Below are 56,799 nucleotides of genomic sequence, written 5' to 3'. Positions count from 1 at the left end.
TGCTGGCCAGGGTGGAGGATCACGGCGATCTGTTCGGCCAGGCGTAAGGTGGAACCCGTCCGGCTACGACAGGGGGACGGGATGTCGCAGAACGAGGCCGAGCTGTCCATCGAGGTGCCCGAGGCCGATGCGGCCGAACAGCTCAGGCTGCGTGAGGGAGACACCACCCGCGTGGAACTCCCGATCGAGGTGGATCCGGCCGACGCGGCCGAACAGCTCAGGGCGCTCCGCGAAGGAGACGCCATCCGCCACGAGCTCCCGATCGACGTGGACCCCGCCGACGCCTTCGAGCAGGACCGCACGGTCGGCGACGATGATGACGATGACTACCGCTGACCTGGTTACCCGCGCGTAGGATGTGCGGGCAAACAGCACTCGCCCCCTAGGAGACCCGCGTGACAGCAACCCCGGACGCCAAGCCCCGGGGCACCCGGCTGCCCCGACTCGCCCGCAGGCGCCAGCTGCTGAACGCCGCGCAGGAAGTGTTCGTGGAGAACGGCTACCACGCGGCGGCCATGGACGAGATCGCCGACCGCGCCGGGGTCAGCAAGCCCGTGCTCTACCAGCACTTCCCCGGCAAGCTCGAGCTCTACCTCGCCCTGCTCGACCTCCACGTCGACGACATGGTCAGCAGGGTGCGCGACGCGCTGGCCTCCACCCACGAGAACAAGCTCCGCGTCCAGGCCACCTTCCGCGCTTTCTTCGACTTCGTCTCCAGCCAGGGTGAGGCCTTCCGGCTGGTCTTCGAGTCCGACCTGCGCAACGTCGCCCCCGTACGGCAGCGCGTCGAGCGCTCGCTGCGCGAGTGCGCCGAGATGGTGAGCCAGGTGATCCAGGAGGACACCGGCTGCTCCAGCGAGGAGGCGCACCTGCTCGGTGTCGGCCTGGTCGGCATGGCCGAGGTCAGCGCCCGCTACTGGATCACCCAGCACGGCTCCATCCCCAAGGACGCCGCGGAGCAGCTCATGGCCAGGCTCGCCTGGCGTGGCATCAGCGGTTTTCCGCGTACGGCATAACAGCGTTCGCTCGGCGCGATCAATGCCCCCTTCTTACCCGAGACGAGTGACGATGGGATGAGCCAGCCCCGTCTCAAGAGGGAGCACGATGGAAATCAAGATCGGCGTACGGTCCGTACACCGCGAGCTCGTTGTGGAGAGCGACCTGACGGCCGACCAGATCGAGGAGGAGATCCGGCAGGCGCTCGCCGCTGACAAGGGCGTCTTCGCCATCAGCGACGTCAAGGGCAGGCGCGTCGTCGTGCCCGTGGCCTCGATCGGATTCATCGAGATCGGCGAGGACGAGAACCGGCCCGTCGGCTTCGGCGGCACCATGTAGGACGGGTTCCAGCTCCAGGGGCACGGCGGCGCTCGCCGTCCCCCTGGTTCGGCCGCCGTCAGTGGCAGGGACTTCCAGGGCCGATCAGGCATCGTCCAGGACGACGGTGCCGGGGCACGTGCTCGCGCCTCGGCTCTCCGGAGGGACAGCGCGCGCTCTCCCTCCGCAGCGCGGCGCGCGAGACCCAGCGATTCGGCCCACATCTGGTCAAGGAACTGCTGTAGCGGCGCGAGGCCCTCATACCGGCACGGTACAACCGTCCGCGCGTTCGCGCCGCTCGATGCGCAGACCGAGTAAAGCCGGGCGGTCAGATGCCGAGAGCCGCCATCCGCTTGCCGTGCTCCTCGGTCAGCCTCGCGAACAGCCTGGAGATCTCCGCCTGGTCGTCCGGCACCGCCTCCACCAGCAGCTGGGCCAGCTCGGGCCGGGCGGCCGCGACCCGCTGGCCCTGGCTGAGCGCCTCGCCGACCAGGCGCCGCGCCCACAGCGCCAGCCGCCCGGCCAGCGCGGGGTCGGCCTCGACCGCCGCCCGCACCCGCTCCACCGCGAACGCCGAACGGCCCTGGTCGACCAGCACCTCGTCGACGAGATCGGCGATGGACGGGTCGAGGTGCCTGGCCGCCTCGCGATAGAAGTCGAGCGCGATCCCCGTGCCCACGTAGGCCTTGACCAGCGCCTCCAGCCAGTCGCCCGGCGCGGTGTTGGTGTGCCACTCGTCCAGCGCCTCCACGAACGGCGACATCGCCTTGTCGGGGTCGGCCCCGAGCGAGACGAGCTTGTCGCGAAGGAGCTGGAAGTGGGCGTACTCGGCCACCGCCAGTTCGCCGAGCACCGCCCTGTCTGTCAGAGTGGGGGCCAACTGGCCCGCATCCTCGGCCAGCCGGAGGAAGGCGGTGAGCTCGGCGTATGCCAGCACGCCGAGGAGATCGACGACACCCGGGGAATCTGTCATGAAGGCAGCGTACTTCGGGAACATAATGAAACTCGGTCCGCGTTGTGGTATCGAGTACACTGCTCTGTGAAAGTGCGACCGCACTGTGTTAATCCGGGAGATTCGCTCCCGCTAACCCCCACTTCCGGGCCTGCGGTCGCTGATGACGCGAGAGGGCTGGCTCTACCGCGAGGACCCAGGCACGGGGATGAATTCCGCCCGATGGTCCCGGCAGGCCCGCCTTCATTTGAGACTGAGGCAGGCCACGCTGACGACTTTCCGAGACCTCGGAGTCACACCAGAGATCGCCGATGCCCTCGAGACCGAGGGCATCACCACGCCGTTCCCCATCCAGGAGATGGCGCTCCCACTCGCCCTCGCCGGGCAGGACCTCATCGGTCAGGCACGCACCGGCACGGGAAAGACCTACGCGTTCGGCATCGCGATGCTGCAGAGCATCGGAAAGCCACGCAAGAACCGCAAGAAGCCGCGCGGCCTGGTCGTCGTGCCCACCCGTGAGCTGGCCGTCCAGGTCTCCGAGGACCTGGTCACCGCAGCGGGCAAGCTCGGCTCCCGCGTGCTCACCGTGTACGGCGGGCGCGCGTACGAGCCGCAGGTCGAAGCGCTGAAGGCGGGCGTCGACGTCATCGTCGGCACCCCCGGCCGCCTGCTCGACCTGGTCAAGCAGAAGCACCTCGACCTGTCCCAGGTCACCATGCTCGTCCTCGACGAGGCCGACCGCATGCTCGACCTCGGCTTCCTGCCCGACATCGAGCGGATCTTCAAGCTCATCCCCGCCGAGCGGCAGACGATGCTGTTCTCCGCCACCATGCCGGGCGAGATCGTCGCGCTGTCGCGCAAGTACCTCAACCGCCCCACCCACGTGCGCGCCGAGATGGAGAGCGGCGAGGGCGAGGCCACGCCGCAGGTGCGCCAGCTCGTCTGGCGCGTCCACAGGATGGACAAGATCGAGATCCTGTCCCGCCTGCTGCAGGCCGACGGCCGCGGTCTGACCATGGTGTTCTGCGAGACCAAGCGCGCCTGCGACATGGTCGCCGAGCAGCTCGACACCCGCGGCTTCGCGGTGGCGGCCGTCCACGGCGACCTCGGGCAGGGCCAGCGCGAGCAGGCGCTGCGCGCCTTCCGCAACGGCAAGATCGACGTGCTGGTCGCCACCGACGTGGCGGCGCGCGGCATCGACATCGACGACGTCACGCACGTGGTCAACTACGACGCCCCCACCGACGACAAGACCTACGTGCACCGCATCGGCCGTACGGGCAGGGCGGGGCGCACCGGCATCGCGGTCACCTTCGTCGAGTGGGAAGAGCTGACCCGCTGGAAGATGATCAACAACATGCTCGGCCTCGACTTCGCCGAGCCCGAGGAGACCTACTCCACCTCGCCGCACGTCTACACCGAGCTGGGCATCCCCGAGGGGACCAAGGGCGTGCTGCCGCGCGCGGCCCGCTCCAGGGCGGGGCTGGCGGCGGAGGAGCTGGAGGACCTCGGCGAGACCGGGCGGTCGCGCTCGCGTGGCCGTAAGGACAGGGAGGAGCGCGAGCCGCGCCCCGCCCGCACGCCGCGCCAGCGCCGCCGCACCCGCGGCGGCCGCGCCGCCGAGGCCGGCTCCGACGAGCTGGTCTCGACGGGACCCGTGACGGGCGAACCCGCCTCGAACGGGCCCGCCTCCAACGGATCGGCCGCCAACGGGTCCGCCTCGGACGAGGCGGCTTCGGAGAAGGTCGCCTCCGCGGCGGCCATCGCCTCGGCCGACCCGCTCGGCAGCACTCTGACCGAGGACGCCGAGAGCACCGCATCGACGATCGCGCCAGAGGAGAAGCCCATGCGCAGGCGCTCCCGCAGGAACGACGACACGCCCGCCATCATCTCCGCCGAAGAGGTCGAGGCCGCGGCCGACCAGCCCTCCAGGCGGACTCGGGCCCGTAGGGGCGCCTCCTCGGAGGCGCTGGAAGGAGCTCTCGCCTCGGTGGCCGAGCCGCAGCCCGCACCGCACCCCGTCGAGGAGCCGAGCTTCATGACCACCCCGCCGCCCCCTGTCCGCAGGGAGCCCGAGCGGATCGTGCCGCCGAACGCGTTCACGGTCATCTTCCAGTCGCCCGACCTGGCGACCGACGATGACGAGATCGCGCCCTCCGCCGCGACCGAACGCCAGCAGCAGCGGCGTCGCCCGCGCGGCAGCGGCGGCGCTTCCGGCGGGCCTCGCCGCCGCTGACGTCCCAACGGGCTGGGGGGCTCCCACGCGAGCGCCCCGGCCCCTCGACGCCTCTGTGGGGGCGCTCCCGGCCCTCGGAAGCGCCCCCACGCCCCCAGCGAGCCCCATCCCGGGAGAACCCCGGTCGTCCTCCGGAGGAGACCCCACACCCCTGGTCCGCGTCCCGGTGAGTTCCTGCCGGGGACCCGTTCGCGCCTCTCACCTGCATACGGGCCGGCCCTCGGTGTGCCGCCTGTTCGCCGCCCCTCCGCGGCCCCTGGCGGGGTCGAGTCTGACCGGGTCATGACGGCCCCTCGCCGCTCCCACGAGAATCGGCACAGAGCGCCTTTGAGCACGTCAAGCTGGGTAAGTGGAACGATTCGCGGTGTTCCCACCCTGTGCTCTGGGTATTGTTGCCTTACGTGAGTACGCCGCGCTTCCTGTCCCTGCCGCCCGGGGTGTCCCCCGTGCAGATCGACACGCCCCACGGCCAGTTCGCCGCCCTGGAGGCCACCCCGATGAGCGGCGTGATCGAGCGGCTACCCGCGCTGCTGGTACCCGGCCTCACCGGCAGCAAGGAAGACTTCATCGCCATCCTGCAGACCCTCGCCACCGCCAACCGCAAGGTCGTCGCGATCGACATGCGAGGGCAGTACGAGACGCCTGGCCCCGACGACGCCGCCGCCTACACCTGCCCCGCGCTCGGCAACGACGTGGACGCGATCGCGATGGCCGTCGGCGACGGCGGCCCCGTCCACCTCGTCGGCCACTCCTTCGGCGGGCTGGTCACCAGGGAGGCGGTGATCGACGGGCGCACCAAGTTCGCCTCTTTCACGCTGATGAGCTCGGGCCCTTCGGGCATCATCGGACCCCGCGAGCGGGCCGGCAGGGCGATCATGCGCGAGCTGCCCGAGCTGGGCCTCGAACACGTGTGGACCACCCGCTACGAGCCCGAGGCGCTCGGCGGCGGCGTGCCCGACGAGATCATCGCGTTCCTGCGCAAGCGGCTGTTCGCCAACAACCCCACGGCGCTGGCGACGATGGCGGCGCAGGTGCTCGACCAGCCCGACCGCACCGAGGAGCTCACCCAGATCGAGGTGCCGACGCTGGTCCTGTTCGGCGAGCACGACGACGGCTGGCCGCCCGGCATGCAGGCCGAGATGGCGGCCAGGCTCGGATCCGAGATCGTGGTGGTGCCCGGCGCCGTCCACTCGCCCGCCGTCGAGGCGCCGGAGACGACCGCGGCCGCGCTGACGAGATTCTGGAACTCGGCGGAGGCCATTCGCCGCCCAGCCGTGTAATCATCTACTTACTATGACGAGCATCGAAGAGATCGTCGTCCAGCCGCCGCAGGCTGTGACGTGGCTGGTGCACCTCGACCGCTCGATGTGGGTGGGCGGCGTGCGCGGCCTCATGCTCCAGGCGCTCCACCCGCTGGCGATGCGCGGCGTCTGGCAGAACTCCAACTTCCAGGACGACCCGTTCGGACGGCTGCGCCGTACCGCCGACTTCGTGGGAAGGGTCACCTTCGGCAGTCCTGAGGAGGCCGACGAGATCGGGCGCAGGGTGCGGCGCATCCACCGGGGGCTGCGCATCAGCGACGGCGGCAGGACGCACCGTGTCGACGACCCCGAGCTGCTGCGGTGGGTGCACTGCGCGGAGGTGTCGTCCTACCTGGAGGTGGCCAGGCGCGGCGGCCTCGGGCTGACCGACCGGCAGGCCGACCGCTACCTCTACGAACAGCGCAAGAGCGCCACCTACGTCGGCCTGCACCTGGACGACGTGCCCGGCTCGCAGGCCGAGATGGCCGCGTACTTCGAGGAGATGCGGCCCAGGCTGCGGGTCATCGACGAGTCGGCGGCCACCGTGCGGTTCCTGCTGTGGCCGCGGTTGCCGCAGGAGCTGCGCAGGCTCTCCCCCGGCAAGCCGGTCTACTTCCCGTTCGGCGCGCTGTGCTACTACTCGCTGCCCGGCTGGGCCAGGGAGATGTACGGCACGCTGCCCGAGGTGCCGCGCGCGACCGTGACGGCGGCGCTGAAGGCGTTCAGGCTCGGGGCCAACTCGTTGCCCGAGCACGTCCACGACCTGGCCTTCGCCGAGCCGACCAGGCAGATGCTCGCCGCCTCCCGCGAACGGCTGGCGAAGGCGGGCTACGACGTGAGCAAGGGACTCAAAGGCCTCACCGACCCACGCCGCTGGCCGGCCGGCCTGGCGGCCTGACCCGCTCCGTCCTCGGCGACCGCGGCCAACGCCTCGGGCGAGGCGAGCACCGCCGGACCCGGTGGTCTCGGGCGGGCCTGGGCGGGTTCAGGCGAGAGCGTCCCAGGGGAGCTTGTCAGGTGCCGCCGTGCGGCCCTCGGGGCAGTGGCGGCGGAAGTCGCACCACGAGCACATCGGGCCTGGACTCGGCGGGAACGGGTCGTTCTTCTCGCCGGCCCTGTAGCGCTCGTCGGCCTCACCGGCCTCCAGCGCGACCTCCTCGGCCCTGCGCAGGTGGCGGCCGAGCGACTCCTCGGTGTGCTGCCACTCGACGATCTCGCCGGTCGGCAGGTGGTGCAGCTCGACGGTGGTGCACGGGGTGCGCAGCACGCGCGAGGCCGCGATCGCGTAGATCGCCAGGGCGAGCGAGCCGCGGGCGTCGTCCTCGGTCAGTGGCCGCCTGCCCGTCTTGTAGTCGACGACCACCAGCTCGTCGCCGCGCCGGTCGAGCCTGTCGATGCGCCCGGAGACCGCGATGGCCTTCGTCCGCGTGGCCACCGTACGCTCGACGCCGACGGGCTCGTCGGAGGGATCGAGCGTCTCGACGTACCCCGACACCATGCCGCGGGCGTGATCACGATACTGCGTGGACTGCTCGGCGTCCCTGAACCCCTCGGAGATCCACCCGTTGGTCAGCAGGATCGCCGCCATGGCGGAGGTCCTGCGCTCGTACGGCTGCCGCCACCACGCCGCGAGCGCGTTGTGCACGCTCGCGCCCATGCTGTTGTGGGCCCACGCGGGGCCCTTGGGCGGCTGGGGCCGGTCGAGATAGGAGAACCTGTAGCGCCTGCGGCAGTCGAGCCATGAGTTGAGCCGCGACGGCGTGCATGAATAGAGCCGCCGCGGCATGCCCTCAAGAGGGAGCTGCTCCAGCACCTACTGGTCGCCCAGGTTCAGCTGGATCCCGGCGGCGCCCGTGCCGTCGGTCAGCGGGCCGTCCGAAGGCTTCTCGCGGGTCAGCGACCCCGACACCCAGTCGTCGAAGTGCGGCTCCAGGTCGCCGATCCGGCTCTCCTCGCCCTGGTTGGGCAGGACCCTGGTCGCGCCCGGCAGCGTGAACAGCCTCCCGCCGATCGAGGTCAGCTGGTCGGCCAGGGCGGGGTACTCGCCGCCGAGCTTGCCAGGACCGTCGGCCTGCAGCGACTTGCCGGTGAAGACGGCCTCCAGCTCCTCGGAGTAGAGGGAGACACCGCCCATCGTGACGCCGGGGGTCTCCAGCACCTCGAGACGGACGTCGCCGACGCCGAACACGCCCTCGTCCTCCATCTCGATGTCAGGCCAGGTCTCCGACCAGGTCTCACGCCAGATCGGCTTGTCCTTGGGGTGCAGGGCGATCACCGACTCGTCCCTGCTGGCCACCTCGATGGCGGCGCCGACGTGGTCGGGAAGGCCGTGCGTGCAGATGACGGCGAGCACCTCCCGCTCGCCGATCTGGTCCAGGATCTTCTCGGCGTCACGCGCCGGGTCGATGACGATGACCTCCTCGTCGTCGCCCACGATCCAGGTGTTGTTCTCGACCTTGTGCTCGGTGCCGTCGATCTCGACGACGCCCTCGGTCACGACTCGCTCGATACGCGCTCCCACGTTGCCACCCTATCGTCAACCGGGGCTCGGATCCCGCCTTGCACGCGGATGGCGTGACGCCGTTCGAGGTCAGGCCGTGAGGGAACGGATGGCGGTGATGATGAGCTGGACGGCCAGCGCGGCCAGCAGCAGGCCGGCGATCCTGGTGACCAGCTCCACCCCGTTCTCCTTGATCACCCGGATGATGCTCACCGAGAACCGCATGAACAACCACAGCACCACGTGCACCGCCGCGATGGCCAGCCCCAGCGCCAGGATGCCGCCCTTCACCGCCCCTGCCTGCTGGGCGAACACGATCGTGGCCACGATGGCTCCTGGGCCCGCCAGCAGAGGGGTCCCGAGGGGCACCAGCGCCACGTTGACGTTCGACTTCACGGTGCCCGCCCGCGGCTCCGTCGTCCCCCGCAACAGTTCCAGGGCGACCAGCAGCAGGAGCAGCCCGCCCGCGATCTGCATGGCGGGCACCTCCACGTGCAGGTACCCCAGGATGACCTGGCCGAAGACCGCGAACACCACGATCAGGCAGAACGCCGTGATCGCCGCCTGCGCCGCGATGCGCCTGCGTTCGGCGGGAGTACGGCCGCCGGTGTAGGCGAGGAAGAGCGGAATGACGCCGGGCGGGTCCATGATGACGAACATCGTGACGAACGCCTCGACGAAGAACCTGACGTCGAACACCGCGCCCCCCTGCCGGTGAGGGGGGAACAGAGCACGATCCTAACTCTCGAGCCTCGGAGAGAAGGCGCCGAAGGGCAGGTCGAAGTCCTGGTCGTGCGCGCGCAGGTCACGCAGGGTCAGCTGGTCCAGGACGATGAAGCAACCGGCCTCGGCCGGCCACACGACGGTCCAGAGCCAGTTGCCGAGCGCCTCGCCCGCGTAGACGGCCCTGTCGTCGGGCGCCCTGACGCACCACAGCGCGGTCGGGTGCCCGAGCACGTCGATCTTGGCGTTCGGCGGCCCTTCGCCGAAGCCTCCGCCTGGATCGGGGCCGTCGAGGCCGGCGAAGCTCGCGCCGAGGCCGACGCCGGGCTCTTCGGCGATGACGACCATGTCGGCGGGGCCATGCGTGACCGAAGGACCCGTCAGCGCTACCAGGCTCGCCCGTGCACCTGTGCGCTCGTCGCCCGCCAGGCCGAACCCCGTCACCAGCCAGCCTGGCGGAAGCGGCCACGGCAGCCACACGGGAACCACCGAGCTCTGCCGTACGGAATCGCAGGCCGAACCGGATGGCTGCAGCGGCTGGAAGGGCAGGACGTCGCCATGCGCGCCGCAGCGCCATGCGCTCGACCACGCGCTCGGTGCATGAAGCGGTCCAAAACATCGTGGACAGGTTGGTGCCGCTCTCACAGCTACTCACGGTGCGTCCCCGAGCACCGATCCGTCAAGGGCGGAGCTCGTTATGCCGCCGTAATCTTGGCCATGTGCGCGTAAATTGTGTGGGCGCGATCATGGTCGCGGATTCGGGCGAACTGCTGCTGATCAAGCGTGGGCGGCCGCCTGGCGAGGGGCTGTGGTCGATCCCCGGCGGCAGGGTCGAGGCGGGAGAGAGCGACGAGGACGCGGTCCGCAGGGAGGTCGCGGAGGAGACGGGCCTGGTGGTGACGGTGGGCGCGCTGGCGGGCGCCGTCGAGCGCCCTGGGCCTGGAGGGGTGGTCTACGTGATCCGCGACTACCTGGCCACCGCGGTCTCGGGGTCGCTCGCGCCGGGCGACGACGCGGCGGCCGTGCGCTGGTGCTCGCGGGCCGAGCTGGACCGCATGCCGCTGACCGACGGGCTGCTCGCCGCCCTGGCGGCGTGGAACGTCCTGCCCGGCTGACCCCTGCCCCGCAACGGACATCACGCCGCGCCCGGTCCCGCACGGCAGGCCGGGCCGAGCCCACCGCGGGCACGTGGTGGGCGCCCGTCTCACGCCGCTCCGGCGGGACTTCGTCCTGCCGCCGTCACGTCGCCAGGTCAGCGATCCGACGACAGCGTGGACGTCCAGAGGATGAGGTGGTCGGAGTTGTAGGTCGTGGAGCGGCCCAGCGCGACCACGTCGGCGGCGGAGACCGTGACGGCGCCGAGCCACTGCGTGCCCTCGCCGCCCAGCTTGTCCCTCGTCAGGTCCTGGCGGTTCCACGCCAGCCCGTCCTCGGAGGTCCAGGCCGCGCTGTCCCCGCTGCCGGGAGCGCCGTGCCAGCCCACCGCCACCAGCCCCTGGGGCGCGGAGGCCAGGTCGTGGACGGCGGCGGCCTGCTCGGCGGGGAGCCAGGAGTAGCTCCAGCTCACGCCTTCGTCGTCGGACACGGCGGCGAACGCCTTGCGGGACCCCGACACCTGCGCGGTGCCCATGGCGACGATCCGCTCGCCGTACCGGACGACCTGGCGCAGGCCCGCCGAGGTGGTGTGGGGAGGGAGGAGCCGCTCGCGCGCCTTCCACGTGAGACCGTCCGCGGAGATCCACACGACGCCGCTCTCGCGCTCGGCGCCGCCCGAGCCGCCGACGGCGACGTAGGCGCCCTGGCCCGCGGCGACGTCGTGGATGCGGACGCCCGCGCCGTCCCGCGGCAGCTTCGCCACGCGGCTGAACGTGCGCAGGTCGGTCGTGTACCAGAGCGCGGCGGCGGCCGTACCGGAGGCCGACCTGTCCTCGCCCGCGATCACGTAGCCGCCCTCGCCCGCGGCCACCGACCGCATCGACAGGTACGGCTGGCCGTCGGCGCGGCCCGGCGCGTCGATCCTCTTCCAGGAGCGGCCGTCCGCCGATCCGACGAGTAGCGGCTCGGTGGAGGAGGCGTCCGGCATGGTGGTGCCGACGGCCAGCCAGCCCTTGCGGCCGTGCGCGAGGTCGGTGAGCTCCTGCTGCCGAGGGGCGCCGAGCGTGACGGACTTCCAGTCGACGGCGTTCGTGCTCGTCCAGATGCCCGCGTCGCCCGAGGCCGAGCCGACGGCGACGAACCGGCCGTCGGCGGCGGCGACCCTGGCCGTCTGCCGGGCGACCCTGGTCAGGCCCCTGATGTCGGCCAGCGGGACCTTCGCGGCCTGGCCGCCGTCCTTGGCGGTCATCAGCACGAGCTGGTTGTCGACGTCGGCGGCGGCCTGGTCGCCGCCCACGACCAGCGTGCCCGAGTCGGCCAGCGTCAGCCCGCGCACGGTCGCGCCCGGCATGCTGCCGAGGTCGGCGCGCTTGGTCCACTTCGCCGCGTCGGCGCTGGTGTAGACGGTGTAGCTGTCGAGGCCCGACTGGCTGACGGCGGCCAGCCCCCCGGCGTGGGTGACGACCGCGTTGACGCCCGTACTCTGCGCGTCGAGCCCGCCGATCGCGCCGCATCTGTTCCACTCCGCGCCGGTGGGCGAGCAGTAGACCTGCACGTCGCCCCTGGGCTCGCGGTGCCTCGTCGGGATCAGCACGAAACGCTGCGGCAGCACGGCGAGCGCGCCCTGCCTGGGCGCGATGTCAGGCAGTCGTGTCGCGGTGCGGACCCAGGTGCGCCCGCCGTCCGTCGACCGCATGACGACCGAACCGCCGCCCTGGGCGGGCTGGGCCAGGACGACGACCTGATCCTCCCTGGCCACGACGGTCTTGAACTCGCCGACCTTGTCGGGCGTGCCGATGTCGCGGCTGTCGACCCGCGTCCACGCCCGGCCGTCGGCCGAGTGCCACGCGACGGGCCCCGCGGTGCCGTCCTGCAGCACCGTACGGCCGACGGCGACGAACCCCGACGCGGTCCTGGCGACGTCGCGGATCAGGTCGCCCTTCCTGAACGCCTGCAGGCCGCTCTGCTCGACGGCCGCCCACGTCGATCCGTCCGCGCTCGTCCACAGGCCCCGCTCGTCGCCCACGCCGTCCTGGCCGAAGGCGAGCCAGGCCCCGTTCGTTCCGACGACCCGCTGGACGGTGGTGGTCGTGGAGCCGGTGACGTTGGCGAGCTGCCAGGTGGCGCCGCTGTCAGGAGAGTAGAGGAACAGCGGTCGCGGGACGGGGCTGGTGGTGTCGCTGCCCACGGCGACCACGGCCCTGCCCACGGCGGCCAGGTCGTTGAGCTTCTGGTTGGAGCCGTCGCCCGCCGCGGGGACCACGAACAGCTCGTCGCCTGACCGGCTGGAGCCCGCAGCCAGGCGCAGTCCATCCTGACCCGCGTTCCACAGCTGCCAGAGGATCACGCCGGCGGCCACGGTCAGGGCCAGGGTGATCACGACCAGGTAGGGGCCGACGGGGTGGCGCCGCCTGACCGGGCTCGACCTGCGCATCGCGGAGGGCGCCGGCCCACGGTGATGCCTGCCCGCCGCGCCGCCCGGCGGGGTCGGACCGGAGGCGACGAGCAGGTCGGGACGGGTCGGGCGACCCCCCGGCGGCCGCCCGACCCTGCGGACCGGCTCTCCTGCGCCCTGCTCCTCTGGGGGGACGCGCCCCGCGTCGGCGGATCCTGCACGAAGGCGTTCGGATTCCGTGGGGCGGTGATCGGGTTCCCACGGGAGGTCGTCGGATCCGCCGGGGACGCTCTCCGATGCCTCGTGAGGACGGTCTGATCTCCCGTCGACGTGGTCGGAGTCCCAGGGAAGGTGTTCGGGGTCCGCGGGGAACTCGGAGGCGACGCGTTCGGGCTCGGCGGGGATCTCGGAGCGCACGGGGATGGGCGGCGCTTCGGCCCCTTCCCCGGTCCGCCCGCCGTGGCGGACCTCCTGCGGATCCCCCTGTGCCTCGGACCGCGCGGGCTCCGGTCGCGGCGCCGGCGTCCTGTACGGCTCGACGCGGGTCTTCGGCGGGCCCGTCCTGATCCCTGGCGGGCGGGGGTGCGGCGCGGTGGGCCTGTCCCGCTCCGTCCGGTCGGCGCCGTACGCGGCCGGATCCTCCCGCTCCTCGGCAGGCGTCTCCGGCTCGGCACCCGGGGCCTGGGTGCCCGATCGGGTGCCCTGAGCCCGGGTATCCGGAGCCCGTACCTCGGAAGCCTGAGACCCCGGATCCTGGTCGCTCGGAGTCCGGTCGCTCGGAGTCCGGTCGCTCGGTTCCTGGTCGCTCGCTGGTGGAGTGCTCGATGGCGGGGTGGTCGGGGGTTGGGCTCCTGGTGGAGTACGGGGTGGTCGGGGGCGGGGCGGGCCCGAGGCCACCAGTTTGTCCGGGTGCACGGCCCTGCGCGGGCGGCGCGGCTCGGCTTCCTGCGGCCTCGTCTCGTGCGCGGCCGGCGAGCTGTACGGCCTGCGACCCTTCGGCCACGCCGCGGCGTCGCCCTCGGCCTGGTCGTCCTCAGGTGTGGGCGAGGCGAACGGCGGCATCCCCCACGGCGAGGCGACCGGAACGCCGCGGGCGTGGTCGTCCCTCGGTCCGGGGGGCGCGTGCCTGATCCTCGGCTCCTCCGGCGTACCCGATCCGCCGGGGGGACGCGGCTCCCCCTCCCTGTGCGCCGCGTCCTCGGGTGTACGAGGCTCGGGAGCGCGCGGACCGTCGTCCGGCGGTTGCCGTGGTGAGCGCGGATCGCTGGGGCCCGAGGCCACGCGACGCACCTCCTAGTCGGAAATGTCCGGACCGTTCCAGTTATGTACGCCTATTTCGGGAGACGCACGCCGGTACTTCTACCCCATCCGCCGAGATGATCACCTGCGCGCACCTCCACAGAATCCAGAGCAACACGCCCGCGCCGCGATGGCGAGACCTCTCTAGCGAGATTCGTGGAACCCTCGCGTGCTTTATGGAGAAACGGTGCTGATCGCCCGCTTTCTCGCCCACCACAGCACCCCGCCGGCGAACACGGACAGTTGCACCACGGTCCCCACCAGCGACTGCCACGGCACCGCCCCCTGCTGCATGGCGTCCTCGAGATTGCCCGCCGCCGCGCTCAGCCCGAAGGCCAGCGTGTTGTTCACCACATGCATGGCGATCGCCGCCTCCAGCCCGCCCGTCTTCACCGCCAGCCAGCCCATGAGGACACCGAAACTGAACACGTCGAGGATGCCCCAGTCGGTGTAGGCGTGCAGCGCCGCGAAACCGGCGGAACCGACCACGATGCCGGGCCACGGCGACCGGATGTAGGCGCCGAACGCCTGCAGGAGCCAGCCGCGGAAGACGTACTCCTCCGCCGCCGCCTGGAACGGCACCAGCAGCACGATCACCACCAGCGCGGGAAGGAACGTCGCCCACCCCTTCCACCCGAGCAGCTCCGAGGTGTCCTCCCCCGTGGCCACGTAGGCCAGCCAGAGCGCACCCTGCCCGAGCAGCAACGCCACCAGGCCGATGGCCGCGCACTGCGCCATCCACCCCCACCGGAGGCGTCCCACGACCGACGACAGCGTGCCCGGTGGCCTGCGCTGGAACAGCGCCACCGCCCCGTACACGATCGGCAGCACCGCGGCGATCGACAGCAGCGTCACCGCCAGGCCGAACACGGGATCGCCGAACAGCTGCTGCCCTCCCGTCGTCGGCATCGGCATGCCGAGGATCCACGCCACGACCAGCCCGGCCAGCATCACGAAGAAGGCCATCCCGAAGAAGCCCAGCGCCACGACCAGCGTGCCGACGACCTGCCGCCACCAGGCGTTCAGCGGGTTCCTCGCCAGATGGTCGTACCTGCTCCCCTTGGACGCGGGCAGGAACCACGGCGGCTTCGGCGGCTGCATGCCGTACTGGCCCTGCGGGTAAGGCCCTGGTTGGTACTGCGCGGCGTGCGGCGGCTGCGAGCCGTACGTCACCGGTGGCTGGTTGTCGTGCATCTCTTCATTCTGTCCGGGCGGATGCGCATAAGTTCACAGACAAGGCGCCAGATAAGACGGATTCTCGGGGGAGACATCCGAACGTGGGGAGCACTCATGTCAAGGCTGGGGCCGTTCATCACCCTGGCGGCGGGCGCCGCGCTCGCCGCCGGACTGGGTGTGGCCAGTACCACCGCGGCGCCAGGAGACCAGACCGTCGCCGCCACCGCCGCACCGGGCGCCGAGGCGACCTCCACAGCGACCGCGTCCGCCGCCCCCTCACCCAAGCAGCCCGAACGGCGGGCGGCCGTGAAGGCCGACTACGCCGGACGGGTGCAGGGCAACGGCGGGCTCGTCGCCGTCTCCATCAGGAACGGCAAGGCCGTCGGCTACTTCTGCGACGGCGTGACCGAGGCCTGGTTCGCCGGAAAGGCGACCGACGGCCGGATCGCGCTGAAAGGCTTCGGCGACGCCAGCCTCACCGCCGTCCTGGGCGGCGGCAAGGCGAAGGGCGAGCTTGCCCTCAGCGGCAAGGTGTGGGACTTCAGCGCGCCCACGGTCAAGAAGCCCTCAGGCCTCTACCGGGCGACCTCCCAGGTGCGCGGCGCGCGCTACCGGGCCGGATGGATCGTCCTGCCCCGCCCGGACGGCAACGGATTCGTCCAGGTCGGCGCCATGGTCAAGAACGGCGAGCCGGTGCCCGTGCCCACCATCACACCGGGTTCGCCCGTGAACATCGACGGCGACACCGTCACCCCCAAGGACGTCGACGCGTTCATCCAGGAGATGCCATGACCATCTCGGTGGACAAGCGCACAGCCGTCGGCCTGCTGGTGCCGCTCCTGGTGGGCGCCCTGGTGATGGTCGGGCTCGGCGTGTACGGGCGTCTGCACACGCCCACCGGCTTCGCCGTCGGACCCGCCGGGTTCTCGGGGGCCCTGGCGATGAAGGCCTGGCTGACGACAGGCGCGTTCCTGCTCGCCATCGTGCAGGTGGTCTCGGCGCTGTCCATGTGGGGCAAGCTCGGCGTCACCATCCCCGCGCTGGTGCACAGGTGGTCAGGGCGGGTGGCCTTCCTGCTCACCGTGCCGGTCGCCTTCCACTGCCTGTACGCGCTCGGGCTCCAGTACGACGTGCCCAGGGTGCTGGTGCACTCGTTCCTCGGATGCTTCTTCTACGGGGTGTTCGCCGCCAAGATGCTGGCGCTGCCACGCAAGGGGCTGCCAGGGTGGAGCCTGCCGCTGCTGGGAGGCGCGGTGTTCGTGGCGCTGGTCGGGCTGTGGCTGACCTCGTCGTTCTGGTTCTTCACCACGATCGGCGTGCAGTTCTGATCCCCTCCGACGCGTGCCGCTCTCCCGGGCCCGGCCGTGGTACGGCCGGCCCTCTGGACCCAGCCGCGGTACGGCCGCCCCGAGGTGAACGGCTCACCCCACCCCTGACCCCGGCCGACCGCCCGGGGTCAGGGACGCGTCGAACGAGAGGAACGCCACCTACGGGGATTTGGCTGGTGACGCGGGTCTCAGGACGAGCGGGTCTCACGAGCAGAGGTGCCGTCCGCAGCGCCGGGGCGGTGGCCTCAAGGCCGGAGGGTCGAAACTCCCAGAGGGCCAAGGTCCAGGGAACCGCCGGCCCCGGAGCCTGAGGTCTTGGCGGCCTGAGGTCTCGAGAGCCGGAGGTCCCGGAAGCCCACGGTCCCGGAAGCCCAGGGTTCCCAGGAGCCGTAAGCCCGGGGAACCGGAGGTCCTGGAAGTCCACGGACCGGAGATCCCGGTGTCAGGGGTGGAGGCCTCGGGGTGGAGGTGCCGAGGGCTGGAGGTGTCAGGTGTTCGGGGTGAAGGTGGTGGTGCGCCGGAGGCCGGCGGCGCGGCCCTTGGCGGCCACCACCAGCGCCATCTTGCGTGACGCCTCGTCGATCATCTCGTCGCCGAGCATCACCGCGCCCCGCCGCTCGACCGTCGTGTAGTACTCGTACGCCTCAAGGATCAGCTCGGCGTGGTCGTAGTCCTCCGGTGCCGGCGAGAACACCTCGTTGGCCGCCTCCACCTGGAGCGGATGCAGCACCCACTTCCCGTCGAACCCCAGCGCCGCCGCCCTGCGCGCCACCCGCCGGTACCCCTCGACGTCCTTGATCTGCAGGTACGGCCCGTCGATCACCTGGAGGTCGTGCATGCGTGCCGCCATCAGCAGCCGCATCAGGATGTAGTGGTAGGCGTCGCCCTCGGTGTAGCCGGGCGGCTGCTCCCCTACGACCAGCGTGCGCATGTTGATCGAGGCCATGAAGTCGGCGGGCCCGAACACCAGCGTCTCCAGACGCGGCGAGGACCCTGCGATGGCGTCGGCGTTCACCAGGCCGCGCGCGTTCTCGATCTGCGCCTCGATGCCGATGCGGCCCACCTCGAAGCCCATCGTCCGCTCGATCTGGGTGAGCAGCGTGTCGAGCCACACCACCTGGGTGGGGTCCTGCACCTTCGGCAGCATCACGCAGTCGAGGAACTCCCCCGCGCCCTCCACGACCTCGATCACGTCGCGGTAGGTCCACTGGGTGGTGAGGTCGTTCACCCTGACGACGCGCACCTTGCCGCCCCAGTCGCCCTCGCGCAGGGCGGCCACGATGTTCTTGCGCGCCTCCTCCTTGGCCAGGGGAGCCACCGAGTCTTCGAGGTCGAGGAAGACCTCGTCGGCGGGCAGGGTCTGGGCCTTCTCGAGGAAGCGCGGGTTGGATCCCGGGACCGCGAGGCAGGAACGGCGTGAGCGCATGCCCAAACGCTAGCGCCGCCCCTGGCCGAAGGGCAGCCTGGGCCCTTCTATCGCGCCCATGCATCCAGCCCACGCGAACGACACCCTCGGCACCGAGGGACAGGAGTAAGGCGTGCGGTCGAGAGCCCAGGGAGGCGGGGACGAGGGCCGGGGCGCTCGGCCGCGAAGGCGGACCTCGGGGTCGCGAGACGGGGCGCTCTTGCAAGGGACCGGGGAGCGGTCGACCGCGAAGGCGGACGAAGCGCGGCAGACCTCAGGGGATCGCTGGACGAGGGCGCTCGCGCATGAGGGTGCACGGGACCGGGATGGGCGTCAGGAGGACCGGGTCAGGGGCGGCGGGCCGCGAAGGAGCGGAGTGCGCGCAGGAAGTCGATGTGCCGGAACCCGGGCCAGTACACCTCGCAGAAGTGCAGCCGCGCCGCCGCGGCCTGCCAGATCAGGAAGCCTGACAGCCGCTGCTCCCCGCTCGTCCTGATGATGAGGTCAGGGTCGGGATGGCCGGCGGTGTACAGGTGGGCGGCGATGTCGTCGGAGGTGATCGTGCGGGCGAGTTCGCCGAGCGGCACGCCCGCGTCGGCCTGGTCGGTCAGCAGGGACCGCACGGCGTCGACCACCTCCTGCCGCCCGTCGTACCCGATGGCGACGGTCAGGTGGTGGTCCGCCCTGTCGCGGGTACGGTCGACGGCCAGTTTGAGCGCGTGGGCCGTGGAGTCGGGCAGTTCGTCGAGTCGTCCCGCCACGTGGAGCCGCCAGCGGGTGGCCGAGTCGATCAGCCGTCCCGCGATGATCTCCTCGATCAGCCGCATGTAGGCGGCGACCTGGCCGGACTCGCGCTTGCGCACGTTGTCGACGGAGGCGACGTAGATGGTGACGTGTCTGATGTCGAGGTCGGCGCACCAGCCGAGGACGGTCTCGATGTGCTCGACGCCGTGGCGGTGCCCCTGGCTCGGGTCGTCCAGGCCCATCTCTCGGGCCCATCGCCGGTTGCCGTCCATCACCATGGCGATGTGGGCGGGCAGTGGGCCCTTCAGCAGCCGGGAACGAAGGTGCCGGGCATAGAGGGCATAGAGCACATCCAGCACCATAGTCCGTTGCACGGGCGACGTTGCGGACGCCCGCCACGTCCTGCTGGAGTGGCGTGGAGGACGGGCGCCGGCCCCGGGACCGCGGTGGGCTCGGCGGGGCTTGCCGTACGGGCAGGTAGGACGAGCGCACGGGCGCGCAGAGAAGCGCGCGCGGAGAAGAGGAGGAGAGCGCGTGGGAGCGATCGAGGAGGGCGCGAAGAAGTCCGGAGTGTTGTGGGTGCACCTGGATCGGCCACGACTGGCGTGGCATATCTGGCACGATGGGGCGATCTATCTGGTTACCGGCGGCGGGGAACAAAATCTGCCGGAACTGGATCAAAAGAACAGCGTGCGGGTGACGCTGAGAAGCAAGGACAACGGGGCGGAGCTGGTGGTGTTCGACGCGGCTGTCGAAGTGGTGGATCAGGCGCAGGCGGCCGAGGCCGTGGCCGCGCTGGCCAAGGAGCGGCTCAACGCGCCCGACGCGGCCGGGTTGACCGACCGTTGGGCTGATACCTCCACCGTTGTACGACTTACCCCATAAGGTGCATTCAGTGCAGAATCTACAGCCGCTCCTGGCCCATGAGGCCACTCGTGTGGGCGACTACGAGCTGCTCGGCCGGTTGGGCGAAGGCGGCCAGGGGGTCGTCTACCTGGCCAGGTCATCCTCAGGCGAGCGCGTGGCCGTCAAGATGCTGCACGCCAGGTTCTCCGGCGACCCCGCCGCGCGTGACCGCTTCCTGAGGGAGGTGGCCGCGGCCAGGAGGGTCGCCGAGTTCTCCACCGCCCGCGTGCTCGACGCCTCCACGGACGGCGACAGACCGTTCATCGTGAGCGAGTACGTGGAGGGCGTCTCCCTCGACGAACTGGTCAGGGAGAGCGGCCCGCGCGCCGCCGGAGCCCTCGAACGGCTCGCGGTGGGCACGATGGCGGCCCTGGCCGCCATCCACAGGGCCGGAGTCGTCCACCGCGACTTCAAACCGAGCAACGTGCTCCTGGGCCTCGACGGCGCCAGGGTCATCGACTTCGGCATCGCCAAGGCCCTGGACGCGACGACGGCCAGCGCGAGCGGCCTCATCGGCACTCCCGCCTACATGTCACCCGAGCAGATCTCCGGGGAGGCCGTGGGCCCCTCCTCCGACCTGTTCGCCTGGGCGGTGACGATGGTGTTCGCGGCGACGGGACGTCCCGCGTTCGGCGGCGACAGCGTACCCGCGATCTTCCACCGGATCCTCACCAAGGAGCCCGAGCTGCCCGGGCTGGCCGAGCCGCTCGGCTCGTTGGTCGAGGCCTGCCTGGCGAAGGAACCGTCGGCGCGCCCCACCGCTCAGGAGGCGCTGCTGCGCCTCGTCGGACACCAGCCCGACGTACGGCCCGCGCCCGCCGGGCAGAGGCCGCCCCGGGCGCCCGCCACTCCTGCCCCCCTCCAGGAGTCAGGCCCCGGCCTACCGGCGACACTCCAGGAGCCCGGCACCCCTGCGACACTCCAGGAACCGGGCACACCAGCCACGCTCCAAGAGCCCGGCACACCAGCCACGCTCCAGGAACCGGGCACACGAGCCACGCTCCGCGAGCCCGGCGCACCAGCGACACTCCAGGAACCGGGCACACCAGCGACACTCCAGGAGCCCGGCACACCAGCCACGCTCCGCGAGCCCGGCGCACCAGCGACGCCTCCCGCGATTCCGGCGACGGGGTCCGCGATGCCGCCGACCCTCCTGGAAACAGGGCAGCCCGCGGACGCCCAGCCGCCCAAGGAGCCGGCACACCCGAGGGACGGGGCATCCCCGGGACACGAGACCCCGCCACGCGGCCACACCGCGTCACCTGGAAACGGCTCGCCATCTGGAGCTGCCGCGCCGCCCGGAGACGCCGCTGCGCTCGAAAGCGCCGCAGCACTCGGAAGCGCCGCGTCTCCTACGGGCGCCAGGCCCCCGGGAGACTCCAGGCAGCCGAGAGACGCTTCGGCGTCTCACGAGGCGCGCCGGCCGCAGGCGGCGGGGATCATCGACAAGGCCAGGGAGGCGACGGCGGCCATCCAGGCTCTGGACGACGCCGCCACCGACCCGGGCACTCCCTCTCGCGACGCCAAGCCGGCCAGGCGCAGGACGCGCCGCCAGCAGGACACCGCGCCGGTCGAGCCGATCCCGACCGCGCTCCTGCCCGAGCTGGGCGACGGCCAGGCACCGCGCGCCAAGCCGCGGAAGCGCAGGCGGCTGCGCCCCGCTCTTCTGCTGGCCACCGCGGCCATAGCGGCGGCGTTCTCCGCGGTGGTGATCGTCCCTTCCCTCATGTCGAACACGGGGGGCGGCGGCGGCGCTCCGTACCAGCAGCAGAACGTCGGCCAGAACCCGGTCTACGAGGACGGCGGCGGGGACCCGCCTCCCTCTCAGCCGACCAGGTCCAAGACGAAGGCGAGCGTGTCCCTTCCGGCTCTGGAGGGCTGGCACGTGGACGACGCCGTGGCTCAGCTGGACAAGCTCGGTCTGGTGGCCAAGCTGAAGAGCGTTCCCGACGACGGGGTGGCCGCGGACTATGTGATCTCGACCTCGCCCGCCTCGGGCCGCGTGGCCAAGGGCAGCACCGTGGTGGTCGTCGTCTCCACGGGCCCTGAAGGGGAGCAGTCCCCCGAGCCGTCCGAGGAGGCCACCGCCGACCCCGGCGACCAGCCGGAGCCGACGGACGACACGACGGCCGAACCGCAGCAGCCGACGCCGACGCAGACGACCGCCGAGGAGAGCCCGACCCCCGAGCCCGAGCTGACCGAACTCAAGGGCGGCTGAGCCCCCGCCCCGGCCGGCCCGGGGCCAAGCACCCTGCCAGGGGCCGGCGTCACCCAAACGGGGGGCCGGCCGGACCGGGGCCGAGTTCCCCTGCCGGCTGGACCGGGGCCGTGGGCCGTGCTGGTCAGACGGGGGTGAGCTCCCGTGCGGGCTCGACCGCGGGCTTGACGACGGTCGCGGTCTGCGCCAGGAGCGCGCCGCTGATCACGATCAGGCCGCCGATGACCTGGAAGAATCCGAGAGACTCACCGATCAGCGCCCATGCCACCACCGCGCCGCCGATCACCTCGAGCGAGGCGACGGTGGCGCCCACGGCGGCCGACAGCCTGCGCACCGCGTTGACGCCGAGGATGTAGGCGATGACGGTCGCCACGACGACCATCCACAGGTAAGCGCCGAGCACCGGCAGGGTGTGCCCGCCCAGCGTGGCCTGCTTCGTGAACGCCTCCCACGGGATGTTCCACGGCCGCGAGAACGGCAGCAGCACGACGGCCGCGCCGATCATGCCCCAGGCGATCAGCCCGAGCGGGTCGACATCATCCCCGAAGCTATCGTTCATCAGGAAATATCCGGCGCAGCACGCGCCCGCCGCAAGCCCGAGCAGCAGACCGATCGCGTCGATCCGCATCCCCTGCCACGCCTCGACCACGATGCCGAGCCCCACGACCGCGACCACCGCGCCGACGAAGGCGGCGCGCGGCAGCCGTACCCTCCTGACGAAGCGCACCCACACCACGACCATCACCGGCGCCATGAACTCCAGCAGCAGCGCGATACCCACAGGCAACCTCGTGATGGCCACGAAATAGAGGGCCTGCACCCCGGCGACCGCCATCACCGCGTACGCGCCGAAGAACGGCAACCGCGACCGTGGGATGCGCAGCGCCCTCGGCTTCACCACCGCCAGCACGGCCATCAACAGCAACCCAGCGCCCGCCATGCGGGCCCACACGGCTTCGAGCGGGGCCAGCCCCGCCGCGCCGAGAAACTTCGCCATCGGTCCTGAGAAGGCGAAACACCACGACGACACGAAGGCGATCGCCAATCCTGCGTACTTCATATGTCACCACCAATTAGAGGTTTTGATACTTACATGCCAGTCGCAGCGGAGGCAATGCCTCCGCCCCGGTTACGCTGCTGAAGTGAGGATCTTCGTTGCCCGTCTGGCGGGCACCGCGGTCTTCGATCCGGCCGGCGACCAGATCGGCCGCATCAGGGACGTCGTCGCGGGCATGCGGCCCGGGCAGCCGCCACGCGTCCACGGCATGGTGGTCGAGGTCCAGCCCCGGCGCAGAGTGTTCCTGCCCATCACCAGGGTCCGCGGCATCGAGGCGGGCTCGGTCATCTTCACCGGCCGGCTGAACGTGCGCAGGTTCGAGCAGCGCGCCTCCGAGATCCTCGTCATCGGCCAGATGCTCGACCTGACGGTCGAGGTGGGCGGCGAGCCGATGACCGTCTACGACCTGGCCATGGAGGAGGTACGGCCGGCCACCTGGGAGATCACCAAGGTCGCGGTCGTCAGGAGGAAGCGGCGCGAGACGAGGACCGTCGACTGGAACGAGGTCTCGGGCTTCGACACCCTTCAGAAGGATCAGGGCGCCGCGGGGCTCATCGCCGCCTTCGAGTCGATGCGCGCCGCCGACCTGGCCAACGCCCTGCACGCGCTGCCCGGCAAGCGGAGGATCGAGGTCGCGGCCGCGCTCGACGACGAGCGGCTGGCCGACGTCCTGGAGGAGCTGCCGTTGCGCGACCAGATGGGGATCCTCGGGACTCTGGCGCCCGAGCGAGCCGCGGACGTCCTCGAGGAGATGGATCCCGACGACGCCGCCGACCTCCTGCAGGACCTGCCGGAGGACCAGGCGGCTCGCCTGCTGGCGCTGATGGAGCCGAGAGACGCGGCGCCGGTCCGCAGGCTGCTCAGCTACGACGAGAACACCGCGGGCGGCATGATGACCACCGAACCCGTGATCCTGCCGCCCAGCGCCACGATCGCCGAGGCGCTGGCCCAGATCAGGCAGAAGGACCTGCCTCCCGCGGTGGCCGCCCAGGTCTTCGTCACGCGCGCGCCGAACGAGACGCCCACCGGCACCTATCTCGGAGTCACGCACTTCCAGCGGCTGCTGCGGGACCCGCCGTCCACATTGCTCGGCGCGGTCATCGACGCCTCACTCGACCCGATCAGGCCGGAGCTGCCGCTGACCGAGGTCACCTCCTACCTCGCCACCTACAACCTCGTGGCGGCTCCCGTCGTCGACGAGCTGGGCCAGCTCGTGGGCGCGGTGACCGTCGACGACGTCCTCGACCACCTGCTTCCCGAGGGCTGGCGCGATGCCGAGGACTGGCGCAATGGCGATTGACCGGCTCGACCAGCCGAGAGAGCTGAGGCGCAGCTTCCGGCCCCACTACGACCCCGAGGCGTTCGGGAAGCTGTCGGAGGAGATCGCCCGCTTCCTGGGCACCGCCCGCTTCATCGTCTACATGACGGTCTTCGTCGCGCTCTGGATCGGCTGGAACGCCCTCGCGCCCGCCAACCTGACCTTCGACCCGTATCCGTTCATCTTCCTGACGCTGATGCTCTCGCTCCAGGCTTCGTACGCGGCGCCGCTGATCCTGCTGGCCCAGAACCGCCAGGACGACCGCGACCGCGTGCAGTACGAGCAGGACCGGCTGGCCAGCGAACGCAACCAGGCCGACATCGAGTACCTGACCCGCGAGGTCGCGGGGCTGCGCCTGGCCATCGGCGAGCTGGCGACCCGCGACTTCCTCCGCTCGGAGCTGCAGCGCTTCAGCGAGGAGCGACCAGAATCTTCGTGAGCATCGCCGTGCACTGGGCGAGCTCCTCGGGCTCCAGCACGTCGAGGAACTCGGCGCGGATGCCGCGCAGGTAGGTGGGCGTGGCCTCGGCCAGCCGTACGGCTCCGAGGTCGGTGAGCACGGCGAACAGGCCGCGGGCGTCGTCGGCGCACGCCTCGCGCTGGACCAGCCCGTCGCGCTGCAGGCGGTCGATGAGCCTGGTCAGCCCGCTGCGCGAGAGCAGGACCCGGTCGGCCAGGTCGTTCATCCGCAACCGCCACTCCGTCGCCTCGGACAGCTGGAGCAGCACGTCATAGGAGGCCAGCGCCAGGTCGTGAGCGTCGAGCAGCTCGCTCTCCAGGCGGCGGGTGATGCGCACCTGGGCCCGCTGCATCATGCGCCAGACGGTCGACTCCTCGGGCGAGATCCCCACCATGGCGGCATCCTACTGAGAAGAACGGCCACATTCAGGCAGCCAGATCGGCCCCTACGTTCGGCATACCCAGTCTGGGTTCATACCATGGACTCATGGCACCTTCCCCGGAACAGGTGACAGCCGCACTCGCCACGGTCAACGACCCCGAGATCCGCCGGCCGATCACCGACCTTGACATGGTCAAGAGCATCGACATCTCTCCCTCGGGTGAGGTCGTCGTCGGCATCTACCTGACGGTGGCGGGGTGTCCGTTGAAAGACACGATCACCCGCGACGTCACCAATGCCGTCTCCAAACTCGACGGCGTCTCCGGCGTGCGCGTCGTCCTCGACGTGATGAGCCAGGAGCAGCGCAAGGACCTGCAGACCAAGCTGCGCGGCAACAGGGCTCCCGAGAAGGAGATCCCCTTCAACCAGCCGGGCTCGCTGACCCGCGTGTTCGCGGTGGCCAGCGGCAAGGGCGGCGTCGGCAAGTCGTCGGTGACCGTCAACCTGGCCGCGGCGATGGCCTCGCAGGGCCTCAAGGTGGGCATCGTCGACGCCGACATCTACGGCCACAGCGTCCCGCGCATGCTCGGCGCGTCGGATCGTCCCACCAAGGTCGAGGACATGATCATGCCGCCGGTGGCGCATGACATCAAGGTCATCTCGGTCGGGATGTTCAAGCCCGAGGGCAACTCGCCCGTGGTGTGGCGCGGGCCGATGCTCGACCGCGCGCTGCACCAGTTCCTCGCCGACGTCTACTGGGGCGACCTCGACATCCTGCTGCTCGACCTGCCGCCCGGCACCGGCGACATCGCGATCTCGGTCGCGCAGCGCCTGCCCGGCGCGGAGATCCTGGTCGTCACCACCCCGCAGATGGCCGCGGCCGAGGTGGCCGAGCGCGCGGGCAGCATCGCCGCCCAGACGCACCAGCAGATCGCCGGCGTCATCGAGAACATGGCGTGGCTGCCCTGCCCGCACTGCGACGAGAAGATCAACGTCTTCGGCGAGGGCGGCGGCCAGATCGTGGCCGACGCGCTGACCCGCACGCTGGGCGCCAGGGTGCCGCTGCTCGGCCAGGTGCCGATCGACACGCGCCTGCGCGAGGGCGGCGACGAGGGCAAGCCACTCGTCCTGACCGACCCTGACTCGCCCGCGGCGGCCGAGCTCGGCCGGATCGCGGCCACGCTGTCGAAGCGCGGCTCCAGCATCAAGGGCATGCAGCTCGGCCTTTCGCCCGCCGGCCGCTGATCATCCGTTGAACGACGTCGCGGCACTGTTCACGCTTGCCGCCCGCCGTCGCGGCACTCCGGCGACGGCGGTCACAGCGGCGGGAAGGCCCTCAGGTGGCCTCGGAGTCGTAGGGGGGCAGCTCGCCGTACCCTAGCTCGGAATAGGGCTCAGGGGCGCCCACAGGCGCGGGCTCGAGCGCCGCGGGGGTGGAGTTCCAGGCCTCCTCCGCGTCCTCCAGCAGGTGCTTGCGGACGAAGTTCTTCGGGTTGAGGTCGGCAGGGTCGAAATCGGAGAACTCGGGGCCGAGGCCCGCTCTGAGGTCGTCGCGCGCGCTGGTCGCCATGCGTCGCAGATTGCGCAGCGTCTTGCCCGCCTGAGACGCCGCCTGCGGCAGCTTGTCAGGACCGAAGACCAGCAGCGCGATCACGACGAGCGCCCCGACCTCCATCCAACCGAGTCCGAACACCGCAAGCTCCTACACTGTGCAACCGGTTCCGGGGACAACCCCGGCCAGTTCCAGACTAAGGGCTCGCCCGGGCGATGAAGCACCCAGCCCGGGCGAGATCCAGATCATGACGGCTTCGGATTCGGCTCCTGCTCGGCGGTGACGACGAGAGTGGCCATGCGCTCCTCGCCGCCGCGCTTGTACTTGATGGAGATCTTCGAGTTGGGGTTCTTGCTGCGGATCAGCGAGATGAGCTCGGTGCTGTCCTGGATACGCAGACCGTCGATCTCCAGGATGATGTCGCCGGCCTTCAGCCCCGCCTTGCCCGCGGGGCCGTCGGCCTCGACCGGCTGGCGGCCCTGCGCGGGCTGGGAGGCGATGCGCACGCCCTCGCCGCGGTAGCCGGAGTCGACCATGATGCCGATCTTGACGCGCTTGGCCGAGCCGGTGGTGACGATCTCCTGGGCGACGCGCCTGGCCTGGTTGATCGGGATCGCGAAGCCCAGGCCGATGCTGCCGCTCTGGCTGGAGACCGCCCTGCTGAGGGTGGCGATCGCGGAGTTGACGCCGACGACCTCGCCCTTGGTGTTGACCAGCGGCCCGCCCGAGTTTCCTGGGTTGATGGCCGCGTCGGTCTGGATGGCGCTGATGTAGGCGGGATCGGGGTCGTTGTCCTCGCCCGCCACGACGGGCCTGTTGAGCGAGCTGACGATGCCGGTGGTGACGGTGCCGGTGAGGCCGAGCGGCGAGCCGATCGCGATCACGGGGTCGCCGACGACGACCTGGTCGGAGTTGCCGAGCGTGATCTCAGGCGTGCCGAACGTCTGGTCGGGCTTGACCACGGCCAGGTCGGAGCCAGGGTCGCGGCCGACGATCCGCCCGCTGGTGGACTTGCGGTTGTTGAAGACGATCTTGATGGCGCCGCCCTGGGCGGCGAGCGCGACGACGTGGTTGTTGGTGACCACGTAGCCGCCCTTGATCAGGAAGCCGGAACCGGTGCCCGCGTCGGCGTTGCCCTCGACCTCCAGGGAGACCACGCTCGGCAGCACCCTCGAGGCCACGCCCGCGATCGTGCCCGGCGCCCTGCTGGTGTCGGCGGACGGCGCGGGGCCGAGCGAGTAGGAGGGGTCGGTGCCCGAACTGCCCTGTCTGGTGAGCAGGTAGGTGCCGACGCTGCCCATCACCGAGGCGAGCAGCGCGATCACCACGGCCAGCGCGACCAGCACGCCCGTGCTCGGCCCGCGGCGCGAGGGGGCGTACCCGCCGTCGGCGGGGATGGGCGGCGGCCCCCATCCGTGACCCATGCCGACCGCCTGCGTGGGCGGCGGCGGTGGCAGCGGGGGGCCCTGCTCGGGCGCGCCGAACACGGCCGTGTCGTTGGCGGCCGACCGCCCCGAGGGGTCGCCCCAGCCGGTGCCGTACGGCTGGGCAGGCGGGACCTGCTCACCGCGATCCCAGCCGAGCTGCTCGGTCCGGGCGCTCTCCCACCCGTCGTGGGCGGGCAGGAACTCAGGCCGTCCCTGGGGCTCAGCGAGGTCCGACGGCGTGCGTCCGTCTGTAGGGCGCGTCTCGTCGGTCATCTAGTCTCACCACTCCTTGGTCGGACACCGCGATTTTCTCGCGTGCGGCGTTCGAGAGTTGTAAAGCGAGCGTCAAGCGAACGGGTTGACCCAGGAAAGCACACGATCGGCGCCGCGAGCGAACCGCTGCCAGAAGCCAGGCTCCGCCTCGTGCGGCAGCCCACCGATCGCGGCCTCGGCCACGTCCGAGGGCGCGTCCGCGACCACGGTGTAGACATGGCCTCCACTCGCCCAGATCATCTCCAGTCCTGCAGCGTCCCGGATCCAGATCGTATTCCCGTCGCGAGGCTGACTACGCCAACCTGCCAGACGCTCCTCGTCCAGAGTGCCCCGCTGAACAAACACCGACACAACGGACACTCCATCCGAGTATCCCAGCTTCAGATAACCGGCGCCCTCGGAGGCACCGGCCAGCTCGAACCCGCCCGGCAGCACGCTGGGGAAGCTCCACCCCTGCGCTCTCAGGCTCGCGGCCGTCGGCGGGCCCTGCGCCGCCCTCACCGCCGCGATGGGGTGCGCCAGCGGAACCGGTGTGGGAATCGTCACCTCGACGAACGCCTCGGCCTGCGCCACCCTGCCGTGGCCGTCGAGCACCTCGCGGCGCAGCAGGATCCCGCTCGCCGTGTCGATCCAGTAGCGGGCGGCCGGGCGCCCGTCGTGCCGTACCGCCTCGACCAGGCGCGCGGCCCTGCCGCAGACGTTGCCGTCGCGCCCCTCGACCACCCGGTAGTTGGCGCCGAGGGTGCGCAGCATCCCGTCGGAGGGGGCCAGCAGGCCGCCGGCCGGTGTCCCCGGGTCGGTGGCGCGCGCGTCGACCGTCATGCCCGTGCCGGGCGTGTTGCGTACGGCGAGCACCGCGCCGGCGGTGGTGAACAGCGTGCCCGCGTACGGCCGGTCCCTCGCGGCCATCGCCGACTGTCTGAGCAGGGGCAGCCCCGTGTCCTCGTTCTCGGAGTCGTCGGGCACGGCGTAGGCCGCGCCCGACAGGCCGAGCGCCATCGGAAGCGCCAGCGTGAGGACGGCGGGCAGCCGCCTCACGGCGTGGCGGAGGGCGGGTTGCCGTAGGGCGCCGTGGTCTTGTGGACCTGCTTGAACACCTCGACCGGAGGGGAGACGGAGGGGCCCTGGTCCTGCCCCGCGACCACGAACAGCGTGCCGAGGGCGACCGCCGCCGAGACGACGCCTACGGCCACATAGGCCGGACGCCTGCGGGACCGTCCGGGCCGCGACGTGGCACCTGAGGTACCCCGAGGCCTGTTGTCCGGCGGTGCGATGCTGCGCGGGCCTGGAAGCGGAACGCCGCCGAAGGTCGGAAAGGGGCGCTCCCTGGGCGGCATCGGGTCACCTGGCTCACCCATCCGCAGCAGCGACATGGTCAGGTCGGCCGGCATCGGGGGGCCTTCGAGCGACCGCAGGCGCGACTTCAGCGCCCGCATCGACTCGACCTCCCTCCTGCAGTCGGCGCAGAAGGCCAGGTGGGCAAGGGCGCGCTCACGCTCGGCGTGGCGCAGTTCGCCGTCCACGAGCGCGGATGCGCGCTCTCCAAGGTGCGACATATCAGACTTCCTCCCCACGGGTCACGGTCGGGGGGAGTTCAGCACTACGGGGCGCCCGGTGCTCCAGCGCCTCCCGTAGCTGTGCCCGGCCACGGTGAATCCTGCTTCTGACCGTGCCAAGCTTCACGCCGAGCGTGGCCGCGATCTCCTCGTACGACAGGCCTTCGATGTCACACAGCACGACCGCCGCCCTGAACTCGGGGGCGAGGGAGTCGAGCGCGGCCTGGATGTCAGGCTCCATGTGCGCGTCGTCCCATGCCTGGGCGGGCGAGGGCTCGCGACCCTGCAGCCGCTCGGCCGCGTCGTCACCGAGACCCTCGAAGCGGATCCGCTGCCTCCTGCGCGCCATGTCGAGGAACAGGTTCGTGGTGATCCTGTGCAACCAGCCCTCGAAAGTGCCCGGTGTGTAGCTCGACAGCGACCTGAAGACCCGGACGAAGACCTCCTGGGTGAGGTCTTCCGCATCGTGCACGTTGCCGGTCAACCTGTACGCAAGCCGATACACGCGTGCGGAGTGCGTCCGCACCACTTCCTCCCAGGTGGGAGGAGTCCATTCAGACACATCTGACACGTGAGGATCGGCCTGGTGGTCGCTTCCGTCCACCAGCACTCCTCTCTCTGGGACCACCGCCGCTACCGCCATAGTGCCTGGTTTCGTCCCTTCGTGCGCACTGCCTGCCTTCAGGACCGGCAAAGCCCGTTTAAACCTGCAACGCGTTGGGCGCGACCAGAGTTCCCGTCGTGGCGTGTCTCCCCTAGGCTGCGATCGGTGACCAATTGCACGGAAGTGGGGAGGAGAGGCCGATGACCAGCCCGGTAGAGGCCACTCTGGCCTATGCGGAGCAGTTCCATCAGGAAGATGAGATCCTGCACGCGGCGCGACAGCGCGGCCACGAGATGGGCGCGCCGCCCATCCTTCCCGGAGGCGGTGCCGCGCTGTGCTTCCTAGCCACCGCGCTCAACGCGCGCGCCGTGGTGGAGATCGGCACGGGGTGCGGGGTGTCGGGGCTGTGGCTGCTGCGCGGCATGCGCGCCGACGGCACGCTCACGAGCGTCGACGTCGAGCCCGAGCACCAGCGTCTGGCCCGGCAGAGCTTCGCGGACGCGGGCTTCTCCGGCGGACGGATCAGGTTGATCATCGGGCGCGCCCTCGACGTGCTGCCCCGGCTGTCGGACGGCGGCTACGACCTCGTGTTCGCCGACGCGGCCAAGCAGGAGTACGCCGACTACCTGGCCGAGGCGGTGCGGCTGCTGCGCGTGGGCGGGATCGTGGCCTTCGACAACGCCTTGTGGCACAACAGGGTGGCCGACCCCTCCCAGCGTGACCCCGACACGGTCGCGGTCCGGGAGCTGGGCAAGCTCGTCCAGGAGGACGACAGGTTGCGGCCGCTGATGATGCCGCTCGGCGACGGTCTGCTGGCCGCCGTCAAGATCTCCGACTGAACGGCGGCGCCAGGCGCTCCCCTGCGGGGCCCCGGTGGATGGACGGTCCCACCCACCGGGCCAGGCCAGGGAATCCGGGGCGGCGGCTCAGGAGCGGGTGAGCCACTCGATGAGGACGCGGACGCCGAAACCCGTGGCGCCCTTGGTCACCGTGCCCTCGTCGACCGTGCTCCGCCCCACGCCGGCGATGTCCAGATGCGCCCAGGGACGCTTGCCGGTGAACTCCCGCAGGAACAGCGCCGCGGTGATCGAGCCCGCGCCGTAACGCCCGCCGAGGTCGGCGTTCTGCATGTCGGCGATGGGAGAGTCGAGCGCGGGACGGTAGTCGTCGATCAGCGGCATCCGCCACAGCCGGTCGTCGGTCTCGGCGCCCGCCGCGATGAGCGCGTCGGCCAGCTCGTCGTCGGAGGAGTAGACGGCGCCGATGTTGCGCCCGAGCGCGACGCTGATCGCCCCTGTCAGGGTGGCGACGTCGACCATCGCGTCGGGATCGAGGACCGCGTCGGCGTAGGCGAGCGCGTCGGCGAGCACCAGGCGCCCCTCGGCGTCGGTGTTGGTCACCTCGACCGTCGTGCCGCCGTAGTGCGTGATGACGTCGCTGGGCCGCTGGGCGGTGCCCGACGGCATGTTCTCGGCCGCGGCGACCAGGCCGGTGACCCGCACGCGGGAGCCCAGGGCGGCCAGCGCGCCCATGACCGCGATCACGACCGCGCCGCCCGCCATGTCGGTCTTCTGGGTCTTCATGTTGTCGGTCGGCTTGAGCGACAGGCCGCCGGAGTCGAACGTGATGCCCTTGCCGACCAGCACGATGTGCCTGTCGGCGCCCTCGGGCGCGTAGGAGAGCTGGATCAGCCGGGGCGGGTGGACCGAGCCCTGCCCGACGGCCAGGATGCCGCCGAACCCGTCCGCGCGCAGCTCCTCCTCTTCCCAGATCTTGACCTCGAGGTCCGTGCCCGTCGCCTGGTCGGCCAGCCACGCCGGGGTCTTGGTGGAGGAGGGGGTGTTGGTCAGGTCGCGGGCCAGCGCGACGGCCTGGGCGACGGTCTCGCCCCGCCGTACGGCCTCCTCGTCGGCGCCGACCAGCGTGAGCGCTCCCACGGGGGTCGTGCCCTGGGCGCCGATCTTGAAGGTGTAGGCCGCCAGCAGCGCGGCCTCGGCGAACACCGCGGCGTCGCAGGAAGGGAGCACGACGGTCAGGGACGGCTTGCCCTTGGCCCTGCGGGTCAGGGTGGCGGCGGCTTTGCGGAGCGCGCGCGGCGAACCGTCGCCGACGCCGTACAGCAGGACCCTGCCCACCGCGTCTCCACGGGTGACGGGAATCTCGACGATCTCACCCGCCTCGCCTTTGGCCTCGTAGTGGGCCAGCAGCGCGGCCACCGGCACGGGCAGCTCGACCTGGGGGTCCAGGCCCGAGTCGTACGGCACGGCCAGCAGTGCGGAGTCCGCGGGCGCTTGGGGGAGCACGGACACCGTCGTCTGGATGGGCACGGGATAATCTCCAAACATGATCGGCCCCGGCGGAGGTGCGCCAGGGCCGTTCGATCAGGTGGTTGAGCCGGCGGTCAGCCGACCACGTTCTTCAGCGCTTCGCCGAGCGCCTTCGCCTCGTCGGCCGAAATCTCCACGACGAGCCGGCCGCCACCCTCGAGCGGGACCCGCATGACAATGCCGCGCCCTTCCTTGGTGACCTCCAGCGGACCATCGCCGGTCCGCGGCTTCATCGCCGCCATGCGTGTATCCCTTCCTGCCATGGACTCCGCGGTTGCGATCAACGACCGCCCCGGTGGGTGGCCGACGCATTCACGTCTTCTGTGATGTCCTATTCTCCCGCATCGGAGTGCCAAATGGGTAACGATCTCCTCCCAGCATCCGTTGTCCAGCGTCGCGAAGCCGTCCAAACTGGTGCTCGTGAACGCACGCGCGGCGCTGTTCGATCTGTACGGGGACCACCTGCGTTCCCGCGGCGGGAAGGCCTCGGTCGCCGCCCTGGTCAGGCTGCTCGCGCCCCTGGAAATCGCGGCTCCCGCCGTCAGGACGGCGGTTTCGCGCATGGTCAGGCAGGGCTGGCTCGACAGGGTGCGGCTGCCGCAGGGCCCTGGATACGCCGTGACCGCCAAGGCCGTCAGACGCTTGGACGAGGCGGCGCTGAGAATTTACCGAGCGGGAACGATCAGCTGGCAGGGGCACTGGCACCTGGTCGTGCTGGAGCAGGTCAGGGACCGGGCCAAGAGGGAGCGGCTACGTGCCGACCTGGCCTTTCTCGGCTACGCGCCGCTGTCGGAGACGACCTGGGTCGGCCCTCGCCACTCCCCCGAGCTCGATCCGCTGCTGGCCAACGAGGACATCCGCGCCGACAGGTTCGACGCGGTGCTCGACGGTGATCCGCGCGAGCTGGTCGCCAGGGCGTGGGACCTGGCGGCGATCGGGCACGCGTACGAGGAGTGGCTGGCCGAGGCGCAGAAGCTGATCGCGGGGCTGAGCGATGGCGCGCCTGCCTCCCGGGTCTTCGCCACGAGGAGCAGACTGGTGCACGGCTGGCGCAACTTCCTGTTCCGCGACCCCGGGCTGCCCGCAGAGCTGCTGCCGCCCGGGTGGCAGGGCGAGAAGGCGCGGGCGTACTTCGAACAGGAGGCGGCCAGGCTGATGCCCGCCGCCGCCGCTTTCGTCGACAAGGAGCTGCTGTGATCCGTTACGACGTCGCCGACGCCGTCGCCACCGTCACGCTCGACCGTCCCGACGCGATGAACTCGCTGACGGTGGCGCTGAAGACCGCCCTGCTCGACGCGCTGCGCGAGGCGGCGGCGTCGGACGCCGTGCGGGCCGTACTGATCACCGGGGAGGGCAGGGCCTTCTGCGCGGGGCAGGACCTGCGCGAGCACGCCGAGAACCTGGAGGCGGGCAGGGGGCTGGCCGACACGGTGCGCGCGCACTACAACCCGCTGATCGAGCTGGTCACCGGCATGGACAAGCCGGTGGTCGCGGCCGTGAACGGCGTGGCGGCGGGCGCCGGCGCCTCCCTCGCCTACGCCTGCGACCTGCGCGTCGCCTCGGAGCGGGCGAAGTTCGCGATGGCCTTCACCGCGATCGGGCTCGCGCCGGACTCGGGCGCCTCGTGGACGCTCCAGCGCCTGATCGGCGGTGGCCGCGCGGCCGAGCTGCTGCTGCTCGGCGAGCCGGTGGACGCGGCCCGCGCGCTGGAGCTCGGCCTGGTCTCGCGGGTCGTGCCGGAGGGCGAGCTGCTGAAGGCGGGCCACGAGCTGGCGGCGCGGCTGGCCGCGGGCCCGACGAAGGCGTTCGCCGCGACCAAGCGCGCGCTGGCGTTCGCGGCCACGCACTCGCTGGCGGAGTCCCTGGAGCTGGAGGCCGACCTGCAGGACGCGCTGGCGGCCACGGCGGACCACAGGGACGCCACCAGGGCGTTCCTGGCCAAGCAGCGCCCGACCTTCACCGGCCGCTAATTCCCGCGCGCGGGCCCGCAGGGCTCAGAGAAAGAGCTCGATCACAGGGATCGCCACGTCGGGCCTGGTCACGGGCAGTTGCAGGGTGAGCGTGTCCTCAGGAACGCCGCTCAGGTAGGTGTGGCCAGGCTCGTTCGGATCGACCCTGAGCACCCGCACCTCCGACGCGTCGTGCAGGAACTGGGCGTACTTCACCTTCCCTGCGAGGCCCTGGAGATGGACGTGCCTCATCGGCCAGTTCAGCAGGTGCAGGTAGAGCCGGTCGCCGCGCTGGGTGTAGCGGCAGTCCTGCGGCGGGGTGAACTCCGACGCGCCCGCGCCGTAGATCGCCCTGCCGTGCAGCCTGGTCCACCTGCCGATCTCGCGCAGCCGCTCGACGGCGCGCGGCTCGAACTCGCCGCGCGCGTTCGGCCCCACGTTCAGCAGCATGTTGCCGCCCTTGGAAACCGTGTCGACCAGCATGCTCAGCAGCAGTTCCGGCGACTTCCAGTCGAGGTTGTCGCGGTCGTAGCCCCAGCTGCCGTTGAGCGTCTGGCACGCCTCCCACGGCACGTGGCCGGGCACCCCACCCGGCGGCATGACCTGCTCGGGGGTGGTGAAGTCACCGCTCCCCAGATCGAGCCTGTTGTTGATCATGATGCCGGGCTGGAGCTCGCGGACCATCGCCTCCAGCTCCGCGGACCGCCACTCGTCCCTGCCCTTGGCGCCCATGCCGCGCCCCGGGTAGCTGAAGTCAAACCACATCGTGTCGATCCGCCCGTAGCCGGTGAGAAGCTCGCGGACCTGCCCGTGCAGGAAGTCGGCGTACTTGCGGACGTCCCTGGCGCCGCCCTCGCCCTGGTCGCGCTGCGGGTGGTAGAGGTCGATGGGGAACTCGGGGTGGTGCCAGTCGATCAGCGAGTGGTAGAGCCCGATCCGCATCCCCCTGGCCCTGAACGCCTCGAGCATCGGCCGCAGCAGATCCCTGCCGTACGGCGTCGCCGTCGCCTTGTAGTCGGTGAGCGCCGAGTCCCACAGGCAGAACCCGTCATGGTGCTTGGTCGTGATGACCAGGTAGCGCATGCCCGCGTTCCACGCGTCCTCCGCCCAGACCTTCGGGTCGTACAGGTCGGGGTCGAAATGGTCGAAGTAGCGCCGGTAGTGCGCGTCGTCCAGCTTCTCGTAGGACTTCACCCACTCGTGGCGGGCTGCGGCGGCGTAGATGCCCCAGTGGACGAAGAGGCCGAACCGCGCGTCGGTGAACCAGCTCATCTGCTCTCCAGGCGAGAAGGGGTGCGGCCCGGCCGTACCCCTTCGGGTGCGTTGTTTACGGGTGGACCGATACTCCGGCGAGCCCGATCCTGCCAGTGCCCGTGCGCTGGACGCGCACGTAACGGGCATCGGCCGCGATCTCCACCAGCGACGGGCGGAGCGCCTTGCCCTGCAGGCTCACCCGTTTCGCGTCCGACAGGTCGGCGGTGGTGGCCACGATCACCTCGACGTCGCCGGTGGTCATCGAGGCGTCGTTCCAGAGCTCGACCGAGCCGATCCGCTGGACGGCGCCGAGGTCGACCTGCCACCAGGAGCCCTGCCGGCTGAGGGTCCTGGTGTCGGTCGTGGTGGAGCCGTCGACCGCGTTGGCGGCGCCGGCCGTACCGTCGGTGGAGGACTGGGTGGCCGACCCGCCGCGGGCCAGGTCGGGCGCGAGCTGCTCGACCGTGCCGCCGGGGGTCGCGCCCGCGGCCTCGGCCACCTGGATCGCGGTGTCAGGCAGCCGTACGAGGGCGGTGTGGTTGTCCACCATCTGCGAGCCTCGCCCCGACAGGGCGGGGGCCGTGGTGTCCGTCCAGTTTCCCGTGGCGAGGTTCTCGATGCCGTACCCCGCCCAGTTGGAGACCCACTTGTAGCCCATGCGGGTCAGCACGTTGCCCTCGACGCGGATGTGGGAGCTCTGCTCGTCGAGGTAGACGCCGTTGCCGTCGCGCTCGGTGTTGCCGTAGGCGGAGCGGTTGACGTAGTTGCCGGAGACGACCGTGCCGGGCTGTGGTCCCTGGGTGTAGATCGCGCCGCCGTCATGCATGTCGAACTCGACCATCATGGCGTCGACGATCCGGTTGCCGGTGATCCTGTTGTCGCGCATGTCGGGCCGTTGCGCCTCCGGCTGGTTCCATCCCCAGCCGACGGAGATGCCGGAGTAGGGCAGCTTCTCCAGCGTGTTGTGGTCGACGGCCAGTTCGCTCTCGTACCCGGCCCAGATTCCCACCGCGTCGGTGAACTCCACGCCCGCGTGCGTGATCGTGTTGCGGGCGACCGTGTTGCGCTCGCCGCGCAGCTCCGCGGGCGGGTTGGGCTCGGTGTCGCCGACGTAGACCGCGCCTGAGGACAGGTCGGTGAAGCTCGAGCCGGTGACGGCCGAGTCCTTGGTCCCCCGCTCCAGGACGATTCCCGCGCCGCCGAGGCGGGTGAAGGCGCTGTTCTCCACCGTCACCTGGTGTCCGCCCCGCACGACGACCGCGGCGGCGGGCTTGGTGTAGTGGCGGCCCGCGTGGTCGACAGGTCCGGTGACCCCGGTCAGCGTCAGGCCCGCCTGCGTGCCCGCGTAGCCCTCGTCGGTGTCCGGCTGCAGGTAGGCGGCGTGCTCGAAGCCGAGACCCGAGATCGTCACCCTGCTCGCGCCCTCGATCCGCAGCAGCGTCTCGCGGGCGGGGGTGATCACGTCGCTGAGGTCCTCGCCCTGCCTGGGCAGGTAGGTGACGGTACGGCTGCCGCGGTCGTAGACGAACTCTCCTGGCCGGTCCAGCAGCTCGACGGCGTTCTCGAAGTAGGAGACCTTGGTGTAACGGCTGGAGTCGACGGTCGTGCTGTCCCATGCCGGGCCGGTGCGGTTCGTGCCGCCGGCGGAGTTGGTCCAGCACGGCTGGGCGAACGTGAGCAGGTCACCGTCGACCCTGTCGACCCTGCAGTGGTAGTTGCGCCAGCGGATCCTGATCACGGCTTCGGCGTTCGCGGGCTCCTTCCACGCGGCCACGCCGCTCTTCACGGCCCCGCTCATGCCGGTCCTGGTGGCGTCGCAGACGCTCGCGGGACACGCCTCGCCGCGGGCGCGCACCGCCCTGACCCCGCCGACGAACAGCTGCCGGGGGATCACGCCCTCAGGCGCCCGCGCCACCCAGAGACCGCCTTCCTGCCGCCAGCCGGTGATCGGCACGCCGCCCGACAGCACAGGCCTGGCGCCCGGGGCCGCGGTCCAGGTGACGGTGTGCCCGCCAGGGCCCGAATCGCGGCCGTCGAGGACGAGCGGCTCGTCCATGCGGTAGACGCCCCCGGTCAGCCGCACCTCGATGTCACGGTTCATGCCGCCCGCGATGGCCTCGCGGACCTTGTCCCTGGCCGTCTCCAGAGAGCAGGGGTTGACTTCGTTGCAGGCGCGGCCGGTGGCGCCGGGCGCGGCGTGGTAGACCTTGGGAGCGGGCGCCGGCCCCGTTCGCGTCCCAGCCGCCTCGGCGACGCCCGTCAGGCAGAGCGAGAGCACGGCGGTCAGGGCGAGCAGGCGTCTCATGAGAGCTCCAACGGAGGGTTCTTCTCGCCGAAGAGCCAGGCGCGCAGGAACGCGTCCAGGCCAGGACGGTGGGTCGTCTTCACGGCGTGCGCGATGAAGTCCTCGGTGGAGGCGTTGCCGTCCTTGTTGCGCTGGACCCAGCGGCGCATGACGCGGTCGAAGTCGCGGGCGCCGAGCTCCTTCTGCAGCGCGTACAGGACCAGCGCGCCGCCGTCGTAGATGTTGTAGCCGCCGAGGGCCTTGGGCCTGCCGGGAGGGCCGTCCTTGGCACGGACCTCGTCGAGCTTGCCGTACACGGTCCGCATCTTGTCGGCGAGCTTCTCGCCGCCCCGCTCCTCGGCCCACACGGCCGCGTAGTAGACGGCGGGGCCCTCGTTCAGCCAGGCGTCCTGCCAGGTGGCGGGAGTGACGGAGTCGCCGAACCACTGGTGGACCAGCTCGTGGACCATCGTGTTGGAGTACGTCGGCCTGCTGAACCAGCCGGTGCCGAACAAGGAGAGGGTCTGGTTCTCCAGCGCGTCGGTGTAGCCGGGGTAGATGTGCACGCCGTAGGTGGAGAAGGGGAACCGGCCGAACCTCGCCTCGGCCCACGCGATCTGGCCCGCGGTCTCGGCGGCTATCGGGCCGTAGGTGGCCTCCTGACCCTGCGGGACGACATGGCGCAGCGGCAGGCCGTGCGGGCCCGCGCCGTACAGGTAGGTGCCCTTGACCACGGCGAGGCCGAGCAACTCGGGCGGCATCGGCTCGCGCTCCTCGAACCGCCAGACGTCGCCCTCCCTGCCGGCCTGCTCGCCGTTGGCGGTGGCGACGTAGCCGTCGGGAACCTTCACGCGGAAGGTCCACGTGGCCTTGTCGGAGGGGTGGTCGTTGACGGGGAAGAACGTGTCGGCCCTGCTGGCCTGCGCGGCGGCGGCGAACCCGCCGTCGGGACCGAACCGCCAGCCGGTCAGGCCGGAGCGCGGGGCCTTGCCGTTGCCGTGAAGCGTCACCGTCGCGGTGAACGGGCGGTGGTCGCGCAGCGGCTCGGCCGGGGTGACGGTGAGCTCCTGACCCGTGCGGCCGGGGGCGAGCGCCCAGGTGGCGGGGCGGCCGTCGACGGTGACGGAGTCGATCGTGTGGCCGTCGGTGTCCAGGTTGAAGGACGACAGGTCCTGAACGGCCGTGGCCAGGATCGTCACCGTGGCGGTGAAGTCGTAGGTGACGGGGGTGAAGTCGAAGGAGACGTCGTAGTGGCGGACGTCGTAGCCGCCGTTGCCGAGGTCGGGAAAGAGCGGGTCGCCCAGGCCCGGCGCTCCCGGGGCGGGGGCGGCGTGGGCGGGCGGGGCGAGGGCTCCTGCCGCCATGGCGGCGAGGGCCAGAGCTGAGATCGTTCGTTTCATGGGGGGTGTCACACCTATCGTCGGGGGGTGGTTCAGCCGGTGCCGCCGGTCTTCTGGATGACGCTCTCGAACTCGGCGCGGATCTTGTCGCCGCCCTGTGCCTTCCAGTCCTTGACGAGCTGGTCGAGGTCGGACATGGGCGCCCGGCCCGCGATGATCGAGGTGAGCCTGTCGGTGCGCATGGTGGAGAGCGCCTCGAACCTGTTCTCGCTGGTCGGCGAGAACAGGCCCGTGGTGGGGTCCTCGACGCCGACCGCGATCATCTTGGACAGCGCGTCGTGGGTGAGCTTGACGGCCTCGCTCGATGAGGCGTCGAAGACCGGCTGGGTGGGGGCTCCGAGGTACTTCCACGGAACGGTCGTGTCCTTGGCGCCCTGCTCGGTGAGGATCGGGTTGCCCTTGTCGTCGCGGGTGTGGTCGGTGCCCTCGACGCCGTACTGGATGAGCGTGTACTCCTCGCTGCCGAAGGGGGCGGCGAAGAAGTCGGCGACGCGCAGGATCTCCTTGACCTTCGCCTCGTCGGCCTTCTTCACGAAGTTGGTGGCGAAGACGATGTTGTTGAGGAACGCCGCCGTCCTGCCGCCGACGGGCAGCATGGGGCGGGGGTCCGCCTTGGGGTCGATCTTCTTCTGGGTCTGCAGGTAGCCCGGGGGGCCGAGGAAGGCGGGCATGCCGTCGTAGGTCATCGCCGCGTGGCCGGCGTTGAACTCGTTCTTGCGCTTCAGCGAGTCGAAGCCCTCGGAGCCCGGGTAGATGACGCCCGCCTCGCGCAGCGCGCGGGTGTACTCGACGGCGGCCCTGTACTCCTCGGTCTCGAACGCGGCGACCAGCTTGCCGCCCGGCTCCAGGCGCCAGCCGTTGGGTGCGCCGAAGAGCTGGGCGAAGATCGACAGGCCGAACAGGCCGCCGGTGGCCGCGACCACGCCCCAGCGCTTCTCCTTGGGGTTGGTCACCGCCTTCAGCAGCTCGGCCAGCCGTTCGGTGTCGGTGATCTGCGCCAGGTCGGTGACGCCGGCGGCGGCGAAAAGGTCGGCCCGGTAGAAGCCGAGCCCGCCGACCATGTTGCGCGGGATCGGCAGGCCGTAGAGCCTGCCCGCGACGATGCCCTGCTTCCAGAACACCTCGGGGATGGCGGCCAGGTTCGGGTACTCCTTGACCGCGTCGCCGCTCAGGAACGGCGTCAGGTCGCTGCACTGGCTGGCCACGAAGGCGGGCAGGTTGTTGACGCCCTGCGTGGAGACGTAGGGGAACAGGTCGGGCAGGTTGCCGCCGGCGACCATGGTGTTGAACTTCGTCGGCCAGTCGGCCTCCGGCACGATCATCAGCTCGGCCCTGCCGCCGAGCCGCTTCTCGATCTCCTGCCACGCGGCGTTCTGCTCGCGGGGCGGGGGCGGCGGCAGGAAGGTCTTCGACGCCATCGTCACCGTGCCGCCCGACATCGGCGGCTTGGCGACCGCCTTGAACAGCTCCTTCGGATAGGTGAAGTAGCCCTCGGGCACCCCGGCGGGGGTGCCGGGCAGGTCGGGCCTGGCCGCGCCGGGCAGCGGCACGTACGTCGGCAGCTTGATGGTCAGCCCCTGCGCCTTGGTCGCGGGGGCCGCGCCGGAACCGCCGCCGCAGGCGGCCAGCAGCGGGGAGAGAGCGGCGCCCGCGGTGGCGGTCGCGCCGAGGCGGAGGAGTCCGCGCCTGGACAGGTTCATGGTCTTCCTTCGGGGTGGAGGGCGGGCTCAGCCCTTGATCGCGCCGGTGAGCACGCCCTTGGTGAAGTAGCGCTGCAGGAAGGGATAGACGAGGAGGATCGGGACGACGGCGACGACGAGCACGGCCATCTGGATCGCCTGCACGGGCGCGGGGGCCTCGGTGCCCACGGCGCTCTCCAGCGTCCGGCCCTGCAGGATGAAGGTGCGCAGGATGTTCGGCAGCGGGTGGCGGTCCGCGTCGTCGATGTAGAGCAGGGCGTTGAAGAAGTTGTTCCAGTAGGCGACCGCGTAGAACAGCGACACCACCGCGATCACCGCCTTCGACAGCGGGAGGACGATGCGGACGAGGATCCGCAGGTCGCCCGCGCCGTCCATGCGGGCGCTCTCCAGCAGTTCGCCCGGCAGGTTCATGAAGAAGGAGCGCAGCACGACCAGGTTGAACGCGCTGACCAGGCTGGGCAGGACGAGCGCGCCGAAGCTGTTGAGCAGGCCGAGCTGGTTGACCAGCAGGAAGTTGGCGATGATGCCGGGGTTGAAGAGCATGGTGAGCAGCGCGATCATCAGGATCCACTTCGAGCCCGTGACCTCGCGGCGGCTCAGGCCGTACGCCATGCCGATCGTGGCCGTGACGCTCGCCAGCGTGCCGAGCCCCGTGACCAGCACGCTGACGAGCAGGGCGCGGGTGACGGTGCCTCCGTCGAAGACCGCACGGTAGGCGTCGAGCTGCGGCGAGGTGGGCAGCAGGACGAAGCCGCCGCTTCTGGCGATCTCCGACTCCGAGGAGAGACTGGTACCGAGGACGCCGACGAACGGATAGACCACCAGCAGCGTGATCGCGACGATGACGGCCACCTTGAGGCCGGTGCCGAGCCTGGAGGGCCGCTCCATCCATGCCGGGCGGTCACTTGCCCGCATTGCGGTACACCCCCTCGTGGCCCAGCAGGTGCGCCACCTTGTTGGCACCGAGCACCAGGGCGGCGCCGACGACCGCCTTCACCAGGCCGACGGCCGCGGCGGGACCCCACTGGCCGTCCTGGACGCCGTTGAAATAGACGAACGTGTCGAGCACCTCGCCCGACTCGGGACCCACCGCGTCACGCTGGAGCAGGATCTGCTCGAATCCGACCGACAGGATGCTGCCGAGGTTGAGGATGAGCAGCAGGATGATGATCGGTGTGATGCCCGGCAGCGTGACGTGCCAGAGCCTGCGCCATCGGCCCGCGCCGTCCATCGCCGCCGCCTCGTACAGCTCGGAGGGGATGGACAGCAGCGCGGCCAGGAAGATGATCGTGCCCCACCCGCAGTCCTTCCAAATGACCTGCAGCGTCACCAGCAGAGGGAAGGCGTCGGGGTCGGTCATCATGTCGTAGCGCGGCAGGCCGATGCTCTCCAGGAAGTCGGGCAGCACGCCCGCCCCGCCGATGACCTGCTGGAAGATCGAGACGATGATCACCCAGCCGATGAAGTGCGGCAGGTAGACCACGCTCTGCACGAACCTGCGGGCCTTCTCGCTGACCACGCTGTTGAGCAGCAGGGCCAGCGCGATCGGGGCGGGGAAGAAGAGCACCAGCTGGGTGAGCGTGATGCGCAGCGTGTTGCCCACCGCGTCCCAGAACCGGGGGTCGCCCAGCATGGTCGCGAAGTTCTGCAGGCCGATCCACTGGCTGTCGAGGAAGCCGATGTACGGCTGGTAGTCCTGGAAGGCCGCCACGTAGCCGAAGAGCGGGACGTAGTGGAAGACCAGGAAGTACAGCAGGCCGGGCAGGGTGAGCATGAGCATGACCCGGTCCCGCCAGAGGCGTTTCCTGAGCGGCAGGCGCTTGGGCACGACCGCGGGGGTTTCGGTTCCGGTACGGCGGGCCGTACCGGAACCGACGGCTTCGAGGGGAGTCGTCATGCGTGGTCCTTCCAGTTGGCGTGACCGTAGTAAGCGCTTTCTGGATTCGTCAAGAGGGTACGGCGCCTTTCATTGCTGCGCTTGACGTCTGATCTGGGTAGGGCCTAGCGTGCGGCGCACGTTCTCGATAGAACGCGCTTACTATGCTGACGAGTCCTGGGTTCGACGTTTCGGGGAGCGTGATGTGACGGTCATGGAGGTGCGGCTCAGACCGCGCACCGTCCTGGCGATGGCGCCGGGAGTGCGCGAGGAGGTCTTCGCCAGGGGCGCCCTCGACCGGCTCGCCGAGCTGGCCGACCTCCACGACGACGTCCTGCACGACCTCTCGGCGGCCGCCGCGTCGCGGGCGCTCGCCGACGCCGAGGTGCTGGTCACGGGGTGGGGTTGCCCGCCGCTCGGGCCCGAGCTCCTGGAACGGGCGCCCGGACTGCGGTTCATCGCCCACGCGGCGGGGACGGTGAAGACGTTCCTCGACCCCGCGGTGCTGGAACGGGGCGTGCGCGTGTCGAGCGCCGCCGACGCCAACGCCGTACCAGTGGCCGAGTTCACCTACGCCGCCATCGTCTTCGGGGTGAAGCGCGCCTTCACCCTGGCCCACAGGTACCGGGAGCACGGCACGAAACGTGACTTCACCGGCGTCCCGTGGCTGGGCGCTCGGCGGATCATCATCGGCGTGGTGGGCCTGTCGCGGATCGGGCGGCGGGTCGTCGAGCTGCTTCGCGGGCTCGAGGCCGAGGTCCTGGTCTACGACCCCTACGCCGACCCCGTTGAGGTGGCCGGCATGGGTGCGACCCCTGTCGACCTCGACACGCTGGCCCGCCGCTCGCACGTGGTGACCCTGCACGCGCCGAGCACGCCCGAGACCTACCGCATGCTGGACCGCTCTCTGCTGGCCACGCTCATGGACGGCGCGGTCGTGGTCAACACCGCCAGGGGCACGCTCATCGACACCGAGGCCCTGCTGGAGGAGGTCGCGAGCGGCCGGCTGGACGCGATACTTGATGTCAGCGACCCCGAGCCGCTGCCCGCCGGGCATCCGCTGTTCGGGCTGCCGAACGTCTTCCTCACCCCGCATCTCGCGGGCGCGCAGGGCAACGAGCTCGGCAGGCTGGCGGACTCCACGGTCGAGGAGGTCGCCAGGTACTGCGCGGGGCTTCCGCTGCTGCACGAGATCCGGCTCGACGCGCTCGACCGAATGGCATGATCTTCACACGGGCAAGGAGGAGCCGGTGACCGACATGAGCTCGGCGACCATCGCCGACGTGGCCAGAAGAGCCGGCGTCTCCAGCGCGACCGTCTCCAGGGTGATCAACCGCAACTACCCTGTCGCGACGTCGACGAGGGAGCGGGTCGAGGCGGCCATCGCCGAGCTGGGCTACGTCGTCAACGCCCACGCCAGGGCGCTGGCCGGGGCGACCAACAGGACGGTCGGGATCATCATCAACGACGTGGTCGACCCGTTCTACGCCTACATCGCCAGGGGCGTCGAACGCGAGGCGACCAGGCACGGGCGGCTGTGCATGGTGTGCTGCACGCAGGGCAGCCACGAGCAGGAGCTCGCGCTCATCGACCTGCTGCACGAACAGCGCGCCGACGCGGTGATCCTGGTCGGCGGGGCGCACGAGGACCGCGCCTACGCCGCGGAGGTCGCCCGCAGGGCCCGCGCCCTGCACTCCGCCGGCTCGACGCTGGTGCTGTGCGGGCGGCCCTCGCTGGGCGACGACGTGCCGACCAGGGTCGTGGAGTACGACAACGAGGGCGGCGCCTTCGCCATCACCGACTACCTGATCACGCAGGGGCACCGCAGGATCCTGTTCCTGGGCGGGCCGTCCTCGCTGTCCACGACGATCGCCCGTCTGGCCGGGCATCGCAGGGCGCTGGAGATGCGCGGGCTGCCGCAGGCCAAGGAGCTGGTGCGCACCGGGTCGTTCAGCCGCAGGTTCGGCTACGACACGATCAGGGAGCTGCTGGCCGAGCGGCTGGACTTCACCGCGGTCTTCGCGGCCAACGACACCGTCGCGGCGGGCGTCATGCAGGCGCTGGAGCTGGCGGGCGTGTCCGTGCCCGAGCAGCTCTCCGTCGTCGGCTACGACGACGTGCCGGTGGCTCAGGAGCTGCGGCCGCAGCTGACGACCGTGCGGATCCCGCTGGAGGAGATGGGACGGCAGGCCGTACGGCTGGCGCTGGGCGTGGCAGAGGAGGGCGACTACCTCGCGCCCGTGCAGACCACCACGAGGGTGGGGACGACCGTCGTCGTGCGTGGATCGGTAGCAAGCGCTTACTAAGCCTCTGCCGCTGAGCTGCATAGAAAGACGTAGAAAGATTCACAAGCCCTTGACTCGCCCTAGAAAGCGCTTACATGCTGCCGTCATGACGACCACCCCCCTTTCGCGTCGCGGCTTCCTCGGCGCGGCCACCGTCGGCGCCGTCTTCCTCGGTTCCTCCCCTGCCTTCGGCTCCTCCGCCACCGGCGCGTTCGGACCCGCCGGCCGGACCGTGGTGCTGCGGGCCAGGCCCAGCGCCGAGAGCGAGCGGCTGAGGCTCCAGCAGGCACTCGGGACCACGAACTTCCGCCCCACCGGGCTCTATCTGCCCGCCGCCGCCGAGCTGACCGTCGAGGTCGACGCGAAGGACGGCCTGCTGCCCACCCTGCACGTCGGCGCCCCCGACACCCACGCCGACGTCACCTACAAGAACCCGCGCGCCTACCCCCTGACCTCGGGCGTCAACACCGTCACCGACCCCGGCGGCGGCATGGTCTACCTGTCGCTGATCGGCTCCTCGCCCGAGGACCGCAGGAAGGCCAAGGTGAAGTTCGTCCAGGGCGGGACGCCGGCGCCGACGTTCGTGATGGGCGAGACGACCGAACAGGCCTTCCAGTCACAGCTCGACACGCTGACCGCCGCGCCCCAGGTCGAGCTGGTCTCGCCGTACGGGATCGTCACGGTGACAAGGGACGGCATGCTCGCCTGGCGCGACCAGGACCACCACGGGCTGCTGACCCTGCTCGAGACGATCGTCTCCTCGCACGCGGCGATCTCGGGGCTCGCCGAGCGGGAGCGGAGCCCGCTGCCGTTCCACCTGGTGGAGGCGCCGCGCATGCCCACGGGGGCGGGCGCGTACGCCACCCACGGCTGGACCGCCTACCCGCGCACCTACCTCGACCGGCTGCTCACCGTGGAAGGGCTGCGGACCAGAGGGTGGGGCGTGTACCACGAGCTCGGACACCAGCACCAGCAGATGGCCTACAAGCCGACCGACCTCACGGAGGTCACGGTCAACATCTACGCGCTGGCGGCGCAGCGGACCCTCGGACAGCCGTCGAACCTCACCAAGCCGGACGCGAAGACGGGGCTCACGCCGTACCAGAGCGCGCTGCCGAAGCTGCCGAGCTCCGGCTACGTGAAGGGGTTCGGCGCCTACGAGAAGTTGGTGCCGTTCCGGCAGCTGGAGCTCGCCTACGGGGACGACTTCTGGCCCCGCCTGCACCGGCTGGTCCGTTCCGAGCGACCTGCGTCGGAGTGGACGGAGACGGACAAGAGGTGGGGGTATCTGGCGCTTTACACCTCCCGCACGGCTGGACGGGATCTGAGCGGGTTCTGGACGCGATGGGGAGCGCCGGTGACGGCGGAGTACCTGGCACAGGTGGCGGCCCTCGGCCTGCCCGCCCCCGACGTCGACCCGAGCACCCTGGCCGAGTAGGAGCCCGACCTCATGCGCCCCTCCCCGTCCTCCTCGTCCTCCCCGTCGCCCCCGCTGCCCGCCGCCTCCGCCGGCTCCTCGCCCCTCGCCACCTCGGCTAGTTCCTCACCTTCGTCCCCGTCCACAGGCTCCTCGGCCCTCACCACCTCGGCCGCCGCCGAACCCGGGCCCGTGCGGCCATCACCGGCGGCCTCCCTGGTCGCCCCGATCTCCTCCGGCCCGGGCGCACCGCTTGGGAACGACCCCATCCGTGTCACCTCCAGCCGGCGAGGTTTTCTCGGGCTGGCCGGTGGCCTGGCCGCCTTCCTCCTCCCCTCGGGCCCGTTGTCCACAGCCCCCGGCGTCAACCCCGCGTTTTCCACAGAACCGGGCTCGGCAACCATCTTCCCCACCCCGACCAGCCAGACTTCCGGCGTGACCGAGTTCGCCGCCCTCCGCGCCAAGGCCACCGCCATGCTCACCGGCGCCCCCTTCGACCCCGCCGACCCCTCCTTCGCAGCGCCCCTCGCCAGGCTCGACGCCTCGGCCACCGCCCTCCGCGACACCATCGACCTCTCGCCCGGCCGCACCTTCCTGTGGCCCGACCTCCCGCTCAAGGGCGCGTCAGGCGACATCTCCAGCAGCCACCAGCGCCTCCGCACCCTCGCCACCGCCTGGGCGACCCCGGGTTCGAAACTCCACGACGACGCCCGGCTCGCGACGGAGCTCCTCAACGCCCTCGACTTCCTCTACGCCCGCGCCTACAACGAGACCAAGAAGGAAGTGGGCAACTGGTGGCACTGGGAGATCGGCGCCTCCAGAGCCCTGATCGACACCTGCCTCCTGATGTACGACGTCATCGCCCCTGAGCAGCGCGCGGCCTGGATCCGAGCCGTCGACCGCTTCTGCCCCGATCCCGACCGCAGGACCAACCTCACCAACTTCTCCGAGACCGGCGCCAACAGGGCCGACAAGGCGCTGATCGTCGCCCTTCGTGGAATCGTCGGCGACGACGCGGCGAAGGTCGCCCTGGCCCGCGACGGGCTGTCCGACGTGCGGGACGGCGGGCGTAACACCCTGTTCGGCTACGTCACCTCCCGCGACGGCTTCTACGCCGACGGCTCCTTCGTCCAGCACGACACCGTCGCCTACACCGGCTCCTACGGCGTCGTCCTGCTCCAGTCGGTCAGCGCCGTCCTCGGCCTGCTCGGCGGATCGAGCTGGGAGGTCACCGACCCCAAGAGAGCGGTGATCCTCGACGCCGTCGAGCGGACGTTCGCGCCGTGGATCCACGACGGTCTCATGATGGACAGCGTCAGGGGCAGGGCCGTGTCGCGCGGCGGCTACCGCGACCACGACGCCGGACGTGACACCGTCGACGCGGTGCTCCAGCTCGCGAGCGGCGCGCCCGAGCCGTATGCGACCAGGTTCAGGTCGCTGGCCAAGGGCTGGGTGAGCAGGGGCAGGTTCGTGGAGCGCTCGGGCATCGCGGCGACGGCACGGGCCCGGGCCGTGCTCGACGACCCGGCGCTGGCCGCCGCGTCCAGGCCGGTCGGGCATCACGTGTTCGCCGACATGGACCGTGTCGTGCACCGCCGTACAGACTGGTCCTTCGCCCTCAGCCTCGACTCCAAGCGGATCGCGGCCTACGAGTGCGGCAACGGGGAGAACTACCGCGCCTGGTACCAAGGCGACGGCGTCACCTACCTGTACACCGACCTCGACCACTACAGCGCCGACTACTGGCCGACCGTCGACTCCTACCGGCTGCCGGGCACGACGGTCGACACGCGGCCGCGCGATCCCGCGGTCTCTGTGAGCGGCACCGGCACGTTCCGCCCGTCGAACGCGTGGGCGGGCGGCGCCGTCCTCGGCGGGTACGGCGTGGCGAGCCTCGAGCTCATGGCCATGGGCACCACCCTCACGGCCAGGAAGAGCTGGATATGCCTCGACGACGCGGTGGTCTGCCTGGGTGCGGGCATCACCAGCACCGACGGCAGGACGATCGAGACCATCGTCGACAACCGCGGCACCACAGGCGTCTTGGTCGTCGACGGCGTCCCCGCGCAGGGCGCCGAGGGTTCGTCCGTCTCCTCGTGGGCGCATCTCGAAGGCGTGGGCGGCTATGTGTTCCCTGGTGGCGCACCGCTGCGCACGCTGCGTGAGGTGCGCACCGACACCTGGAGGGCGATCAACGACGGTGCCGACACGGGAGGCGCCGGCGGGCCGGTGTCGAGGGAGTACGTCACGCTCTGGTTCGACCACGGTGCCGACCCGACCGGTGCGAGCTACGCCTACCTTCTGCTCCCCCACGCGACCGCCGAGCAGACCGCCGCCCATGCGGGCGTCGAGATCCTCGCCAACTCCGCCGAGGTCCAGGCGGTCGCGGCCCAGCAGGGCAAGGACCGGCTGTTCGCCGCCACCTTCTGGTCCGCGGGCGAAGCGGGCGGGGTCACCGCCTCCGCTTCCTGCGCCGTCCTCGTACGGCGGGCCGGCGACCACGTCTCGCTGGCCGTCTCCGACCCCAGCAGGACCGTCGACACCGTCACACTCACCCTCGACCACCCCGCCCACGGCGTGGCCGGCGCCGACGACACGGTCACCGTCCGACCGGGTAGGAACCCCACGATCACCGTCGAGCTGGCCGGATCGCGCGGCCACACCCACACGGCCGAACTCACGGTCGGCCGCCACCGAGAAGGCTAGGCATGACCCCTCCCTACCTGTCCCTGCCGCCCACCGACCGACTGCTCTCACCACGTACCGGCTGGACGCGCGCCCATTGGGAGAAGCTGGCCGACCACCTGCTCGACTCGGTCGTGCCATACGCGTCGCCGGGCTTCGCCCAATACCGGCTACCTGGGAGAGCCAGCTGGTCAGGGGTGGCGCTCGACGGTCTGGAGGGGTTCGCCCGCCCGTTCCTCGCCGCCGCGTTCCGCATCGCGGGCGCGCGCGGCCAGGTGCGCCCCGAGCTGATCGAAAGGTACGCCACCGGCCTGGCCAACGGCACCGATCCCGCGAGCGACGAAGCCTGGCCCGCGCTGACCGACTGCTCCCAGCAGATGGTCGAGGCCGCCTCCATCGCGGTGGGCCTCCACGAGTCGAAGCCGTGGCTGTGGGACCGGCTCCCGTCCGACGTGCAGGAACGGGTGGTCGCCTGGCTGAGCGGCTTCATCGGGAAGCGGACGTGGGACAACAACTGGATGCTGTTCCAGACCGTGAGCGAGGAGTTCGTGAAGTCGGTCGGCGGGCCGTACGAACAGGACGAGATCGACAGGGGCCTGGAACGGATCGAGGACTGGTACGTCGGCGACGGCTGGTACACCGACGGCGGCACCCGGAACTTCGACTACTACGGCGGCTGGGCGCTCCACCTGTATCCCTTGCTGTGGACCCGCATGTCGGGCGACACCGATCGGGCCAAGCTCTACCGCGACCGCCTGGCCGAGTTCCTCACCACCTACCAGCATTTCTTCGGCTCCGACGGCGCGCCCGTCCACCAGGGCCGCTCGCTCTGCTACCGCTTCGCCTCGCTCGCGCCCGTCTGGCTCGGCGCGCTCGCCGACGCCACCCCGCTCAGCCCGGGCCAGACCAGGAAACTCGCCTCGTCCGTCGCCCGCCACTTCGTCGAACGCGGCGTCCCCGACCGCCGCGGCCTGCTCCCCATGGGCTGGTACGACACCTTCCTGCCCACCACCCAGGCCTACTCAGGGCCCGCGTCTCCGTACTGGGCGTCCAAGGGTCTCCTCGGCCTGCTGCTGCCGCCCGAACATCCGGTGTGGACAGCTCGCGAACAGATGCTCCCCATCGACGAGCACGATCTCACCGTGGCCATCCCCACCACCGGCCTGCTTCTCCACGGCACCCGCCACGACGGCATCGTCCGCCTGATCAACCACGGCAGCGACCACGGCGCCCCGCCCGACGACCCCCACTACGCCAAGCTCGCCTACTCCACGCGCACCGCCCCCGAATCCGCCGAACACGCCTGGGCCAGAAACGTCGACAACCACCTGGCCCTGCTCTCCGCCGACGGCCTCCCCTCCCCCCGCGGCACCATCCATCCACTGACCTGCGGCGACCGTACCGCCTCGTCCTATACGGAAACTCCCGACGGCGCCCGCATCACCACAACCTCGATCGTCCGCGGCGCCTGGGAAGTCCGCATCCACACCATCGCCCCCACCCAGCCCACCTCCGCAGCCCCCACCCCCTCCACCGAACCGCCCACACCGGCACCCACCCCAACCGATGCCCCCTCCGCCGAACCACCGTCACCCCGCCTCACCCCGGCCGACGCCCCCTCCGCCGAACCGCCGCCACCGGCCCCCATCCCAACCGACGCCCACTCCGCCGAACCACCCTCACTCCGCCTCACCCCAGCCGACGCCCCCTCCACCGAACCGCCGACACCGGCACCCACCCCAACCGACGCCCACTCCGCCGAACCACCCTCACCCCGCCTCACCCCGGCCGACGAACCGCCCCCACCGGGCCCCACGCCAGCCGACGGCCCCTCCGCCGAACCACCGCCACTGGACCCCATACCAGCCGACGCCGCGAGATCCGAAGGCCACGGGCACTCGCCGGAGTCCTCTGACGTCATGGAGACAGCTGCGCGCACGAGCGGCTTGACGGTTCGGGAGGGAGGCTACGCCGTCTCCGACGCCTCGCCGCCCGCCGCGGCCACCGGCCCCGAATGGGCATGGACCCGCCGTTCGGACGGGCTCACCTCAGCGATCATCGGCCTGTACGGCTGGCAACACGCCAGCGTGTCCCGCGACGTGGAGTCGAACGCCTTCGGACCGCACTCGGCGGTGCCGTGCTTGCACGCGGACACGCCTGGCATCCACGTCTCGCTCATCGTCCTGTCGGGAGACGCCGTCCACCCGTCCGCTCTCCGTGACGCGATCACCGTCGACGTGACCTCCGACGCGGTCACGATCACCTTCCCCGACGGCGACCACCAGGCCCACCCGCTGACCCAGGCCGACCTTGCCCCGCCAGGACGCCCTCTACACGGCCCGGAGCTTCCGCCGCCACGGCGTGGCGCAAAGTAGCGGGAGCCCGTATGAAGAGAAAGGGCGACGTTCCGGATATCCCTACAACCAGCGGTGGACACTCATCGACTCCGCCTGCGTCTTCGCACCTGACATGGGCTCCGGAGTTGAGCTCGGGTGCCACTCGTGCCCCGTACCTTCCAGAAGCCCACGTCCGGCGTGAGCGCCTCCAGCCGGCCGAACTCGGGATCGCGGCGAGTTCCTTTGATGATGTTCTGCGCCGGATTCATGAGCCGGGTCAGAGCGTCCCTGCCGGCCAAACCCGGCCTTGAGGAGTATGTGCAGGGATTACGGCATGGAGGCTGCCCTCTCCAACGTGGCCTTCTCGTCACACCGACGCCCGAGCCGGCCCGGCCAGGAGATGAAGCCGCCACACTCCCCAACACAGACGTCGTCACACCGACACCCAAACCGGGCCTAGCCAGAAGCCGGAGCCGCCACACCCTCCAACACAGCCACCTCGTCACACCAACACCCAAACCGGGCCTAGCCAGAAGCCGAAGCCGCCACACTCCCCAACACAGACGTCGTCACACCGACACCCGAGCCGGTCTGGTCAAGGGATGGAGGGCGTGCCGAAGACGTGGGTGCCTGGTGCCGCGGGGTCGTCGCCCGCCCAGAACTCGCTCCAGTGGAGGGTGAACTCCGTGCGGGAGATGATGCCGTCGCCGTCAGCGTCGAGGCGGGCGAACACGGCGGTGGTGTCGGTGGGGCTGCCGTTCCACGCCTCGATCATCCGCTGGTACTCGGTCGGGGAGATCCGGCCGTCGCCGTCCTCGTCGACGGCTTCGAACATGGCCTCGGCGGTGGCGGTGACGGCGTCAGGTATCTGGCCGAGCAGATCCACGACAGTGAGGACGTCGTCGACCGTGACAGACTCGGGGTCGCGGGAGTGCGCGGCGAGCGTTCCCCACCAGCCATGCATGATCGCAGTCAGGCGCTCCTCATCACCCGCTGCACGGACGGACGCCCAGCGCCGCGCGAGGGACTCGAAGTCGCTCTCGCGCAATAGGCCGTCGCCGTCGGTGTCCATCGCACTGAAAACCAGTTCCACCTTGCCCCGCTGGAATGTGCTCGCCATGCGGCGGATCGTCCCCGGCGTCACGGCAGACAACCCCTGCCCCACGGACTCCCTCTCCTTTCGGCACAGTGACAGAACCATTGCTGTGAGTAACTCCACGACGTGCGAGACTCTCGTGGATCTTCGGAATCAGGGAGGCTCGCCGCACACGACCGCGCTCGCTGGCATAGCCCGCCGACGCCGTTTCGCCGCCGCTGGGTGGCGGCTCGACGTTCGGGGACGACGGCGTGTTCAACCAGGAAGGCTCGCTGCACACGACCGCCCGCGCCGACACAGCCCACCGGCGCCGTTTCGCCGCCGCTGGGTGGCGGCTCGACGTTCGGGGACGACGGCGTGTTCAACCAGGAAGGCTCGCCGCACACGACCGCCCGCGCCGACACAGCCCACCGGCGCAGCACGCCGTTCACCGCGGGGTGGCGGCTCGACGTTCGGCGGCGACGGCGTGTTCGATGCCGGTCAAGGTGTTGAGTTGCTGTGCCGACAGCACGCCGGTGAAGTGGCGGTCGATCGAGGCGAGGTGGGCGGGGGTGGCCGCGTCGTAGGTCTGCTGCCCGGCCTCGGTGAGCAGGACGTCGTCGCCGCGGCCGTCCAGCTCGCATGCGTGGCGGGCGATCAGCCCACGCTGTTGCATGCGGCCGAGCTGACGCGACAAGCGGCTGTGGTCCCAGTTCATGTGCGCGGCGAGACCGATCACCCGTACACATGTCTCCTGGCTCGACATCTCCGCCACCGCGGCCAGCACTTCGTAGTCGGGCATCGACAGGCCTGAATCCCGTTCCAGGTCGCGGGCGATCTCGGCGTCCACGGACAGGTGCAACCTGCGGTAGGCGGCCCAGGCGTCGAGCGCGGCCCGGCTTGGCGTTGGTTCAGGGGTCATGACGGCAGTCTACGAAACTCTCGTGACATGTAACGAACTTCTCTGCTACTTTCTCCGTTACATGTAACGAAGATTCTCCGGAGGGCGCAACATGATGGAACGGATCATCAAGGTCAACGGGATCGAGCTGGCCACCGAGGCCTTCGGCGTCCCCGAGGACTCCGCGATCCTGCTGATCCACGGCGGCGGCCACTCCCTGCTGAACTGGGACGAAGAGCTCGTCCAGAGACTGGTGGCCGCGGGCCGGTACGTCATCCGGTACGACAGCAGGGACGCGGGCCGGTCGACCGGCTCGCCCGCAGGGGCTCCCGCACACGACCTGCGCGACCTGGTCGCCGACGCCGCGTCCCTGATCGAGGTGCTCGGCTTGGATCGCGCCCACGTGGTCGGCATGTCGCAGGGCGCGGCGGTCGCCCAGCTCCTGGCGCTCGACCACGCCGACGTGGTCGCCTCGCTCACGCTGGCGTCCTCGACGCCCGGAAGCCCCGGACACCAGCAGGACGACCTGCCGGAGATGTCAGCTGAGCTGCAGGCGCTGTTCGCGGCCGAACCGCCCGAGCCCGACTGGTCGGACCGGGATGCGGTCATCGCCTACCTGGTCGAGGCCGAACGGCCCTTCGCGGCCCGCACGCGTCCCTTCGACGAGGACGCCGTCAGGCAGTTGGCGGGACGCGTCGTCGACCGCACCGTCGACATCGCCGCGCAGCTGACCAACCCGTTCCTGCTGGACGCCGGTGAGCCGTGGCGGCATCGGCTCGGCCAGATCAAGGCACCGACGCTCGTACTGCACGGCACCGAAGACCCGTTCGTGCCCTTCGGCCACGGCCGCGCCCTGGCGGCGGAGATCCCCGGCGCCCGCCTCATCGCCATGGAACAGACCGGCCACGAGGTATTCCCGCGGGACCAGTGGGACATCGTCATCCCCGCGATCCTCGACCTCACCGCCCGCCGCTGAGGAGCCCGCATGCTCGCCATCACGCTCGCCCTCGGCGCAAGTCTCGGCTGGGGAGCCGCCGATTTCGTCGGCGGGCTCAAGAGCCGTTCTGTGCCGGTGTTGTCGGTGTTGCTGATCTCGCAATCCGCCGCCCTTGTCCTGCTCGTGGTCATGGCGGTCGTGCGAGGGGCGAGCCCGCCGGACGCCTCGGCCCTCGGCCTCGCCGCGGTCGCGGGACTGGGCGAACTCGTGGGCATCGCCGCCCTCTACCGCGGGCTGGCGGTCGGCAAGATGAGCATCGTCGCGCCCGTCGCGGCGACCGCACCGGTCGTCCCGCTGCTGGCCGGGCTGGCATCCGGCCAGATTCCTGGTCCGCTCCAGTTCACCGGCCTGGCACTGGCGATGATCGGTCTCGTCTTCACCTCGTACCAGTCGGGTGGCGACAAGGACCCCGGCTCCCGGACGACGCCGAGCGTCATCTACGGCCTGCTGGCGGCGCTCGGCTTCGGCACCTTCTTCCTCACCATGCACAACGCCGGTGAAGGCGACGTCGGATGGGCTCTACTGACCGCCCGTCTCACCGCAGTGACCGCCCTCGCGTCCGTCATCATCCTCAAACGCCACCGCGTGAGCGCCCCCAGGGCCTCCCTGCCCGCGATCGCCGGGATCGGCGCCCTCATCATCGCGGCCGACTCCCTGTACACCACCGCCTCGACACTCGGCATGGTGAGCGTCGCCGCCGTCCTCGGCTCGCTGCACACCATCGTCACCATCGCGCTGGCCCGGATCGTGCTGAACGAGCGACTCGAACGCGCCCAGCAGATCGGCATCGCCGTTTCCCTCATCGGAGTCCTGGCCATCTCCGCGGGCTGACCGGCACACGCCCGTCTCATGCCCTGCCGCAGACCTTCCCGACCGCCCCAACCGGTTGACCTGGCCGGGCCGTGTCGTTCCTGGTCCGGGGCCACCATCCGGTCCCCGCCCCGACGTCCTTTCGGTTCGGATCCGGCCTCACCGTCAGCCTTCTTCGGTGAGAACGCAGCGAGAACCTGAGTCAGGTTGCCGGGCAGCAGCCCGAGGCCGGCCGCCGAACGGCCGGACCACCTCCAGCAAGCCCCGAACCCGCGTGCCTGAGTCAGGTAGCCGGGCAGCAGCCCGAGGCCGGCCGCCGAACGGCCGGACCACCTCCAGCAAGCCCCGAACCCGCGTGATCGCGCGTGAGCGCCCGCTCATCTCGACACAGGCGTGGCCGGAGCGAACGCCGATCAGCGCGTGGGGGTGCGTACGACGCAGTCGGCGATGTGGTCGTTCACCAGCCCGATGGCCTGCATGAGCGCATAGGCGGTGGTCGGCCCCACGAAGCGGAAGCCGTATCCCTTCAACTCCTTGGCCAGCGCCTTCGACCCGGGCGTGATCGCCGGAACGTCAGCCATCGACTTGGGTACGGGAGAGTCAGGGGCAGCATGCCGCCAGACGACCGCGGACAATCCTTCGGGCACCTCGAGAGCGGCCCTGGCATTGGCGATGGTGGCTTCGATCTTGGCCCGGTTACGGATGATGCCCTCGTCGGCGAGGAGCCGGTCGACGTCCTCCTCGGTGTAGGCCGCGACCTTCGCGATGGAGAAGCCGTCGAACGCCTTACGGAAGTTCTCCCGCTTGCGCAGAATCGTCAGCCACGACAGGCCCGACTGGAACGCCTCCAAGCTCACCCGCTCGAACACCCTGTCGTCCCCTTCGACGGGGCGACCCCACTCGTCGTCGTGGTAGGCGATGTAGAGCGGGGTGGTCATGCCGGTCCACTCGCAACGAATGACCTCGCTCACGAACGCCTTTCCCTGTCCTGGCCGATCGAGGCAGGCAGCCCGCTGGCACCGTTGCGACCGCCGGGCGCCCGATCGCGTCTGGAATCGCCAGTTTCACCCGAGTGTCGACCGAAATCCGAAGGAGAACCGATGTCACCCCACGAGCGGCCGACCTTCTCGGGTTCGGCGCTTCCACCCTGTTCCTGGTCGGCCTCTTCCGGAGCGGCGTCGCCATGCCCGATCTCGCTCTCGGCGAGAGCGGCGGTTTCACGTCCGGTCGGGCCCGTCCCATCGGGAGCGGCGGCACCGTTCGGAGACTGGTCGATCAGCTCG

Annotated in this window: 53 protein-coding genes (2 of these 53 only partly in view); 25 read left to right on the top strand and 28 right to left on the bottom strand. The window is 70.8% G+C overall.

Features of this window, described 5'->3' with window-relative positions:
- From ligD to AC3EO4_RS14355, 4 genes are all read left to right on the top strand, one after another.
- Positions 1-47, top strand: the 3' portion of a protein-coding gene (ligD, locus tag AC3EO4_RS14370; protein ID WP_431895921.1) for a non-homologous end-joining DNA ligase. Its footprint begins 826 nt before the window's first position; only the last 47 of its 873 coding nucleotides appear in the window; the start codon falls outside the window, past its left edge; the stop codon is at positions 45-47.
- Positions 48-81: 34 nt separating this feature from the next.
- Positions 82-336, top strand: a complete 255-nt coding sequence (locus AC3EO4_RS14365; RefSeq protein ID WP_379583315.1) for a hypothetical protein — start codon at positions 82-84, stop codon at positions 334-336.
- Positions 337-395: 59 nt separating this feature from the next.
- On the top strand, positions 396-1,016 hold the full coding sequence (locus AC3EO4_RS14360; protein ID WP_358135856.1) for a TetR/AcrR family transcriptional regulator: 621 nt from the start codon (positions 396-398) through the stop codon (positions 1,014-1,016).
- An 88-nt stretch (positions 1,017-1,104) separates the two neighbouring features.
- Positions 1,105-1,335 (top strand): DUF3107 domain-containing protein, encoded by a 231-nt coding sequence (locus AC3EO4_RS14355; RefSeq protein ID WP_379583313.1) that lies wholly within the window; start codon positions 1,105-1,107, stop codon positions 1,333-1,335.
- Positions 1,336-1,642: 307 nt separating this feature from the next.
- Here AC3EO4_RS14355 and AC3EO4_RS14350 read toward each other — a convergent pair whose 3' ends face one another.
- The gene (locus tag AC3EO4_RS14350) at positions 1,643-2,287 is read right to left on the bottom strand and encodes a ferritin-like fold-containing protein (protein ID WP_379583312.1); all 645 of its coding nucleotides are present in this window, start codon (positions 2,285-2,287) and stop codon (positions 1,643-1,645) included.
- 226 nt (positions 2,288-2,513) lie between these two features.
- Between AC3EO4_RS14350 and AC3EO4_RS14345 the strand changes: the two genes are divergently transcribed.
- From AC3EO4_RS14345 to AC3EO4_RS14335, 3 genes are all read left to right on the top strand, one after another.
- A complete protein-coding gene (locus AC3EO4_RS14345) occupies positions 2,514-4,502 on the top strand; it encodes a DEAD/DEAH box helicase (RefSeq protein WP_431895917.1) in 1,989 nt (662 codons plus the stop codon).
- 401 nt (positions 4,503-4,903) lie between these two features.
- Positions 4,904-5,782 carry an alpha/beta fold hydrolase gene (locus AC3EO4_RS14340; protein ID WP_431895915.1) on the top strand — a complete coding sequence of 293 codons (879 nt, stop codon included), beginning with the start codon at positions 4,904-4,906 and terminating at the stop codon, positions 5,780-5,782.
- 13 nt (positions 5,783-5,795) lie between these two features.
- Positions 5,796-6,701 carry an oxygenase MpaB family protein gene (locus tag AC3EO4_RS14335; RefSeq protein WP_379583307.1) on the top strand — a complete coding sequence of 302 codons (906 nt, stop codon included), beginning with the start codon at positions 5,796-5,798 and terminating at the stop codon, positions 6,699-6,701.
- Between the two features lie 87 nt (positions 6,702-6,788).
- On the opposite strand, the gene AC3EO4_RS14330 is transcribed toward AC3EO4_RS14335, so the two are convergent.
- The 4 genes from AC3EO4_RS14330 to AC3EO4_RS14315 all read right to left on the bottom strand — a co-directional run bounded on the left by AC3EO4_RS14330 (position 6,789) and on the right by AC3EO4_RS14315 (position 9,671).
- Positions 6,789-7,613, bottom strand: coding sequence for a RecB family exonuclease (locus tag AC3EO4_RS14330; protein ID WP_379583441.1), 825 nt, complete (start codon positions 7,611-7,613; stop codon positions 6,789-6,791).
- A 3-nt stretch (positions 7,614-7,616) separates the two neighbouring features.
- Complete coding sequence (locus AC3EO4_RS14325; RefSeq protein WP_379583306.1) at positions 7,617-8,324, bottom strand: MBL fold metallo-hydrolase; 708 nt, start codon at positions 8,322-8,324, stop codon at positions 7,617-7,619.
- 69 nt (positions 8,325-8,393) lie between these two features.
- Positions 8,394-9,002: a MarC family protein gene (locus AC3EO4_RS14320; RefSeq protein ID WP_379583305.1), complete on the bottom strand. Its 609-nt coding sequence runs from the start codon at positions 9,000-9,002 to the stop codon at positions 8,394-8,396.
- A gap of 39 nt (positions 9,003-9,041) precedes the next feature.
- A complete protein-coding gene (locus AC3EO4_RS14315) occupies positions 9,042-9,671 on the bottom strand; it encodes a DUF6758 family protein (RefSeq protein WP_379583303.1) in 630 nt (209 codons plus the stop codon).
- 74 nt (positions 9,672-9,745) lie between these two features.
- On the opposite strand from AC3EO4_RS14315, the gene AC3EO4_RS14310 reads away from it, so the two are divergent.
- Entirely contained in the window at positions 9,746-10,141 is a 396-nt protein-coding gene (locus tag AC3EO4_RS14310; RefSeq protein WP_431895912.1) for an NUDIX hydrolase, read from the top strand.
- A gap of 137 nt (positions 10,142-10,278) precedes the next feature.
- Here the strand turns inward: AC3EO4_RS14310 and AC3EO4_RS14305 are convergent, their stop codons facing one another.
- Together AC3EO4_RS14305 and AC3EO4_RS14300 are read right to left on the bottom strand one after the other, a co-directional pair.
- The gene (locus AC3EO4_RS14305; protein ID WP_431895910.1) at positions 10,279-12,933 is read right to left on the bottom strand and encodes a beta propeller repeat protein; all 2,655 of its coding nucleotides are present in this window, start codon (positions 12,931-12,933) and stop codon (positions 10,279-10,281) included.
- Positions 12,934-13,989: 1,056 nt separating this feature from the next.
- A complete protein-coding gene (locus AC3EO4_RS14300; protein ID WP_379583297.1) occupies positions 13,990-15,009 on the bottom strand; it encodes a CPBP family glutamic-type intramembrane protease in 1,020 nt (339 codons plus the stop codon).
- Between the two features lie 96 nt (positions 15,010-15,105).
- On the opposite strand from AC3EO4_RS14300, the gene AC3EO4_RS14295 reads away from it, so the two are divergent.
- Both AC3EO4_RS14295 and AC3EO4_RS14290 read left to right on the top strand, forming a co-directional pair.
- Entirely contained in the window at positions 15,106-15,783 is a 678-nt protein-coding gene (locus AC3EO4_RS14295; protein ID WP_431895908.1) for a hypothetical protein, read from the top strand.
- The gene (locus AC3EO4_RS14290; protein WP_431895906.1) at positions 15,780-16,319 is read left to right on the top strand and encodes a DUF6529 family protein; all 540 of its coding nucleotides are present in this window, start codon (positions 15,780-15,782) and stop codon (positions 16,317-16,319) included. Before AC3EO4_RS14295 ends, AC3EO4_RS14290 begins: the two co-directional genes overlap by 4 nt.
- Positions 16,320-16,806: 487 nt before the next feature.
- Here AC3EO4_RS14290 and AC3EO4_RS14285 read toward each other — a convergent pair whose 3' ends face one another.
- Positions 16,807-17,745, bottom strand: a complete 939-nt coding sequence (locus AC3EO4_RS14285) for an HpcH/HpaI aldolase/citrate lyase family protein (RefSeq protein WP_431895904.1) — start codon at positions 17,743-17,745, stop codon at positions 16,807-16,809.
- Between the two features lie 326 nt (positions 17,746-18,071).
- Positions 18,072-18,818, bottom strand: a complete 747-nt coding sequence (gene uppS, locus AC3EO4_RS14280; protein WP_431895902.1) for a polyprenyl diphosphate synthase — start codon at positions 18,816-18,818, stop codon at positions 18,072-18,074.
- A 184-nt stretch (positions 18,819-19,002) separates the two neighbouring features.
- Between uppS and AC3EO4_RS14275 the strand changes: the two genes are divergently transcribed.
- Together AC3EO4_RS14275 and AC3EO4_RS14270 are read left to right on the top strand one after the other, a co-directional pair.
- Positions 19,003-19,353, top strand: coding sequence for a hypothetical protein (locus AC3EO4_RS14275; RefSeq protein ID WP_379583287.1), 351 nt, complete (start codon positions 19,003-19,005; stop codon positions 19,351-19,353).
- Positions 19,354-19,363: 10 nt separating this feature from the next.
- Positions 19,364-21,592, top strand: coding sequence for a serine/threonine-protein kinase (locus AC3EO4_RS14270; RefSeq protein ID WP_431895900.1), 2,229 nt, complete (start codon positions 19,364-19,366; stop codon positions 21,590-21,592).
- Between the two features lie 124 nt (positions 21,593-21,716).
- On the opposite strand, the gene AC3EO4_RS14265 is transcribed toward AC3EO4_RS14270, so the two are convergent.
- Positions 21,717-22,652: an EamA family transporter gene (locus AC3EO4_RS14265; protein ID WP_379583283.1), complete on the bottom strand. Its 936-nt coding sequence runs from the start codon at positions 22,650-22,652 to the stop codon at positions 21,717-21,719.
- A gap of 82 nt (positions 22,653-22,734) precedes the next feature.
- Between AC3EO4_RS14265 and AC3EO4_RS14260 the strand changes: the two genes are divergently transcribed.
- Positions 22,735-23,949 carry a magnesium transporter MgtE N-terminal domain-containing protein gene (locus tag AC3EO4_RS14260; RefSeq protein WP_379583281.1) on the top strand — a complete coding sequence of 405 codons (1,215 nt, stop codon included), beginning with the start codon at positions 22,735-22,737 and terminating at the stop codon, positions 23,947-23,949.
- The gene (locus AC3EO4_RS14255; RefSeq protein WP_379583279.1) at positions 23,939-24,406 is read left to right on the top strand and encodes a DUF1003 domain-containing protein; all 468 of its coding nucleotides are present in this window, start codon (positions 23,939-23,941) and stop codon (positions 24,404-24,406) included. Before AC3EO4_RS14260 ends, AC3EO4_RS14255 begins: the two co-directional genes overlap by 11 nt.
- Here AC3EO4_RS14255 and AC3EO4_RS14250 read toward each other — a convergent pair.
- Positions 24,378-24,821, bottom strand: a complete 444-nt coding sequence (locus AC3EO4_RS14250) for a MarR family winged helix-turn-helix transcriptional regulator (RefSeq protein WP_379583277.1) — start codon at positions 24,819-24,821, stop codon at positions 24,378-24,380. The genes AC3EO4_RS14255 and AC3EO4_RS14250 overlap by 29 nt on opposite strands.
- Before the next feature lie 92 nt (positions 24,822-24,913).
- Between AC3EO4_RS14250 and AC3EO4_RS14245 the strand changes: the two genes are divergently transcribed.
- Positions 24,914-26,053, top strand: a complete 1,140-nt coding sequence (locus AC3EO4_RS14245; RefSeq protein ID WP_431895896.1) for an Mrp/NBP35 family ATP-binding protein — start codon at positions 24,914-24,916, stop codon at positions 26,051-26,053.
- A 91-nt stretch (positions 26,054-26,144) separates the two neighbouring features.
- Here the strand turns inward: AC3EO4_RS14245 and AC3EO4_RS14240 are convergent, their stop codons facing one another.
- From AC3EO4_RS14240 to sigE, 5 genes are all read right to left on the bottom strand, one after another.
- Positions 26,145-26,501 carry a sec-independent translocase gene (locus AC3EO4_RS14240; RefSeq protein WP_431895894.1) on the bottom strand — a complete coding sequence of 119 codons (357 nt, stop codon included), beginning with the start codon at positions 26,499-26,501 and terminating at the stop codon, positions 26,145-26,147.
- A gap of 104 nt (positions 26,502-26,605) precedes the next feature.
- Entirely contained in the window at positions 26,606-28,060 is a 1,455-nt protein-coding gene (locus AC3EO4_RS14235) for a S1C family serine protease (protein ID WP_379583273.1), read from the bottom strand.
- Between the two features lie 72 nt (positions 28,061-28,132).
- Positions 28,133-29,098, bottom strand: a complete 966-nt coding sequence (locus AC3EO4_RS14230; RefSeq protein ID WP_379583272.1) for a sigma-E factor regulatory protein RseB domain-containing protein — start codon at positions 29,096-29,098, stop codon at positions 28,133-28,135.
- A complete protein-coding gene (locus AC3EO4_RS14225; protein WP_379583270.1) occupies positions 29,095-29,616 on the bottom strand; it encodes an anti-sigma factor family protein in 522 nt (173 codons plus the stop codon). The genes AC3EO4_RS14230 and AC3EO4_RS14225 overlap by 4 nt, the downstream gene beginning before the upstream one ends.
- Position 29,617: 1 nt before the next feature.
- On the bottom strand, positions 29,618-30,259 hold the full coding sequence (gene sigE / locus AC3EO4_RS14220; protein WP_379583268.1) for an RNA polymerase sigma factor SigE: 642 nt from the start codon (positions 30,257-30,259) through the stop codon (positions 29,618-29,620).
- A 161-nt stretch (positions 30,260-30,420) separates the two neighbouring features.
- Between sigE and AC3EO4_RS14215 the strand changes: the two genes are divergently transcribed.
- Entirely contained in the window at positions 30,421-31,059 is a 639-nt protein-coding gene (locus AC3EO4_RS14215; protein ID WP_379583266.1) for an O-methyltransferase, read from the top strand.
- Positions 31,060-31,146: 87 nt separating this feature from the next.
- Here the strand turns inward: AC3EO4_RS14215 and AC3EO4_RS14210 are convergent, their stop codons facing one another.
- Both AC3EO4_RS14210 and AC3EO4_RS14205 read right to left on the bottom strand, forming a co-directional pair.
- Positions 31,147-32,547 (bottom strand): leucyl aminopeptidase, encoded by a 1,401-nt coding sequence (locus AC3EO4_RS14210; RefSeq protein ID WP_431895891.1) that lies wholly within the window; start codon positions 32,545-32,547, stop codon positions 31,147-31,149.
- Between the two features lie 74 nt (positions 32,548-32,621).
- Positions 32,622-32,789: a DUF3117 domain-containing protein gene (locus tag AC3EO4_RS14205; protein ID WP_020545024.1), complete on the bottom strand. Its 168-nt coding sequence runs from the start codon at positions 32,787-32,789 to the stop codon at positions 32,622-32,624.
- Between the two features lie 178 nt (positions 32,790-32,967).
- Here AC3EO4_RS14205 and AC3EO4_RS14200 point away from each other — a divergent pair, with 178 nt between their 5' ends.
- Together AC3EO4_RS14200 and AC3EO4_RS14195 are read left to right on the top strand one after the other, a co-directional pair.
- Entirely contained in the window at positions 32,968-33,744 is a 777-nt protein-coding gene (locus AC3EO4_RS14200) for a PaaX family transcriptional regulator (protein WP_431895887.1), read from the top strand.
- Positions 33,741-34,517, top strand: a complete 777-nt coding sequence (locus AC3EO4_RS14195; RefSeq protein ID WP_431895885.1) for an enoyl-CoA hydratase-related protein — start codon at positions 33,741-33,743, stop codon at positions 34,515-34,517. The genes AC3EO4_RS14200 and AC3EO4_RS14195 overlap by 4 nt, the downstream gene beginning before the upstream one ends.
- 24 nt (positions 34,518-34,541) lie before the next feature.
- Here AC3EO4_RS14195 and AC3EO4_RS14190 read toward each other — a convergent pair whose 3' ends face one another.
- From AC3EO4_RS14190 to AC3EO4_RS14165, 6 genes are read right to left on the bottom strand one after another with little or no spacing between them, the layout of a single operon-like run.
- Entirely contained in the window at positions 34,542-35,768 is a 1,227-nt protein-coding gene (locus tag AC3EO4_RS14190; RefSeq protein ID WP_431895883.1) for an alpha-L-fucosidase, read from the bottom strand.
- A gap of 55 nt (positions 35,769-35,823) precedes the next feature.
- Positions 35,824-38,055 (bottom strand): right-handed parallel beta-helix repeat-containing protein, encoded by a 2,232-nt coding sequence (locus AC3EO4_RS14185; protein WP_431895881.1) that lies wholly within the window; start codon positions 38,053-38,055, stop codon positions 35,824-35,826.
- The gene (locus tag AC3EO4_RS14180) at positions 38,052-39,434 is read right to left on the bottom strand and encodes a M1 family metallopeptidase (protein WP_431895879.1); all 1,383 of its coding nucleotides are present in this window, start codon (positions 39,432-39,434) and stop codon (positions 38,052-38,054) included. The genes AC3EO4_RS14185 and AC3EO4_RS14180 overlap by 4 nt, the downstream gene beginning before the upstream one ends.
- A gap of 32 nt (positions 39,435-39,466) precedes the next feature.
- Positions 39,467-41,134, bottom strand: a complete 1,668-nt coding sequence (locus AC3EO4_RS14175; RefSeq protein WP_431895877.1) for an extracellular solute-binding protein — start codon at positions 41,132-41,134, stop codon at positions 39,467-39,469.
- A 27-nt stretch (positions 41,135-41,161) separates the two neighbouring features.
- Positions 41,162-42,049 carry a carbohydrate ABC transporter permease gene (locus tag AC3EO4_RS14170; RefSeq protein WP_431895875.1) on the bottom strand — a complete coding sequence of 296 codons (888 nt, stop codon included), beginning with the start codon at positions 42,047-42,049 and terminating at the stop codon, positions 41,162-41,164.
- Complete coding sequence (locus AC3EO4_RS14165) at positions 42,036-43,031, bottom strand: ABC transporter permease (RefSeq protein ID WP_379583250.1); 996 nt, start codon at positions 43,029-43,031, stop codon at positions 42,036-42,038. The genes AC3EO4_RS14170 and AC3EO4_RS14165 overlap by 14 nt, the downstream gene beginning before the upstream one ends.
- A 193-nt stretch (positions 43,032-43,224) precedes the next feature.
- On the opposite strand from AC3EO4_RS14165, the gene AC3EO4_RS14160 reads away from it, so the two are divergent.
- The 5 genes from AC3EO4_RS14160 (at position 43,225) to AC3EO4_RS14140 (ending at position 51,772) form a co-directional block, all read left to right on the top strand.
- A complete protein-coding gene (locus tag AC3EO4_RS14160) occupies positions 43,225-44,235 on the top strand; it encodes a hydroxyacid dehydrogenase (RefSeq protein WP_431896027.1) in 1,011 nt (336 codons plus the stop codon).
- 34 nt (positions 44,236-44,269) lie between these two features.
- Positions 44,270-45,316, top strand: a complete 1,047-nt coding sequence (locus AC3EO4_RS14155) for a LacI family DNA-binding transcriptional regulator (RefSeq protein WP_379583438.1) — start codon at positions 44,270-44,272, stop codon at positions 45,314-45,316.
- Positions 45,317-45,401: 85 nt separating this feature from the next.
- A complete protein-coding gene (locus tag AC3EO4_RS14150) occupies positions 45,402-46,733 on the top strand; it encodes a M60 family metallopeptidase (RefSeq protein ID WP_431895872.1) in 1,332 nt (443 codons plus the stop codon).
- Between the two features lie 414 nt (positions 46,734-47,147).
- Positions 47,148-49,418, top strand: a complete 2,271-nt coding sequence (locus AC3EO4_RS14145; protein ID WP_431895870.1) for a polysaccharide lyase 8 family protein — start codon at positions 47,148-47,150, stop codon at positions 49,416-49,418.
- Between the two features lie 2 nt (positions 49,419-49,420).
- Positions 49,421-51,772 (top strand): DUF2264 domain-containing protein, encoded by a 2,352-nt coding sequence (locus AC3EO4_RS14140; protein WP_431895868.1) that lies wholly within the window; start codon positions 49,421-49,423, stop codon positions 51,770-51,772.
- A 556-nt stretch (positions 51,773-52,328) separates the two neighbouring features.
- Here AC3EO4_RS14140 and AC3EO4_RS14135 read toward each other — a convergent pair.
- Both AC3EO4_RS14135 and AC3EO4_RS14130 read right to left on the bottom strand, forming a co-directional pair.
- On the bottom strand, positions 52,329-52,853 hold the full coding sequence (locus AC3EO4_RS14135; RefSeq protein ID WP_431895866.1) for an EF-hand domain-containing protein: 525 nt from the start codon (positions 52,851-52,853) through the stop codon (positions 52,329-52,331).
- 403 nt (positions 52,854-53,256) lie between these two features.
- A complete protein-coding gene (locus tag AC3EO4_RS14130; RefSeq protein ID WP_379583242.1) occupies positions 53,257-53,730 on the bottom strand; it encodes a MarR family winged helix-turn-helix transcriptional regulator in 474 nt (157 codons plus the stop codon).
- Between the two features lie 91 nt (positions 53,731-53,821).
- Here AC3EO4_RS14130 and AC3EO4_RS14125 point away from each other — a divergent pair, with 91 nt between their 5' ends.
- Together AC3EO4_RS14125 and AC3EO4_RS14120 are read left to right on the top strand one after the other, a co-directional pair.
- Positions 53,822-54,685 carry an alpha/beta fold hydrolase gene (locus AC3EO4_RS14125; protein WP_431895863.1) on the top strand — a complete coding sequence of 288 codons (864 nt, stop codon included), beginning with the start codon at positions 53,822-53,824 and terminating at the stop codon, positions 54,683-54,685.
- Between the two features lie 9 nt (positions 54,686-54,694).
- Positions 54,695-55,537, top strand: a complete 843-nt coding sequence (locus AC3EO4_RS14120; protein WP_431895861.1) for an EamA family transporter — start codon at positions 54,695-54,697, stop codon at positions 55,535-55,537.
- A 392-nt stretch (positions 55,538-55,929) separates the two neighbouring features.
- Here AC3EO4_RS14120 and AC3EO4_RS14115 read toward each other — a convergent pair whose 3' ends face one another.
- Both AC3EO4_RS14115 and AC3EO4_RS14110 read right to left on the bottom strand, forming a co-directional pair.
- Positions 55,930-56,487, bottom strand: a complete 558-nt coding sequence (locus AC3EO4_RS14115; protein WP_431895859.1) for a DNA-3-methyladenine glycosylase I — start codon at positions 56,485-56,487, stop codon at positions 55,930-55,932.
- Positions 56,484-56,799, bottom strand: partial view of a hypothetical protein gene (locus tag AC3EO4_RS14110; protein ID WP_431895857.1) — the final stretch only. Its footprint extends 998 nt past the window's final position; only the last 316 of its 1,314 coding nucleotides appear in the window; its start codon lies off the right edge, out of view; it ends in the stop codon at positions 56,484-56,486. Before AC3EO4_RS14110 ends, AC3EO4_RS14115 begins: the two co-directional genes overlap by 4 nt.

It is taken from the genome of Nonomuraea sp. bgisy101 (assembly GCF_057708945.1).
The sequence above is the reverse complement of the archived record's forward strand: the minus strand, read 5'-3'. Positions and strand labels throughout refer to the sequence as shown.

Bases quoted from the DNA above. Each gene is read 5' to 3' on its own strand.
- AC3EO4_RS14365 (WP_379583315.1), top strand. From the start codon at position 82: ATGTCGCAGAACGAGGCCGAGCTGTCCATCGAGGTGCCCGAGGCCGAT.
- AC3EO4_RS14355 (WP_379583313.1), top strand. From the start codon at position 1,105: ATGGAAATCAAGATCGGCGTACGGTCCGTACACCGCGAGCTCGTTGTG.
- AC3EO4_RS14350 (WP_379583312.1), bottom strand. From the start codon at position 2,287: ATGACAGATTCCCCGGGTGTCGTCGATCTCCTCGGCGTGCTGGCATAC.
- AC3EO4_RS14335 (WP_379583307.1), top strand. From the start codon at position 5,796: ATGACGAGCATCGAAGAGATCGTCGTCCAGCCGCCGCAGGCTGTGACG.
- AC3EO4_RS14300 (WP_379583297.1), bottom strand. From the start codon at position 15,009: ATGCACGACAACCAGCCACCGGTGACGTACGGCTCGCAGCCGCCGCAC.
- AC3EO4_RS14295 (WP_431895908.1), top strand. From the start codon at position 15,106: ATGTCAAGGCTGGGGCCGTTCATCACCCTGGCGGCGGGCGCCGCGCTC.
- AC3EO4_RS14290 (WP_431895906.1), top strand. From the start codon at position 15,780: ATGACCATCTCGGTGGACAAGCGCACAGCCGTCGGCCTGCTGGTGCCG.
- AC3EO4_RS14285 (WP_431895904.1), bottom strand. From the start codon at position 17,745: ATGCGCTCACGCCGTTCCTGCCTCGCGGTCCCGGGATCCAACCCGCGC.
- AC3EO4_RS14265 (WP_379583283.1), bottom strand. From the start codon at position 22,652: ATGAAGTACGCAGGATTGGCGATCGCCTTCGTGTCGTCGTGGTGTTTC.
- AC3EO4_RS14255 (WP_379583279.1), top strand. From the start codon at position 23,939: ATGGCGATTGACCGGCTCGACCAGCCGAGAGAGCTGAGGCGCAGCTTC.
- AC3EO4_RS14250 (WP_379583277.1), bottom strand. From the start codon at position 24,821: ATGGTGGGGATCTCGCCCGAGGAGTCGACCGTCTGGCGCATGATGCAG.
- AC3EO4_RS14245 (WP_431895896.1), top strand. From the start codon at position 24,914: ATGGCACCTTCCCCGGAACAGGTGACAGCCGCACTCGCCACGGTCAAC.
- AC3EO4_RS14235 (WP_379583273.1), bottom strand. From the start codon at position 28,060: ATGACCGACGAGACGCGCCCTACAGACGGACGCACGCCGTCGGACCTC.
- AC3EO4_RS14225 (WP_379583270.1), bottom strand. From the start codon at position 29,616: ATGTCGCACCTTGGAGAGCGCGCATCCGCGCTCGTGGACGGCGAACTG.
- sigE (WP_379583268.1), bottom strand. From the start codon at position 30,259: ATGGCGGTAGCGGCGGTGGTCCCAGAGAGAGGAGTGCTGGTGGACGGA.
- AC3EO4_RS14215 (WP_379583266.1), top strand. From the start codon at position 30,421: ATGACCAGCCCGGTAGAGGCCACTCTGGCCTATGCGGAGCAGTTCCAT.
- AC3EO4_RS14205 (WP_020545024.1), bottom strand. From the start codon at position 32,789: ATGGCGGCGATGAAGCCGCGGACCGGCGATGGTCCGCTGGAGGTCACC.
- AC3EO4_RS14190 (WP_431895883.1), bottom strand. From the start codon at position 35,768: ATGAGCTGGTTCACCGACGCGCGGTTCGGCCTCTTCGTCCACTGGGGC.
- AC3EO4_RS14185 (WP_431895881.1), bottom strand. From the start codon at position 38,055: ATGAGACGCCTGCTCGCCCTGACCGCCGTGCTCTCGCTCTGCCTGACG.
- AC3EO4_RS14180 (WP_431895879.1), bottom strand. From the start codon at position 39,434: ATGAAACGAACGATCTCAGCTCTGGCCCTCGCCGCCATGGCGGCAGGA.
- AC3EO4_RS14175 (WP_431895877.1), bottom strand. From the start codon at position 41,134: ATGAACCTGTCCAGGCGCGGACTCCTCCGCCTCGGCGCGACCGCCACC.
- AC3EO4_RS14170 (WP_431895875.1), bottom strand. From the start codon at position 42,049: ATGCGGGCAAGTGACCGCCCGGCATGGATGGAGCGGCCCTCCAGGCTC.
- AC3EO4_RS14165 (WP_379583250.1), bottom strand. From the start codon at position 43,031: ATGACGACTCCCCTCGAAGCCGTCGGTTCCGGTACGGCCCGCCGTACC.
- AC3EO4_RS14160 (WP_431896027.1), top strand. From the start codon at position 43,225: ATGGAGGTGCGGCTCAGACCGCGCACCGTCCTGGCGATGGCGCCGGGA.
- AC3EO4_RS14155 (WP_379583438.1), top strand. From the start codon at position 44,270: ATGAGCTCGGCGACCATCGCCGACGTGGCCAGAAGAGCCGGCGTCTCC.
- AC3EO4_RS14150 (WP_431895872.1), top strand. From the start codon at position 45,402: ATGACGACCACCCCCCTTTCGCGTCGCGGCTTCCTCGGCGCGGCCACC.
- AC3EO4_RS14140 (WP_431895868.1), top strand. From the start codon at position 49,421: ATGACCCCTCCCTACCTGTCCCTGCCGCCCACCGACCGACTGCTCTCA.
- AC3EO4_RS14135 (WP_431895866.1), bottom strand. From the start codon at position 52,853: ATGGCGAGCACATTCCAGCGGGGCAAGGTGGAACTGGTTTTCAGTGCG.
- AC3EO4_RS14130 (WP_379583242.1), bottom strand. From the start codon at position 53,730: ATGACCCCTGAACCAACGCCAAGCCGGGCCGCGCTCGACGCCTGGGCC.
- AC3EO4_RS14125 (WP_431895863.1), top strand. From the start codon at position 53,822: ATGATGGAACGGATCATCAAGGTCAACGGGATCGAGCTGGCCACCGAG.
- AC3EO4_RS14120 (WP_431895861.1), top strand. From the start codon at position 54,695: ATGCTCGCCATCACGCTCGCCCTCGGCGCAAGTCTCGGCTGGGGAGCC.